Origin of the sequence: Paraburkholderia sp. HD33-4, assembly GCF_021390635.1 — a bacterium.
GTDB lineage: Bacteria > Pseudomonadota > Gammaproteobacteria > Burkholderiales > Burkholderiaceae > Paraburkholderia.
Window position 1 is genome coordinate 1,774,940 of sequence record NZ_JAJEJS010000001.1, and the last position, 56,824, is coordinate 1,831,763.

A 56,824-nucleotide genomic window follows, 5' to 3' on the forward strand; every position below is an offset into this window, starting at 1 on the left:
AAGCGCCGCACGGTCGCGCCGACGATCGCGTCGAAACGCTTGTGCCCCGACGCGATGTCCTGCTCGATCTGATCGACCAGAATCACCGAGTTGCGCATGATGATGCCGAACATCGCGATCACGCCGAGCATCGCGACGAAGCCGAACGGCTGGCCGAACAGCAGCAACGTGAGCACGACGCCGATCAGACCGAGCGGCGCGGTCATTACGACCATCAGCACGCGCGCGAAGCTTTGCAGCTGGATCATCAGCAGCGTGAGCACCGCGATCACCATGATCGGAATCTGCGCGTTGATCGAGGTTTGACCCTTGGCGCTTTCCTCGACCGAGCCGCCGATCTCGATCCGATAGCCGACCGGCAGCGAAGCGCGAATCGGCGCGAGCGCGCGGTCCACCGCGTGCGTGACGTCGATGCCTTGCGCGCCGGCCGACACGTCGGACTGCACGGTGATGGTCGGCTGGCGGTCGCGTTCCCAGATCACGCCGTATTCGAGGTCGTTGCGCAGAGCCCCAAGCGTGCCGAGCGGCACGGGGCCGTTCGGCGTCGGCATCGCGAGTGCGGTCAGCTGTGACGGGTCGACGCGTTCGGCACGCGGCGCGCGCAGATCGACGCTGATCAGCTTGTCGCGTTCGCGATACTGCGTGACCGTGTAGCCGGACATCGTCATCGCGAGGAAGCTGGAGATGTCTTCGGAGCTCACGCCGAGCTCGCGCGCGCGCTTCTGGTCGATCTCGAAGCGCACCGAGCGCTCGGCGGGTTCGTCCCAGTCGAACTGCACGTTGCGCGTGCCGCGGTTGGCGCGCATCGTCGTGGCGACGCGTTCGGCGATCGAGCGCACGGTCGCGATGTCGTCGCCGCTCACGCGGAACTGCACCGGATAGCCGACCGGCGGCCCGTTCTCGAGGCGCGACAGGCGCGTGCGGATCGCCGGGAAGTTGTTCAGCAATTCGGGTTCGAGCCACTGCGCGAGCTTCTCGCGATCCTTGACCGATTTCGCGGTGATCACGAATTGCGCGAAGTTCGGCTGCTGCAATTGCTGATCGAGCGGCAGATAAAAGCGCGGCGCGCCGGTGCCGACGAAGCTGACCGTGTGATCGATTTCAGGCCGCCCTTTGAGAGCCTGTTCGAGGCGCTGCGCCTGGCGCAGCGTGGCATCGAACGACGCGCCTTCGGGCAGCCGCACATCGACCAGCAACTCCGGCCGGTCCGAGCTCGGAAAGAACTGCTGCGGAACGAGCGAGAAGCCGGCCATCGCGAGCACGAACAGCAGCACGGTGATGGCGAGCACGACGAAGCGCCGCTCGATGCACCAGCCGATCCAGGCGCGCAAACGCGTGTAAAAGCGCGTGTCGTAAATGTCGTGTTCGTGGTCGTCGGGCTCGTGCGCGTGGCGCTTACGCTCGGGCAGCATGTGATAGCCGAGCAGCGGAATCAGCACGACCGCCGCGAGCCACGACGCGATCAGCGCGATCGCCGACACCTCGAAGATCGAGCGCGTGTACTCGCCGGTGCTCGACTTCGCGAGCGCGATCGGCAGGAAGCCCGACACGGTCACGAGCGTGCCGGTCAGCATGGGAAACGCGGTGCTGGTGTACGCGAAGGCCGCCGCGCGCGTGCGGTTCCAGCCTTGCTCGAGTTTCACCGACATCATTTCGACCGCGATGATCGCATCGTCGACGAGCAGGCCGAGCGCGAGCACGAGGGTGCCGAGCGACACCTTGTGCAGACCGATATCGAACAGGTACATGCACAGCGCGGTGACCGCGAGCACCACCGGAATCGAGATCACGACGACCATGCCGGTGCGTACGCCGAGCGACACGAGGCTCACGACCAGCACGATCGCGACCGCTTCGGCCACCGCTTCGAGAAAGTCGTTGACCGAGCGCGCGACCGCGTGCGGCATGCTCGATACTTCGACGAGATTCAAGCCGGCGGGCAGCGCGGCGCGCAGCTGGGTCATCTGCTGATCGAGCGCGCGGCCGAGGCGGATCACGTCGCCGCCCGGCTGCATCGTCACGCCGATGCCGAGCACGGGTTTGCCGCCGAAGCGCATCTGCGTGACGATCGGGTCGTCATAGCCGCGCCTGATCGTCGCGATGTCGCCGAGACGGAACGTGCGGTTGTTGATGCGGATCAGCGTGTCGGCGAGCGCGCCCACGTCGTTGAACTGGCCGCTCGGGCGCACGAACACGCGGTCGTCCGTGGTGGTCAGCGTGCCCGCGGGCGCGATCGTGTTCTGCCCGTTGATCGCCTGCCCAAGCTGTTGCGGCGAGATGCCCAGACGCGTCAACTGCGTGTTCGCGATCTCGATGTAGATGTGCTGGTCGGGGTCGCCAAAATAGTCGACCTTGCCGACACCCGGCACGCGCAGCAGCACCGAGCGGAGCTGGTCCGCGTAGTCGTGCAGTTGCGCGGCGGAAAAGCCGTCGCCTTCGAGCGTGTAGATGTTGGTGTAGACGTCGCCGAATTCGTCGTTAAAGAACGGGCCCTGGATGCCCGGCGGTAAGGTCGCCGAGATGTCGCCGACCTTCTTGCGCACCTGATACCACGTCTCGGGGACCTGGCTCACCGGCGCCGAGTCTTTCATCGTGAAGAAAATCAGCGATTCGCCGGGACGCGAGTAGCTGCGCACGAAATCGACGTCCGGCGTCTCCTGCAGCTTGCGGCCGATGCGATCGGTCAACTGCTCCTGCACCTGGCGCGCGGTGGCGCCCGGCCAGAACGTGCGGATCACCATCACTCTGAACGTGAAGGGCGGGTCTTCCGACTGCGCGAGCCGCGTGTACGCGAGGATGCCGAACGCGGTGGCGAGCGCGATCAGGAACACGACCAGTGCCTGATGACGCAGCGCCCACGCGGACAGATTGAAGCGTCCTTCTTCGTGCAACGTGCTCATGAAGCGAAGTCCTCGGGATGCGGCGGCGCGATCGCGCGGACTTTCTCGCCGGCGCTCACGGTATGCACGCCTTGCAGCACGACGCTTTCGCCATCTTTCAGGCCATCGCTGACGACGAACGTGCGCTCGTAGTAGCGCGTGACGCTCACGCGGCGCAACTCGAGCGTGTTGTCCGCGGCGCGCACGACCCACACGGCCGGTTCGCGCCCCTCGTGAAACAGCGCGGTGACCGGCAGCGTGAACACGCCGTGTTGCGCGGCCGCCGCGGGAAGCGGCACGGCCGGCGTGACGTCGGCGGTCATGCCGAGACGCACGTCGGCGCCGGCATCGATCAGCGTCAGACGCGCGCGCCACGTGCGGCTTTGCGGATCGGCGGCCGGCGACAGCTCGCGCACGCGCGCACTGAGCTTGCGGCCCGGCAGCGCGGCGAGCGTGACGCTCGCGTTCTGGCCGACCGCGAACGCGGTGAGCGCGCTTTCGGGCACGTCGCACAGCACGTCGACGTCGCCGCTCCACGCGAGGTTGTAGACGGCCTGACCGGCCGACACGTTTTGTCCCGTGTCCGCCTGCTCGGCCGTGATGACGCCCGCATGACCGGCGACGAGTGTCGTGTACTGCAGCTGGTTCTTCGCGAGCGCTGCCTGCTGCTGCGCCTGATCGCGCTGCGCGAGCGCGGACGCGTAGGCGTTGGTGGTCTGTTCGAGCTGGGCCGGCGCGATCAGGTTTTCTTTGGCCTGCGCCCGGTCGCGTTCGAGCTGCTGCTGCGCATAGACGAGGTTGTGCTGCGCGGCGTCGAGCTGTGCCTGCGTGCTCGCGGCGTTTTTCTGCGCATCGGCCGGGTCGAGCAGCGCGACGACTTCACCGCTTTTCACCGTGTCGCCGAGCCGTACCCGCCGTTCGATGATCTTGCCGGCGACGCGAAACGACAGCGGCGTCGAATAGCGCGCCTGCACTTCGCCGGGTAGCGACGCCGCCTGCAGCGCGTGGCCGTCCGGATGCACGGCGAGTGCGACCACCGGGCGCGGCGCGGGTGCCGTGGCTTCCTTCTTCGAGCAGGCCGTAAGCGCGAGCAAGCCGGCCAGCGCCAGCGCGCAGGTCTGCCTGGAGAAGCCGCGGTGAGGGGATGGGGGAGACTGCTGGCGCATCGCTGACGATGCGGGAGAACCGGGACGCTTCACAATTACCCCAACTGGAGACAGCGAACGAACACGGCAAGCCGCGCGGCCCGCCAGCGAAGACCTGCACGCCGCGTCATGCTGATTGCATACAGGTATGGCTTTGGATGACGAGATGCATTCTAATACACTCCTGTATCTGAATGTATGGCTGGATTTGAAATCTTTGGAGTGCTAGGCTTGCGGCCATGAAACGTCAAAGACTGACACGAGAGCAGAGCAAGGACCAGACGCGCGAGCGGCTGCTCGATGCCGCGCAGGCCACTTTCATGAAGAAGGGCTTCGTCGCGGCGAGTGTCGAGGACATCGCGGCGGCGGCAGGCTATACGCGCGGCGCGTTCTATTCGAACTTCCGCAGCAAGACCGAGCTGTTTCTGGAGCTGTTGCGGCGCGATCACGAAGCGATGCAGGCGGGCCTGCATGCGATCTTCGAGAGCGCGGCATCGCGCGAGGAGATGGAGGCGCGCGTGCTGCGCTATTACAGCTCGCTGCATCGCGAGAACAAATGTTTTCTGTTGTGGGTCGAGGCGAAGCTGCTCGCGGTGCGCGACGGCCGGTTCCGGCTGCGCTTCAACGCGTTCATGCACGAAAAGATCGAACAGTTGAGCGCCTATGTGCGCGAGTTCTCGGAGCGCGTGGGCACGCCGATGTCGATGCCGCCCGAGCAGCTCGCGATCGGCCTGATGGGTCTGTGCGACGGCGTGCAATTCTTCTACACGGTCGATCCGCAGAATGTGCCGACGGAGATGGCCGAAACGGTGCTGGCGGGGTTTTTCTCGCGCGTGGTGTTCGGGCGCGATGCGTGAGCGTGGGCGCTGAGCCCGGATGCGCAGATGCGCGAACGCGCGACCCGGACGGATCGCGCGTCAGATACGGCTAAAACCGGAAAAATCAGTCGAGCGGCAGTTGCGCGCAGGCTGCCGCGGCGGGCGCCGCGCACGCGAACGCGTATTGGCTGCTGGCGTCGAGGAATTTTTCTCCGGCGTGCAGCGCGACCTTGATGTCGGGACAGCGCTCGTAACCGATATAGGCCGAGCTCGCGGCGGCCGACCAGCAAACCAGCGAAAACGCGATTTTTTCCAGCAGATGAAAACGATGTGGCATGGCGGTATAGCGGTAATTTCCTTTGGCCGCTATCTTACCAGTAGACTAGGGTTTATACCTAGCCAAAATCCACAATAGACGCCGTAATAGCGGCGCGATTGACACGCCGCGTCGAATCTGACCGGAATGTCATGTCTGGGTCAGGGTTGGGACATGTCCGATCGCTAGAATCGGTTGCGTTGGGCAGACCCCGCGCACGCCGACGCGGCGCGGGTCGACACAGGCGGCAAGGGTTGCGCCGGCCCGGCTTTACCGAGGCAGGAGTCGTCCCATGAATCAACTGCAGTCGATGCGCGTGTTCGTCAAGGTGGCGGACCTCGGCAGTTTCGTCGGCGCGGCGGGCGCGCTGGATCTGTCCACCGCGGTCATCACGCGGCACGTCGCGGATCTCGAAGCGCGCCTCGGTACGCGACTGCTGAACCGCACGACCCGCCGTCTTTCGTTGACCGAATCGGGCGCGACCTATCTGGAGCGCGTACGTCACATCCTCGCCGATCTCGAAGGCGTCGAGCAGATGGTGGTGGCGCGCAATCACGAGCCGGTCGGCACGCTGCGCATCGTCGCGCCGGTCGTATTCGGGTTGCACAGTCTCGCGCCGGTCGTGCAGTCGTACGCGGCACGCTTTCCGGACGTCGTGCCCGACGTCACGCTGGCCGACCGCCACGTCGATCTCGTCGAAGAGGGCTTCGACGTCGGTATCCTGGTTGCGCGGCACATGCGCAGCGCGAGCATCGTCACGCGACGGCTGACGACCGGCTACATGACGGTCTGCGCGACGCCCGAGTATCTCGCGCAACACGGCACGCCGACCCGTCCCGAAGATCTGCTCAGGCATTCATGTCTGAGCCGGCCGGCCGAGCAGGGTGGCGGCGAGGAGCGGGTGTTCAAGGGTCCGGATGGCGAGGTGCGGGTGCGGCCTACCAACGCAATCGCGGCGAACAATGCCGAGATGCTGCGGCAGTTCGCGCTGCTCGGCATGGGCGTGGCGATCCTGCCGAGCTACCTGATCGGGCGCGATCTGACGGCCGGGCGGCTCGTGCGTCTGCTCGACGACTACAGTTTGCCGCCCATCGAAATCACGATTGCGTATCCGAGCCGGCTGCATCTGCCGGCGAAGGTGCGCACGTTCATCGATCATCTGGTCGAGCACTTTCAGCCGGAAAGCGCGTCGGCGCGGGATTCCCGGAGCGCGGCGCAGGTGCGGGCGGTGGCGGAGGTGAGCGGGGCCGACGATCTGACCGCGCGCGGAATGGCCGACGGCGCCTTCGAAAGCAGCGGTACGACCCGCCGTGTGACGCGGGTGCCGCGCACGCGGATCGCGGCGTCGTCCCAGTTCTGAAGTGTGAGGTGAGGCGGGTCTGAATCCGGGTTCAGATCCGGTTTCAGATCCTGGTTCAGATCCGGCTTCAGATCCCTAAGCCCGGACCATAATTGCCGCCGATCAGGCGCGTGACCGACTCGATGTCGACGTAATCCTGCTCCGGCATGCCATCGAGCATCGCCAGTACCTCGTTGCTCGCGCCGGCTTCGCGCGCCGCATCGACGAGCGCATCCTTGTTGGTCGGAAATTCGACTTCGCTGAGAAGATCGCTAATCTGCAGATCGATCGATTCGCCGGGGATGTCCGAGGCCGTCATGGGCATGCTCCTGTAGCTCAAGTTAGTCACGCTGTGATTGCCGCCGCGAAAGCCAGCGCCTCGCCGCGATGACTTTCTCGCAGTCTGTCGCAATCCCGCGCGCATCGCCATTCCATCATGATGACAGCCGGCGCAAACCGGACCGGCGCGCCATCGCGGCCGCGCCATCGCCCGCCGCTACGGCCGCCCTCAGGTGGTCAGATGCTCGTTTTGCCCGGTCAGGCTGCGTTCCAGATGTCGGGACTTCGGCAGCGCAATATGGTCCCAGTGCTGCGGACGGTTGGGGTCGGTGCTCGAGATTTCTGGAGCCGGCGGCGCGACCGGCGCGGCGTTGGCGCGTTGGGCAAGCAGGATGGCATCCGTGCTGTCCGACGCGGTATGAACCGGCGCGGCAAAGCACGAGGCTGACAGCGTCACCATGATTAACAGTGTCGAGGTTTTCATCGCCCGACCTCCTAAAGCTCATGCGGCGCTGACAATCGAGCAAACCCTGTGCCGTCCCGCGTCGAAAGGACGGTGCAAGCTAGGGACGGCGTGGCGCTGCGCGGCCCGGACTCCTTACCATCTTAGATGGCAAATACTGCAAAGCGCGCGCACATTTGCGACAAAACCGTATTGTAGATTCCATCATCGCACGAACCGGCTCGCTCGTCCGGCCATGCATTAGCGCAGTACGTCGAAGCGCGTCCACGGCCACGACGGCCGGTCACGCATATAGCCGTTCAGCCAGTTCCACTGCGGATGCCGCTTCATGAACGCCTGCGCGTCGAACGGGCGGCCGCACGGATGCCCCCAGCGCGCGGTGAACGCCATCTCGCGCGCCATTTCGCTGTCGACCACCTTGCCGTCGTTCGCGCCCCACGGATTGAACGGGCCGTGATCGGTGCCGCCGAAGCGCGCGTCGTCGAGTTCCAGATGCCCGCAGATCGTGCGCGAGCACGGGTTGTCGTTGCGATCGAGATAGACGTCGTGATGATCGGCGATCATCTGCTTGGCGAGTTCCACGTCGATGCTGCCGCGATGCATTTCCTCGAGCTGCATGAAGCGCAGACGCCGCGCGCCGTTCTTGCGCACGTCGGTATAGTCCTCGCCTTCGCCGGTGCATTCCTGATTGCGGATCTTCAGATCCGTCGCGGTGTTGTAGCCGCTGTAGAAACCGTCTTTGGTGGTCTCGAAGCCCGAATAGTGGAGCCCGAGTTCGTAACGCGCGATCTCGCCGGTCTTGGTGTCGCCGAGCAGCCAGCTGTTCGCGTAGCCGCCGTTGTTCGCGAGCGAGAACATGTCGCACCATTCCTTGATGCTGTTCGCGTATTGCGACGCGCGCCGCGAGCGATAGAACTCGGGTGCGCCGGCCGCGTTGTAGCCCGCGAAGTTCGAGATCGTCGTTTCGGTGATCATCAGGCCGGCCGCCGTGACCCAGAAATCGGTCAGGCTCGAGATGCAGCCCGGCAGGCCTTGCATCAGGATCCGGTTGCCGCGATCGGGCACGATGTCGAACACGACGTTGAACGCGTCGCCGGCCGCGTAGCGGTCCCACGAGTTGTGCGCCATCACGATGCGGCCGTCGCGGGTCGCGTTGCCAGTCGCGACGAATGCGCTGCAGTGGTGACCGCGCCGCCCGCGCCACAGTTTCGCGCCCAGCTGCGGCTGCTGCTGCGACGCATGCGTCGGCCACCAGCTTTGCAGCAGATCCATGTAGCCGTTCCACGCAAGCACTTCGGCGAACGGCAGCTTCGCGCCGTCGGCGATGCCATGGATTTCGTCGGCGAATTCGGTGTCGAGCTTGCTCGCGAACTGGCTCGTCGCGGCATTGACGAAGGTGTCGAACTCCTCGCCGGTGTCCCATTTGGCGAGATAGCGCGCGGTGCGGATCGCGTTTCTGATTTCGTCGGCGAGCAACTGGCCGTGCTGCTCGCCGCGATCGTACGGCTCGCCTTCGATATGCACGAAAATCCAGCCGGCCTGATCGCGGCGTACGGCCTCAGGGGACGGTTCGCTCATGTTCGCTCCGACTATCCGGCGTATAGGGCGGGCGCTGTCGCCGCGCCCATGCAGCGCTCACGCGTGCCGGCCGCATGAAGGGCCGGCGGTCTGTTCATTGTAGAGAATCCGCGGCGCTTTGCATCGCGCCCGGCGAACAGGGGAGCCGCCAAGCCTCGGCAAACGCTCTAGCGCGACGGATTCATGCGGAAGTACGCGTCGAGCAGCGAGGTCTTGTAGACGACGCCGGCGAGCTTCGGATGCGCGGCGCTTTCGATCACCGGCAGCCGCTCGCCCTGGAACGCCATGAAGTGCTGCAACGCGACGGCGAGCGACATGTCCGGCGTCAGCACGTCAAAATGCGGCTGCAGATAGTCGGCGGCGGTTTTGGTCGACGTGTCGCGCCCCTCGAGCAGATCGGACGTGATGTCCTTCAGCGCGACCACGCCGAGAAACGCGCCCGAGTCGTTCGCGACGTACAGATACTTGACCGGATATTCGAGGAACACGCGCGTCATGTCGTGCACGGTCGCGTTCGGCGGCACGACGGTCTGCGCGGGGCGGATCAGCTCGCGCATCTGCGTCGCGCGCAGCCGCGAGCGCTCCTGCTCCTCGCGATTGCGGCGCAGCGTGATCTCGTACATCGAGGTCTTGCCGATCGCGCGCGCGATGAAATACGCGACCACGCACGACAGCATCAGCGGCAGCACGACCTGATAGCTCAACGTCATCTCGAAGATCATCAGGATCGCCATCAGCGGCGCCTGGGTCGCGCCCGCGAGGAACGCGCCCATGCCGACCATCGCATACGCATAGGCGGCCGACGTCGCATGCGGCCACAACGCGTGCATGCCCTGGCCGAACAGCGAGCCGACCGCCGCGCCGACGAACAGCGTCGGCGTGAATACGCCGCCGACCGCGCCGGAGCCGGCCGTCGCCGCGGTCGCCGCGAGCTTGCAGACGAGCACGAGCACGAGCGCGGTCCAGGTCCACGGCGAATGCAGGATCGAGTTCACGACGCTGTAGCCGTTGCCCCATACCTCGGGCTCCGCGACCGAAATGATGCCGACCACCAGGCCGCCGATCCCGAGCCGCAGCGGCAGCGCCACCGGCAGCTTGCGAAAGGCTCGCTTCGATGCATCGAGCAGCCGCAGGAACTGCGGCGCGGCCGCGCCGCACAGTGCGCCGAGCGCGACGAACAGCAGCACTTCGAGACCGGTCACGGTCGGAAACACCGGCATCTCGTAGGGTGGCTTGTAGCCCGCGAACTCGCGCATCGTGATGTTCGCAACGACCGCCGCGACCAGCACCGGCCCGAAGTTTTCCATGGCGATCGAGCCAAGCACGATCTCGGTGACGAAAAACGCGCCCGCGATCGGCGCGCTGTACGCGGACGTGATACCGGCGGCCGCGCCGCACGCGACGAGCAGGCGCAGCCGCGGCGGATCGAAATGGACCCAGCGGCCGATCAGCGACGAGGCGAGCGCGGCGAGCTGCACCATCGGACCTTCACGGCCGATCGAGCCGCCGCTCGCGATCGTGAACAGCGACGACACGCTGCGCCACAGGCTCAGGCGCACCGGCACGACGCCGTCGCCGATCGCAACCGCTTCCATGTAGTCGGTGTGGGTGTTCTTGTCGGCGTAACGCTGCGCGATCAGCAGAAACACGCCGGCGATCAGACCGCCCGCGGCCGGCACCCAGATGCGGGTGGTCCACGGCAGGCTGCGCGCCGTTTCGACGAAGCTGCCGGAGTGGCCGGTCATCGCGAATTGCAGCAGTTCGATGCACTTGCGAAACACGATGGTCGCGAATGCACCGGCAATGCCGACCACGACCGACCAGACCAGCATCGTGTGGGCTTCGGAGAGGCGGAACAGACGTTGGGCGCGGGTGCGCAGCTTCAGCAGGAATGAAAGCACGTCGACGGTACGGGGCGTGATGGGAGGTTGAAATACCCGCGCCACGACAGCAGCGCGCCCGCCTCGAATGGCGGGCGCGCGGCGGCGAGTGGGCGGGGGCGGGCGACGCGGTTCAACTCGCCGCCTTGTCGAGTTCCGGGTAGTGCCGGAAGATGCAGCTTTCGTTATGGCCGATGCGCCGGTCCGAGTCCAGATACGCGGCGATGTTCGGTCTGGCGATCACCCTGTCGTGCAGCGCGGCGAGCCGCGGATAGTGCTCGCCGAAGCCCTTCAGCGCGCGCGGAAACGCGTACAGCAGACCGTCGATCAGCTGGAACATCGACAGGTCGACGTAGGTCAGCGTGTCGCCGACCATGAAGCTGTCGCCGGCCGGATTCTGCGCGAGCACGCGCTCGAAATACGACATGAACTTCGGAATCCGATGGTCGATGAAATCGTGCGCGCGCACCTTCGCCGCGTCTTTCTGCTCCTCGTAGTAGAGGCCGCTCGCGAGCGGATGGTGGGTGTCGTGCGCTTCGGTGACGACGTCGGCGATGGTTAGCTGCAGGCCGTTCGCGACGTAGCGCAGGCTGTCCACCTGCGGCGCGAGCTTCAGGCGCGGGCCGAGATAGAACAGGATGTTGGCGGTCTGCGCGATCACCAGATCGCCGTCTTTCAGAAACGGCGGTGCGAACGGCGGGTAAGGCTCGTCGGGGCTGTCCATCACCGTCATCATCGCCGCGGTGCCAAGGCCCTTCGAAGGCTTGCCGCGCGCGACTTCGACATAGTCGACGCCGGCTTCCTCCAGCGCGAGCCGCACGAATTCGCCACGGCCTTGCAGGCCATCCCAGTAGTACAGTTCCAGGCTCATCGATCGATCCTCATTCCGGTCGCCCTGACGCGTTGCGCGAAGGTGGTGTCACCACGGCCATCGCACGATGCGCACAGGCGGGTTGGGGGAGCAAAGTTCGCAGCAACGAGTATGCCGTGTGATCGGCCCGCATGGGGCGCCAGAAAGCGCAAAACCCCGCGCGCGGCGGGGTGTCGGGGAAGGCGGGGAAGCCGGCGACGGCTCAGCTGAACAGGTGCTGGACGGCCCATGTGATGCCCAGTCCGCCGGCGATCAGCCACACATACAGAATCAGGCCGGTGGTCAGCGCGCGCGGGCCCGCTTCGCGAATCTGCGAGATCCGCGTTTCCATGCCGAGTGCGGTCATCGCCATCGTCAGTGCAAAGGTATCGAACAGGTTCAGCGTCGAGGTCGCGCTTTCCGGCAGCACGTGCAGCGAGTTGATCACGACACAGGCGAGGAAGCCGAGTGCGAACCAGGGAATCGCGAGCTTGCGCGGGGCGGCGCCGTCCGCGCTGCCATCCTTCGCGCCGCGCGCCGCGCGGTTCACCCACAGGCCGACCACCAGCAATGCCGGCACGAGCAGCATCACGCGGGTCATCTTGACGATCGTTGCGATGTGCGTCGCCTCCGGGCTCACGTTGCTCGCCGCGCCGACCACCTGTGCGACCTCGTGGATCGTGCCGCCGAAGAACAGACCCGCGCCGACCGTGTCGAGATGCAGCCAGCCCGCGTTGAACAGCACCGGGTACAGGAACATCGACAGCGTGCCGAACAGCACCACGCTGCCGACCGCCATCGCGCTTTTGTGCGGCTTCGATTGCAACGTCGATTCGAACGCGAGCACCGCGGCCGCGCCGCAGATCGCGCTGCCGGCCGCCGTCAGCAGCGCGGTGTCGCGATCGAGCTTCATGATTTTCATGCCGGCCCAGGTGCCAATCACGAGCGTGCTGACGACGATCAGCACCGATTCCGCGAGACCCGGCAGGCCGACCTGGGCGATTTCCTGCAGGCTCACGCGCAGGCCGAAGAACGCGACCGCGATGCGCAGCAGCTTGCGCGCGGAGAAGTTGACGCCGGCCGCCCAGCTGGCCGGCATGCCGTCGCGCAGCGCATTGCCGTAGATCGCGCCGGCGACGATGCCGACGATCAGCGGACTCAGGCCGAGGCCGGCAATCGCCGGAATCGCCGCGATGCGCGTGACGGCGGCGGCGAACAGTGCGACGAACAGTACGCCATTGAGCTGGCCGCGGGCGGACAGCGCGGGGGAGGCGACGGTGAGCGGGACGGTAGGTGTGGACATGATCGGGTGCCTGGCTTCGTAACGAGCTGCATGGAAATGCATGAGCAGCAACGGGGCTAATCCTAAATTAGATATATCGATATGAAAAATCGTGATTTAGAATGTGAAGTATCGGCTCAACGGATATTTAAACGAGATGACCCCGGATCAACTTATAACGTTCGCTGCCGTCGCTGAGCATCGCAATATCAGCCGGGCGGCGGTGGCGCTGCATCTGTCGCAGCCGGCGGTGTCCGGCCAGCTGCGGCAATTGCAGGACGAGTTCGGCGAGCCGCTGTATCTGCGCGACGGCCGCGGCGTGCGGTTGACGCCGGCCGGCGAGCAACTCGCCAGCTATGCGGCGCGGCTGCGCGACACCTGGCGGCAGGCGCATGCCTATCGCGACGCGTTGCGCGGTCTCGAGCAAGGCACCTTGCGGATCGGCGCGAGCACGACGCCGGCGAGCTATCTGCTGCCGTACCTGATCGCCGAATTCCATCGCCGCTATCCGGACGTGACCGTGCATACCGCCAACGGCAACACGGCCGAGATCGTCGGTGCGCTCGGCTCGGTCGACATCGCGATGATTGAAGGTCCCGCCGGCGCCGATCTGCCGCCGGACACGGTCGTCCACGCGTGGCGCGAGGACGAGATCGTCGCGATCATGCCGCGCTCGCATCCGCTCGCTCAGGCGGACAGCGGCGGGAGCATCGAGTTGGCCGCGTTCGGCGCGTATCCGCTGGTGCTGCGCGAGGAAGGCTCGGGTGTGCGCCAGACGGTCGAGCGCGAGTTCGCGCGGGCGGGCGTGCCAATGCGCGTGGCGCTCGAGATCGCGGGGGTCGAAGGGGTGAAGGAGGCGGTGCGGGCCGGCATGGGCGTCGGCTTCGTGTCGGCGATGTCGATGCGGCACGAGAACGGCGCGCTGCGGCTCATGTCGCTCAGCCCTGAGCCGCTGACGCGGCGGCTGTCGATTCTGGTGCCGCATGCGAGCGCGCCGTCGCGGGTGGTCGAACAGTTTCTGGCGATGTGTCTCGCGGACGACGGCGGCTGAATCGAGCGCCGGCACGGTGCGTCCGCCGCGATTCCGTACGCGCGACGGACGGGGCGTGGCCTGTGCGGCTCGCTTCATGCCTGCCTCGCCTAGGGATTTCCTCTATGGTGCGCGATGGCTGTCCCGCGCACTATTCGCACATCGCAGCGCCTCGGCGCTTTTTTTCGAAGTGGTTTTGGAACCGGTTCCAAGCGTCGGTTTCACGACAGAATCGAGTGAGTTAGACATGGCTGATGCAGTGGAGATCGTGATCGTCGCCAGCGCGTTCGGCATGAACGCGGTGCGCGCCGACGGCCATCTGAAATGGGCGCGGGCGGCAACGCGCGCCGGCGCGGCGGGTTTCGAAGTGCGTCGCGAGTTGTTCGCGAGCGACGCGGATGCGGACCCGCACCGTCTGCGCGAGCTCGGCGCGGCGCTGGCCGAGCTCGGCCTGTGGTCGGTGTTTTCGACCCCGGCATCGTTGTACGCGGCGGACGGCCAGCTCGATATCGACGCACTGTGTCTCGCGCTCGACGAAGCGACCGCGCTCGGCGCGCGCTTCGTCAAGCTGCAACTCGGCGGCTTCGCGGGCGAGGCTCACGGCGCGGCCATCGTTGCGCACGTCGCGAGCGGCTCGGGCCGCACGGGCGCGACGGGCGGCGCGCAGCCACGGCTCGTCGTCGAAAACGGGCAACTGGCGCAGGGCGGCTCACCCGCGCAGTTCGTCGGCTTGTTCGACGCGCTCAAGCGTGAAGGCCACGCGGGCGCGCTCGGCATGACCTTCGATACCGGCAACTGGGCGTGGCTCGACGTCGCGCCGCTGCAGATAGCGCCGCAACTCGCGCCGTACGTCGAGTACATCCATTGCAAGAGCACCACGGGCGAGGGCGCGCGGCGCTTTGCAATCGCACCGGCCGACGATGACGCGCCATTGCGCGCGGTCCTCGACCGGCTGCCGCGCGATGTGCCGCGCGGCATCGAGTTTCCGTTCGACCCGAGCCGGATCGACGCGGATGCCGCGCGTTATGTGAGCTGGCTCGCGCGAGTGTAGACGCGCGGCGCAACCGAAGCGCCAACCCGGCAAACAACACTTCCCACGCAACACGAATCACCGCATCAAAAGCACCATCAGGAGCCCAGCATGACCCACCCGTACCCCGCCCTCGACGTGATCACCTACGGCGAAGCGATGGCGATGTTCGTCGCCGCTGAAACCGGCCCGCTCGCGGGCGTCGGGCGCTTCACGAAGCGCATTGCCGGCGCGGACCTGAACGTCGCGATCGGCCTGTCCCGACTCGGCTTCCGGGTGGGCTGGATGAGCCGCGTCGGCGACGATTCGTTCGGTCAGTACGTGCGCGACACGCTGACGAAAGAGGGCATCGACCAGCACTGCGTGAGCACCGACGTGCGCTACCCGACCGGCTTCCAGCTGAAGTCGAAGAACGACGACGGCAGCGACCCGGCGGTCGAATACTTCCGCAAAGGCTCGGCGGCGAGCCATCTGTCGCTCGACGACTACGTCGCCGATTACGTGCTGCCCGCGCGTCATCTGCATCTGACCGGCGTCGCGCCCGCGATTTCGGCGAGTTCGCGCGAACTTGCGTTCCACCTGGCCCGCGAAATGCGTGCGGCAGGCAGGACGATCTCGTTCGACCCGAACCTGCGTCCGACGCTGTGGCCGTCGCGCGCAGCGATGGTCGAAGGCCTGAACGCGCTCGCCGCGCTGGCTGACTGGGTGCTGCCCGGCATCGGCGAGGGCGAGATTCTGACCGGCTACACGCAGCCGGAGGACATCGCGAAGTTCTACCTCGAGCGCGGCGCGCGCGGCGTGATCGTCAAGCTCGGTGCGCAGGGAGCGTATTACCGCACCGCGACCGATGCCGCGACGATCGTTGGCCGGCCGGTCGCGAACGTCGTCGACACGGTCGGCGCGGGCGACGGTTTCGCGGTCGGCGTGATCAGCGCGCTGCTCGAAGGCCGCACGCTCGCGCAGGCGGTCGCGCGCGGCAACCGGATCGGTGCGCTCGCGATCCAGGTGATCGGCGATTCGGAAGGTTTGCCGAGCCGCGCCGAACTCGACGCGCTCGAGCTGGCCGACGCACCGGGCGTTGCCAGCGCGGCCTGAGACCGCTCGGAGCGCAACGACAACGAGCATTGATACAAGCATCGACGACAACAAGAGCGCCCGCAGCGCGCCAGGATTTTTTCATCATTGATTCGGGACGACGCCGTCCAAGGAGACTTCCATGACTTCATCGCTTGCGATTCGCCGCTGGTGGACGATCATGCCGATCGTATTCATCACCTATAGCCTCGCGTATCTCGACCGCGCGAATTTCGGTTTCGCGGCGGCAGCCGGCATCAACCAGGATCTCGGCATCAGCAAAGGGCTCGCGTCGCTGATCGGCGCGCTGTTCTTCCTCGGCTATTTCTTTTTCCAGATCCCGGGCGCGATCTACGCCGAGCGGCGCAGCGTCAAGAAACTCGTGTTCTGGAGCCTCGTGCTGTGGGGCGGCTGCGCGGCGCTGACCGGCATGGTCAGCAACATCCCGTCGCTGATGGTGATCCGCTTCGTGCTCGGCGTCGTCGAAGCCGCGGTGATGCCGGCGATGCTGATCTTCATCAGCAACTGGTTCACCAAGAGCGAGCGCTCGCGCGCCAACACGTTCCTGATTCTCGGCAATCCGGTCACGGTGCTGTGGATGTCGGTCGTGTCGGGATATCTCGTGCATTCGTTCGGCTGGCGGCAGATGTTCATCGCCGAGGGCGCACCCGCGATCGTCTGGGCGATCTGCTGGTGGTTCCTCGTGAAGGACAAGCCCGAGCAGGTGTCGTGGCTCACGCAGCAGGAAAAGGATGACCTCGCGCAGACGCTGCGTGCCGAGCAGGCCGCGATCAAACCGGTGCGCAACTACAGCGAGGCGTTTCGCAACCCCGCGGTCGTCAAACTGTGCGCGCAGTATTTCTGCTGGAGCATCGGCGTGTACGGCTTCGTGCTGTGGCTGCCGTCGATCCTGAAGAACGGCTCGTCGCTCGGCATGGTCGAGACGGGCTGGCTGTCGGCACTGCCGTATGCGGCCGCGACGATCGCGATGCTTGCAGCTTCGTGGGCATCGGATAAACTCAACCGCCGCAAGGTGTTCGTGTGGCCGTTCCTGCTGATCGGCGCGATCGCGTTCGCGGCGTCGTACGGGCTCGGCTCCGCGCATTTCTGGATCTCGTATGCGCTGCTGCTGATCGCGGGCGCCGCCATGTACGCGCCGTACGGTCCGTTCTTCGCGATCGTGCCGGAGCTGCTGCCGAAGAACGTCGCGGGCGGCGCGATGGCGCTGATCAACAGCATGGGCGCGCTCGGTTCGTTCGTCGGCTCGTACGTGGTCGGCTATCTGAACGGCGCGACCGGATCGCCCGCCGCATCGTATGCATTCATGAGCGTGGCGCTCGTCGCCGCGGTGATCCTGACGCTCGCCGTCAAGCCGGCCGCCGCAGAACAACGCGAGCCCGCTCGTCCCACCGTCGCAAGGAAAATTAGCTGATGAAGAAGATCGTCGCCTGGAAGTCGCTGCCCGAGGATGTGCTCGCCTATCTGCAACAGCATGCGCAGGTCGTGCAGGTCGATCCGTCTCAGCACGATGCGTTCGTCGCGGCGCTGCGCGACGCCGACGGCGGCATCGGCGCGAGCGTGAAGATCACCCCGGCCATGCTCGAAGGCGCGAGCCGGCTGAAGGCGCTGTCGACCATTTCGGTCGGCTACGACCAGTTCGACGTCGACGACCTCACGCGCCGCGGCATCGTGCTCGCGCACACGCCGGACGTGCTGACCGAATCGACCGCCGATACCGTGTTCTCACTGATCCTCGCGTCCGCGCGGCGCGTCGTCGAGCTGGCCGACTGGGTCAAGGCAGGGCAGTGGCGCGCGAGCATCGGGCCTGCGCACTTCGGGCTCGACGTGCAGGGCAAGACGATCGGCATCGTCGGTCTGGGGCGGATCGGTGGCGCGGTCGCGCGACGCGCGGCGCTCGGCTTCAACATGAAGGTGCTGTACACGAACCGCAGCGCGAACCGTCAAGCGGAACAGGCGTATGGCGCGCGGCGCGTCGAGCTGGGCGAGTTGCTCGCGCAGTCCGATTTCGTCTGTTTGCAGGTGCCGCTCACTGAGGAGACGCGGCATCTGATCGGCGCGGCCGAACTGCGCGCGATGAAGAAGAGCGCGATTCTGATCAACGCGTCGCGCGGCGCGACCGTCGACGAAGCGGCGCTGATCGAAGCGTTGAGGAACGGCACGATTCACGGCGCGGGCCTCGACGTGTTCGACACTGAACCGTTGCCGGCCGACTCGCCGTTGCTGTCGATGCCGAACGTAGTCGCGCTGCCGCATATCGGCTCGGCGACGCACGAGACCCGTCATGCGATGGCGCTCAACGCGGCGGAGAACCTGGTCGCCGCGCTCGACGGCACGTTGACGACCAACATCGTCAACCGTGAAGTACTGGCGAAGTGAATCGCAGGGCGGCGCGTAAGCTCCCGCCCCCGCACCGACACGAGCGATGAGCGAATGAGCACGACCCCGCCCAGCACGCCACCCGGTATGCCGCCCGCGGCGACGCGCCGCGCGACGATCACCGATGTCGCGCGCGAAGCCGGCACCGGCAAGACCAGCATCTCGCGCTATCTGAACGGCGAGATCAGCGCGCTGTCGCCCGAGCTGCGCGCGCGCATCGAAGCCGCGATCGCGCGGCTCGACTATCAGCCGAACCAGATGGCGCGCGGCCTGAAGCGCGGCCGCAACCGGCTGATCGGCATGCTGGTCGCCGACCTGACCAATCCGTACTCCGTCGAAGTGCTGCAAGGCGTCGAGGCCGCGTGCCACGCGCTCGGCCTGATGCCGCTGATCTGCCACGCGGCGAACGAAGTCGAGATGGAACGGCGCTATCTGCAACTGCTGACCACGTATCGCGTGGAAGGCGTGATCGTCAACGCGCTAGGCGTGCGCGAAGAGACGTTGCGGCCGGTCGGCGACGGCGGCATTCCCGCGGTGCTGGTCGATCGGCGGGTGGAGGGGCTGGTCGCCGATATGGTCGGCCTCGACAATGGCGCGGCCGCCGAACTCGGCACGCGGCATCTGCTGGAACGCGGCTTCGAGCACATCTGGTTCGTCGTGCAGCCGTTCGAGCAGGTCAGCTCGCGGCAGCTACGCGTCGAAGCGTTCGATCGCGCGATGCGCGACGACGGCCGCGCGCCCGGTCATACGCTGGTGCTCGATCTCGCCGATCCGGCCGCGCTCGAACGTGGCCTCGCGCAGCTGGATCGTGCGATCGACTCGCTGGGCGCGGACGGCGGCGACGCTCCGCGCGTCGCGCTGTTCGCGGCCAACGCACCGGTCGCGTTGCGTCTCGCGCTGCATCTGAACGCGCGTTACGGCGCGCACTGGCAGAGCCGCGTCGCGCTGCTTTCGATCGACGATCCGGAATGGGCCGAGCTCGCCGGCATCACGACGATCCGTCAGCCGACCTACGACATCGGCTACCGCGCGGTCGAATTCCTGCACGAGCGCATCGAAGGCGCGCAGACGGGCGCGCGCGACTGCCTGCTGCCCGGTGAGTTGATCGTGCGTGCGTCGACGGCGCGCTGAGTTCCGGTCAATCTGCGATCATTCGGGGCTGCGGCGCGCAGCGGTTGCGCGCCGGGGATTGCAAGAAACCCCGCAAGGATACTCATGGTCGTGCCACCGCTTACCCTCGCGAGCCTCGCGCTCGCCACGCTCGTCATCGCCGCTTTACCGTTTCTGATTTACCGGCAGTTGCGCCGTCCGCTCGCGCTCAGGCCGCGTGACGCGATCGCCGGCGTCGCGGTGTTCGCGCTGTTCGCGATGGTGATCGAGCGTGCGCTGCACGACTATCTGCTGCGTGGCAACGAGGTGACGGCGGCGTTTCTGTCGCAGCCGCTCGCGTTCGTCGCGTATGGTGCGCTGGCCGCGGGCGTTTGCGAGGAGGTGGGGCGGTTCTTCGGTATGCGGCTGCTCGTGAAGCGCGCAGCGGCACGGCCGGCGGTGCGCGCAAAGGCGAACGTCGATGCGAACGGGGGGGCCAGCAGCACAGGGAGCACGAGTGCCACCAGCACGACTGCCGACACCCGCACCGCCGCATTGCGCGCCGACGATGGCGCCGCGCTCAGCTACGGCCTCGGCCACGGCGGCGCCGAAGCGTGGATGGTCGGCGTGCTCGTGCAGTTCCAGTGGCTCGTATTCGCGATCCTCGAAAACCGCGGCCGGCTCGGCGACTACCTCGGCAATCTGCCGGCCGAGGCGATGATGCGCGTGCATCTGATTCTTGCCAGCCTGACGCCGCAGCTGGCCGGCATTTTCGCGCTCGAACGCGTCGCGGCTCTGGTGTTCCAGATCGGCCTGTCGGTGCTGATGTGGCGTGGCGTGCGGGCCGGCTCGCGCGGCATCCTGCCGCTCGCGATCGTGGTGCACGCGCTGATCGACGTGCCCGCGGCAATGACACAGGCGCGGCTGCTGCCGCTCGCGGCGGTCGATACGATCTATGCGGTGGCGGCGGTGTTCGTCGCGGGACTGCTGATACGGAATTACCGGCGGCCGGCCGCGGCGTGAATGAGCGAACGAGCGAATGAGCGAACGAGCGCCGAGGTGGCCGGCGTCACACGCCTCGCTATCCCTTCGTGGTTTCTCTAAAATGCGCCTACGTTTCAGGATCTTCTTTTCCCGGCAGCCTTCATGGAAGCTTACCAATACGACTGCGCGCATCCGGAGTTCGACGAGCTCGCGCGCGTCATCAGCGATCTGTTTCCCGAGCAGACGCAGTTCATCGAGCGTGCCGCCGACGACGGTACGCCCACGCTGACGATTCACTGGGTAGCGATGCGCTTCGGTTCGACCGCGCGCCGTATTGTGATGACGGTCGCGATCGCGCCGGCGGCGCTCGCGCGTTATCGCGCGATGCCGGCACGGCTGCGTGGCCGCAGCTTCGCGGTATTGCGCGCATACGTCGAAGCGAGCCTGGGCTCGCTCGAAGAAATGTATGCGAACGGCGAGGCGGTCCCGCGCGAAGTCACGGTCGATCTCGGCGACGAGTTCGCGTGACACGCGCCTAACGCGATTTCAATCCGCGAGCCGATAGACCTTCGCGAAACGCGCGGCCTGCACGACGCCATAGTCGCCGGGCGCGTACTGCATGACCCAGTCGCCGGCCGCGCCGTGCAGCACGTCGCCGCCGCTCGCCGAGCGCGCGAGCGAGAAGGGCTCGTCCATCCGGCGAGCGAGCACCACCGCCGGGCGGTTGCGATAGGCGCCGGCTTCGCCGTGCGCGAGCGCGGCATCGGCGGGCAGGTACTTCGCGTCGAAGCGCTCGCGCGACACGACCCAGCGGTCGCCGGTCGAGCCGGTGATCAGCGCATCGCCGCGCACATAGCGGTTCGGGCCTTCGAGGCTCATCAGCTGGCCGTCGGTGGCGGCGAATTCGACGCTTACCGTTTCGTCCTTGACGACGCGTTGGGCGTGCGGATCGTCACGCAGATCGAGATTCCTGAGTTCGGTCATGAAGCGGGTGAGGTTAGGGGTATAGGCGTTGCGGTGACTTGCCGCTTTGCGGCGAGCGTGGGTGGAGGCGCTGGGACGGAGAGCCGGCCCAACGCCGCGCACTCGAATCATGCCAGATGCATGGTGCGGGCGGGGCGGTTTGAGGAGCTGAGGAAGGGGAAAGCCGGGTGAGGTGCGACTACCCTTAAAGCGTCCAGGCACGCTGCGGTGTCGAAAGCGGCAAGCCGGCCGCAAAGGGAATCGCTAAAGGAACCGCTAAAGGAACCGCTAAAGCAACCGCTGAAAGCAACCGCGTCCAACCGGAGCCGCGCCCGCAACGCGGCAAACCCCCGCCGCGGGCGCCGTTTCATTACTGCTTGACGGTCGCGTCGCTCGCGGCTTCGGCCGCGGGCTTGCCACCCTTACCCTTGCCATGGTGACCGCGATGATGACCCTCGGGGCCGCCGTTGTGGAACGTCGCGTCGGCGAGCTTCTTCTGCTCCGGCGACAGGCTGCCATACAGCGGCTCGAATGCATCGACGAGCTTCTTCATGCCATCCGCATGCGCTTGCGCAATCGTTGCGTACTGTTTCATGTCGTCGAGCGCGCTCACGTTGGTTTCCGCCTTGCGCTGCTCGAACAGCTTGCCCATCGTTTCGCCGTTGTTGCGCATGACGTCGGCGAATGCCTTCCATTGCGTTTCCTGCGCGGGCGTGATCTTCAGTTGCGAGTGCAGATAAGCGATGCGGTCTTCGACGTTTCGTTCGTGGCCGGCCTTGGCTGCGGGGGCCGGGGCCGTGGTGTCCGGCGCCGAGGCCGGCGCGGCGGTTTGAGCGAACGCGCCGCCCATCGAAACGGCCGTAGCCAGCATAACCAGTGCTTTTTTCATCGAAACTCCTGATGTCTGTTCGTATTGAGACTCGGCGCGCGGCGTGCACATTGCCCCGCGCCAGCGACGAATAGCGGCGCACCGCAACCGGCCGCCGCATTCGCCCGTCGCCGCTATTAGTAACACGATATCCGTACGATTCGATGCTTGTGCGACAAACGCTTACAACCGAAACGAAAGGGAAACGGCTCGCACCTGAGCGGCATTTGCAGCGACACGCTGCGCCCACGAGGCCCGACAGTGTGCCGCGCATCTGTCATCGCACACCGTGACCCAGCGCCGCTGCCCGCGCAGACGCGCGATAATCCGCGACATTCCATACCAACTTCCTTTCCCCATCGATGAGACCTCCGCGCCTCGACCAGCTCGACGACCTCGACCGCAACCTCGTTGCACTATTACAAGCCAACGCGCGCGAGAGCGTCGCGAATCTTGCGCGGCAGCTCGGCGTTGCGCGCACGACCGTGATCGCGCGCATCGCGCGGCTCGAGCGCAGCAACGTGATCGCCGGCTACAGCGTGCGGCTCGGCCAGGACGTGCTCGATTCGAGCATCGTCGCGTACGTCGGCATCATCATCGCGCCGAAGCATGGGCCGGCCGTGCAGAAGCGTCTCGGCAAAATGCCCGAAGTGCAACTGCTGTGCGCGGTGAGCGGCGAGTTCGACTACGTGGCATGGCTGCGTGCCGATTCGCCTGAGCGGCTCAACGATCTGCTCGATCAGATCGGCGGCCTCGAAGGCGTCGAGCGGACCACGACGTCGATCATTCTCGCGCGCAAGATCGACCGCGGCACGGTGTGAGTCGGCGCGCGGCGCAACCTGTTGGCGGGTAGCCGCGGATCCCTCGCGAGTCGGTTATTAACGCCTTTTTTACGCGTTTTCGACGAATCGTTTGATGAGTTCGTCAGAACGTCGAACCTGATGGTCATACCGCAGCATTTTGCGCGTATGAACTGTTTTTGCTTCTTCCTACACTGTCATTCAAGGGTTCGGCCCGAGAGGCACCGCGTGCAACGCGCGGCGCACTTCCCAAGCTCAGAGACAGCACATGGACAACAAGGAGAAGCAGATGAAAGTAGCTATCGTTGGCGCAGGTTTGATCGGTCACACCATTGCGCATATGCTGCGCGAAACGGGCGACTACGAAGTCGTCGCGTTCGACCGCGATCAGCACGCGCTCGACAAGCTCGCCGCCCAGGGCATTCCGACGCGCCGCATCGATTCCGCCGACGCCGCCGTGCTGCGCGCCGCGATCCAGGGCTTCGACGTGCTGATCAACGCGCTGCCGTACTACCTCGCGGTCAACGTCGCATCGGCCGCGAAGGGCGCGGGGGTCCATTACTTCGACCTGACCGAAGACGTGCGCGCGACGCACGCGATCCGCGCGATCGCCGAAGACTCCGATCACGCCTTCATGCCGCAGTGCGGTCTCGCGCCGGGCTTCATCGGCATTGCCGCGCATGAGCTCGCGAATCGCTTCACGGAAATCCGCGACGTGAAGATGCGCGTCGGCGCGCTGCCCGAGTTTCCGACCAATGCGCTGAAGTACAACCTGACGTGGAGCGTCGACGGTCTGATCAACGAGTACTGCCAGCCGTGCGAGGCGATCCGCGAGAGCCGCACGCAATGGGTGCAGCCGCTCGAAGGCCTCGAGCATTTCTCGCTCGACGGCACCGAGTACGAAGCGTTCAACACGTCGGGCGGTCTGGGCACGCTGTGCGAAACGCTGTCGGGCCGCGTCGAATCGCTCGACTACAAGTCGGTGCGCTATCCGGGCCATCGCAACCTGATGCAGTTCCTGCTGGAGGACCTGCGTCTGTCGAGCGACCGCGACACGCTGAAGACCATCATGCGCCGCTCGGTGCCGTCGACCGCGCAGGACGTCGTGCTGGTGTTCATCACCGTGAGCGGCATGCGCGACGGTCAGCTCGTGCAGGAGGTGTTCACCCGCAAGATCTTCGCGAAGACTGTCTGCGGCGTGCCGATGAGCGCGATCCAGATCACCACCGCCGGCGCGATGTGCGCGGTGCTCGATCTGTTCCGCGAGCGCAAGCTGCCGCAAAAGGGCTTCGTGCGGCAGGAGCAGGTATCGCTCGGCGATTTTCTGGCGAACCGCTTTGGCAAGCTGTATGAAGGGCAGTCGCTGGAGGCGATGGCGACGGCTTGAGGCTGAAATAGCCCGCGTCGAATGAAAAACCCCGTGCGTCACCGACGTACGGGGTTTTTTCTTTTTCGGCGCGTCAGCGGGACAGCGCCGCACTCACGATCATCACGGCGTCGGCGTCCAGCCCGCGCCGTTGTTCCAGCCGGCGAACACCGCCGTCGGGCTGGTCAGGTCGGTAGCGGCGCTCGAACCCGTCAGCGGCACGGTATAGGTTGCCACGGTGGTATCGCGGCCCGCGAGGCTGAGAGCGTTGCCCGAGCCGTCCATGCTGCCCCATTCACGCCAGCCGATCATCGCGGTCTGGCCGGTCGTCGGCGACACGTTGAGCGCCGAACCGGTTGCGCCCTCGGCCGAACCCAGCCAGCCGCCGGTGCTGATGTGCGTGCCGATCTGGTCGTTGACGTACGCCACGCTGTCGCAGTTCGTGCCCTGGGCGGTCGACGCGCCCGGCATCGCACATCCGACACCCGCGCCACCTGAGCGGGCGAGGAAAGCGGTGCCGGTCGGCACGGTGGAGTCGGCGGTGAGCTTGCTGTTTGCAATGACGAAACCCGGCGTCGTGATGAAGGTTCCGGTGTTGGTATTCGCATACCCGGAGTACGCGCGGGACTGCACCACGTAACCCGTGGGCGCCGTGCTCGTGACGTTGTAAATGGTGTGCAGCTCGCTATGGTCGAACATCGCGGCATACGGGTAGCCCCAGACGAAGTCGACGTCGCCCGCGATGTAATCGTTGTAGAAGTAGGCCCAGCCCTTGGTGAGCACCGTGTCCTGCGCGCTCAGCAATTGCATGTTGCTGGCGACGAAGCGGCCACCGTTGGTCTTCGTGTTGTTGAAGTAGAACGTCTCGGCCTGGTTGTTGAAGGTGCTTTGCTTGACGTGCGAGTTCTGCAGCGTGAAGTACCGCAGCGTCACGAGGTCGGAGCCTTCCATCAGGAACACCGAGCGGCCGCCACCGAGGCTTCGCCGGGTCAGCGTATCGCCGCCGGCGGCTTCGCTCGAATTCGACGTTCCGGCCGCCGTGGCGCCGCCGCCCGAACCGGGGTTATAGCTCTCGAAGTTGTTCGCGTAGACGACGGTGTCGGTCGGGGTCGTGGTCGAGCCGGTCAGCGTCACGTTGTTGACGTTGCGTAGATACAGCAGCTCGTTGTACGAACCTTTGTCGATGGTGATGCGTTTGAGGACGCTCGAAGCCGAGCACGTCGAGCTGGTTGCGCCGGTGCCGCAGTTCTGCATGACCCAGTCGAGCGCACCCTGCACCGTGTTGAAATCGCCGTTGCCCGCGGCGTCGACGGTCACGGCCACCATGCTGGTCGTTCCCGCCGGCGCGTTGCCCGGCACCGTCGCGGCGGTCGCGGACGCGACCGTGGGTTGAGCGCGGGTCGCGAACGTCCATGCGCTCGGGGTCGACAGGCCGGTGAAGTTGTTGCCGTTGCCGTCGTTGAAGACGGTGCTGTCGGCTGTCACGTAGTAAGCGGTGTTGGGCTGCAGCTTGCCGTCGTGCAGATGGATCGTGGCCGTGTTACCCGCGATCACGACCGGCGTGTAGTACACGAAGCGCTGGTCGCCGCTCAGCGTCGTCACGCCGGCTGCCAGCGCGTCGATTTCCGTGTTCGCCTCGGGGAAATAGGTTGCATACGTCTCGCCCGTGGTTTGTGTCGGCGTGCCGCTGATGTCGATCGTGTCGACCAGCGTGTTGCCCGACTGCGCATAGACGTAGAGCTTGCCCGTCGTGCCGAGCGTGGGCGGCTCGTTGAACGTGATCTGCAACATCGTGTCGGCCTGCGCCGAGGCGGTGCTGTTCGCCGGGAACGTCGACTGCATCGACAGCACGGTTGGCGTGGTGGTTGTCGTCGTCGTTGTCGTGGTCGTGGTCGACGTGGTCGACGTGGTTGACGTGGAAGTGGAGGAGGTCGAACCGGACGTCGTCGAAGCAGGCGTCGAAGTGGACGGTGTCGAAGTGGTTGCCGGAGTCGAGGCGCCGGAGGCTGAAGTGGTGGAGTTGCCCGAATCTGGCGTTTTGACCGACCCGCCACCACACGCTGCCAGTATCAATGCCGATGATGCCACGCTGAGAATCGCGATTTTGTTCATGTTTTTTGACGTCGTTCGTATTTGAATTCATGGGTCCGCGCGGGCGAGTCTCCACCGCCCGATCGCCGAACGATCGTCGCGCGACCTGATTGGTCTCCTCAATTTGCTCCTGACCAGAATCCGGCTTTCGGTCTACCGATAAAAGCCGTGAGGGACGCGCGCGATCGAAGGCGTGGGAAGCATACGTCAGCGCTTTTTGTTTGACAACAACAAATTGTTCTTACAAATATGTATGAATTTAGTCGGCAAATAGTTAGGTGGACGTGCGATATCCACGCTGCGGGTGCAATGGACGGGTTGGGAGAAGAGTGGAATGTTGTTTGACGACTTTGAAGTCGAGGCGGCAGTCAGGCAGCCACGATTTGCGCTACCAGCGCTTCATAGTCCGCCGAACCCGGCGCGGTATTGTCGAACATCAGCAGACCATCGCGGCTCGCGCCGCTCGGCTCGAAGCGCCGCCGCCGATAGTCGTCCCAGTGCGCGAGCTTGTACGCATCGTTGGGATTCGCGCGCGCGACGATCCGCTGCCGCGCCACGTCCTCCGAGGTCAGCACCCATACGACACGCAACTTCACGTCCGGCGCGACGCCGAGCCATGCATGATCGAACAGCCGCCGCTCGCGAACCTCGCGCGACAACGGGCCGACGACCAACGCGCTCACGCCGAGTTCGAGATTGTCGCGCGCGGTATCGATGAGGCCGCGATACTCGGGGTCGCGCAGATGCTGAAGGAAAAGAGGGCTGTCGCGATCGTTCGGATCGCCGGTCAGCATCGACATCGCGGCCGCGCTGTAGCCGCCGTACAGCGTGTCCTTGTCGAGCAGGCAGAAGGGGGTGCCGCCAGCTTTCATCAGCGGGCCGAGCAGCTTTTTCGCCAGCGTCGTCTTGCCCGTGCCCGCATGACCGCAAAAGAACACCAGAGAAGTCACGCAGACTTGTCCTCACCCGGCGCGGCGGCCGCATCGGGGCGCGGGTCGCGCGCGAACTTGCCGTTGGTCTCGAGCCACATCACGTTGATGATGCCGAAGCCGAGCGCCACACCCACGCCGAGAATCCAGGTGAAATACCACATTGCAGTCTCCTTGATCGTGCGTCTGGCGACGCGGATCGACAGGCATGCCGGCAACCGACGGCGTCAAGCCGCGAGCCCGGCTGCCGTGCCGACGATCATGAAGAAGAACGCCGCGCCATGCAAGAGGTGCGGGGCCCGAGCGCCGTTCGTGTCGGCTGGCGGAATCTCCGCGCGTTGCTATGATGCGGAACAGTCATGCGTACGAGCGTGCCGTGTGCGTCGAACCGGCGCACGCACGGCGGCGATCCACACCGCGTAGTCGGAAACTCGGGCCACGATCGAGAGCACACGGGAGAACCAGCATGCCGATGCGCCTGCCTTGCCGCGGCCGAACCGCACGGATGGCCGGGTCCGCATGCCGCGCCGCGTTGGCCGCATGCGTTGCGTTCAGCGTGATCGGCGCGATCAGCGGGTTCACGCTTGCCGGCTGCGCGTCGACGCCGGCCGAGCCGGTGCCGTTCAAACCGGTGCCGGCCGAGCGCATCGTCAGACAGGGCTATACGCAGCCGGGCCCCGGCCTCGTCGCGGTGGACGTGCGGCGCGAGCGTTCGCGCGACGTGATCGTGCGGTTCCGCAATGCGCTCGTCTATATCGACGGCGAGCGCGTCACCGACCTGATGAACGGCGAGCACGTGGTGTTCTATCTGCCGCCCGGCGCGCATCGGATCGGCGTATCGACGCAGTTCGATCCGGTCATCGAGCTGAACTTCATGGTGACCGCGGATCCGCGCTACACGAACCGTGCCTCGGTCACGTTCAACGACGATCACCGCATCGGCCTGCAGCGGGTCGCGCAATAGCATGCCGTCGATCATTGGCAATTCGATACGTGCGGCTCTCGCATCGGGCCTTAACATGGCGGCTGATCCGGGGCGCCATGAAGCGCGCCTGTCCATTCATGCAGACCCCGTCGAGCGTATTGCGCAAGGCTTGCGCGAGCGGCCGGCGAGGTCTGCTTTCGTCTGCAAGGTAATCCGAACATGCTGATCAATTGCGCCGCCTATCAGGACGGCCGGAAACTCGCCGACATCGATATCGACAGCATCAGCGACTACGTCGCACGACCCGAATGCTTCGTCTGGGTCGCGTTGAAAGACCCGAGCCCCGACGAACTCGCGGTGATGAAAGACGAGTTCGATTTGCACGAACTCGCGATCGAAGACGCGCAGCACGGCCACCAGCGCCCGAAAATGGAGGAGTACGGCGGCTCGCTGTTCACCGTGATGCATACGGTCGAGATGGACGAGCAAGGCGAATTCGTGATCGGCGAAGTCGACGTGTTCGTCGGTACGAACTACGTGCTCTCGGTGCGCCGCGGCACACGCACTGGTTTTCAGGGCGTGCGGGCACGCTGCGAGCGCGAGCCGCATCTGTTGAAGGAAGGTTCGGCGTTCGTGCTGTACGCGCTGATCGACGACGTGGTCGACCGTTATTTCCCGGTCGTCGAGGCGATGAGCACCGAGCTCGAAACGCTCGAGGACCGCATCTTCGACAGGAACGATTCGGCCGCCTCGCGCGCGATCGTGCAGGACCTGTACACGATGAAGCGCCGGCTGGTGATCCTGCAGCACCATATCGTGCCGCTGCAGGAAGCGGTCGGCAAACTGACGGGCGGGCGCATTCCGGCCATCTGCGCGGGCATGCAGGCGTACTTTCGCGACGTCTACGATCACCTCGACCGGATCGTCAGAATCATCGAGGGGCGCCGCGAAATCGTCGTCACGGCGGTGCAGGTGAACCTCGGCATGATCTCGCTCGCCGAGAGCGAAATCACCAAGCGGCTCGGCTCGTTCGCGGCGCTGTTCGCGGTGCCGACGATGATCGCCGGTATCTACGGGATGAACTTCGAGCGCATTCCCGAGCTGCATTTCAAGTTCGGCTATCCGGTCGTGCTGGTCGTGATGCTGGCGATCGACTTCGTGCTGTACCGGCGTTTTCGCAAGGCCGGCTGGCTGTAGGCGGCGCACCTTTCGAGTTCCTCGCGGTTTCGCTTGCAGCGCGCGCGATACCAGGCCAGCATAAGCGGCCGGTACGTCGCGCCGCATGCGACGCACCGGCGTCATCGACTGCACGGACTGAGCGAGGGGACCTTGCCACACACTGCCCGGATCGATCGAGCGCATCGCGGCGGCGCAGATGTTGCGCGCCGGTGCGTTGCAACACCGCGAATCGTTGACATTCCGAAAGGCGTGCGCTGAGAATAGCCATCGCAAACGTTTGCGCATCAGAAAAAATACGGCTCGTCCGCGAGCCTGACAACCTGGAGATACGCATGAGCCATCGAACCCGCCGTCGCATTCTCGCCGCCGCAGTTCTCGCCACCGCCTCCGCCGTCCTGCCTTTTTCCGTCGCCTACGCGCAGAACGCCCCGGCTCATAAGCCGAAGGTCGCGCTCGTGATGAAGTCACTCGCCAACGAGTTCTTCCTGACCATGGAGACCGGCGCGAAGGACTATCAGAAACAGAATCCGGCCAAGTTCGACCTGATCACCAACGGCATCAAGGACGAAACCGACACCGCCAACCAGATCCGCATCGTCGAGCAGATGATCGTGTCGAAGGTCGACGCGATCGTGCTCGCACCGGCCGATTCGAAGGCGCTCGTGCCGGTCGTCAAGAAGGCGGTCGACGCGGGCATCATCGTCGTCAACATCGACAACCGGCTCGATCAGGACGTGCTGAAGTCGAAAGACCTGAACGTGCCGTTCGTCGGCCCCGACAACCGCAAGGGTGCGCGCCTCGTTGGCGACTACCTCGCGAAGCGCCTGAAGGCGGGCGACGAGGTCGGCATCCTCGAAGGCGTGTCGACCACCACCAACGCGCAGCAGCGTACCGCCGGCTTCAAGGACGCGATGCAGGCGGTCGGCGCGAAGATCGTGTCGGTGCAGTCGGGCGAGTGGGAAATCGACAAGGGCAACGCGGTCGCGTCGGCGATGCTCAACGAGTATCCGAACCTGAAGGCGCTGCTCGCCGGCAACGACAACATGGCGATCGGCGCGGTGTCGGCCGTGCGCGCGGCCGGCAAGCAGGGCAAGGTGATGGTGGTCGGCTACGACAACATCAATGCGATCCATCCGATGCTGAAGGACGGCCGCGTGCTCGCCACCGCCGACCAGTACGCGGCGAAGCAGGCGGTGTTCGGCATCGATACCGCGTTGAAGGCGTTGAGCGAAAACAAGAAACAGTCGCAGCTGTCGGGCGTCGTCGAAACACCGGTCGATCTGGTGACGAAAGACACGCTGAAGTAAGCGCGGTGCGCCCGGCGTGAAGCCTGAGTCGGGCGCCGCTGGATCTGGGTGCGGGAAGCCGCGACAGCCACAATCGCCGCGACGAAGCGCGCGAACCGCGCGCTTCACCGGCAATCCGGCAACCCGCCGGTGCGCTTTTATTCAACGAACGCTCAAGAATCCCGCCGCGCCGCCGTTAATTCCAGAGATAAGCGTCATGACGGCGGCTCGCGTGGTGAGAGGAAGCGCGGCCGCGAGCACCCGCGCATTCCGCGCGAGAGTGCCGGCATGACTCGTGGCAGCCGGGCGCGGTGTGCCGTGCGGCAAGCACGGCGGGCCGCCGAAGCGCCACGAAGGCGCAAGAAGCGCCATGCAACCAGGAGCGCGATGGATTCAACCGACCACGACGCCTTGCCTGTCGTACTGACCGTCAGCGGCATCGGCAAGACGTATGCCGAACCGGTGCTCGCCGACGTATCGTTGTCGCTGCGAGCAGGCGAGGTATTGGCGTTGACCGGCGAGAACGGCGCGGGCAAGAGCACGCTGTCGAAGATCGTCGGCGGCCTGGTCGAGCCGAGCGCGGGCACGATGCAGCTGGCCGGCGTGCCGTACGCGCCCGCGAGCCGCACCGAGGCCGAGGCGCTCGGCGTGCGGATGGTGATGCAGGAGTTGAATCTGTTGCCGACGCTGTCGGTCGCCGAGAACCTGTTCCTGAACCGGCTGCCGCGCGCGGGCGCATTCAGCTTCGGCTGGATCGATCGCGGCAAGCTGCGCGAGAACGCACGCGTGGCGATGGCGCAGGTCGGGCTCGACGCGATCGATCCCGACACGCTGGTCGGCGAACTGGGCATCGGTCATCAGCAGATGGTCGAGATCGCCCGCAACCTGATCGACGACTGCCGCGTGCTGATCCTCGACGAGCCGACCGCGATGCTGACCGCGCGCGAGGTCGATCTGCTGTTCGAGCAGATCGGGCGGCTCAAGGCGCGCGGCGTCGCGCTCGTCTATATCTCGCACCGGCTCGAAGAGCTGGCGCGGGTGGCCGAACGGGTCGCGGTGCTGCGCGACGGCCGCCTCGTGCACGTCGACGCGATGGCCAACCTGACGAGCGAGCAGATCGTCACGTGGATGGTCGGCCGCGAACTCGGCGAGCATATCGATCTCGGCGAGCGCAACATCGGCGCGCCGCTGTTGAAAGTGGAGCGGCTCGCGCGCGGCAAGGTCGTGCGCGACGTGTCTTTCGAGGTGCGCGCGGGCGAGATTTTCGGTGTCAGCGGGCTGATCGGCGCGGGCCGCACCGAGCTGATGCGGCTCATCTACGGCGCCGACCGCAAGGACGGCGGCAGCGTGTCGCTCGCCGCGACGCCGGGCGCGCCGCCCACGCCGGTGCAGATCGACTCGCCGGCGGACGCGGTGCGCGCGGGCATCGCGCTGATCACCGAAGACCGCAAAGGCGAAGGCCTGCTGCTGCCGCAACCGATCGCGGCCAACGTGTCGCTCGGCAATCTCGGCAGCGTCGCGCGGCACGGCATCGTCGACGCGAAGCGCGAGAATGCGCTCGCGCAGAAGCAGATCACCGCGATGCGGATTCGCAGCTCGGGGCCCGCGCAGATCGTCGGCGAGCTGTCGGGCGGCAACCAGCAGAAGGTCGTGATCGGCCGCTGGCTCGCGCGCGACTGCCGCGTGCTGTTGTTCGACGAACCGACACGCGGCATCGACGTCGGTGCGAAGTTCGATATTTACGGCCTGATGGGCGCGCTCGCTCGTGACGGCCGCGCGCTGGTCGTGGTGTCGAGCGATCTGCGCGAGCTGATGCTGATCTGCGACCGGATCGGCGTGATGTCGGCGGGCAGCATGACGGGCGTGTTCGAACGCGCGAGCTGGAGCCAGGATGCGCTGCTCGCCGCCGCGTTCGCCGGCTACCGCGGCCGCGAGGCGCTGCTGCACACGCACGGCGCCAACGAAGCAGGGAGTCTGTGATGACCGATCGATCGTGGCGCGAGGCGGCGGGTGTCAAACCCGGCAAGCAGGACGGCCAGCCAGGTGGCGCCCCGGATGTGCCCGCTGTGACGCCGCCGGCCGATCCGTCGGCGCCGCTCGCGAGCGGCAAGCCGGCCGGCACGCGGCTCGGCTTTTCGAACTACCTGGGCCTCGCCGGTGCGCTGCTCGCGATGATCGTGCTGTTCTCGCTGCTGAGTTCGCACTTTCTGACCTACGACACGTTCAGCACGATCGCGAACCAGATTCCGGATCTCGTCGTGATGTCGGTCGGCATGACCTTCGTGCTGATCATCGCGGGGATCGACCTGTCGGTCGGCTCGGTGCTCGCGTTGGGGGCGTCGGTGGTCAGCGTGGTGACGCTCAAGTGGGGCTGGGGACCGGCCGCGGGTGCGCTGCTCGGCGTCGCGGTCGCGGCGCTGACCGGCACCGTGACCGGCGCGGTGACCGTGGGCTGGCGGATTCCGTCGTTCATCGTGTCGCTCGGCGTGCTCGAGGCGGCGCGCGGCATGGCGTACCAGATGACCAATTCGCGCACCGCGTATATCGGCGACGCGTTCGACTTTCTGTCGAACCCGATCGCGCTCGGCATCTCGCCGGCCTTTCTGATTGCGGTCGCGGTGATGGTGGTCGCGCAGCTGATGCTGACGCGCACGGTGTTTGGGCGCTATCTGGTCGGAATCGGCACTAACGAGGAAGCGGTGCGGCTCGCGGGCGTCAATCCGCGGCCGTACAAGGTGATCGTGTTTGCGCTGATGGGCGCGCTGTCGGGTCTCGCGGCGCTGTTCCAGATCTCGCGGCTCGAGGCGGCCGATCCGAATGCGGGCGTCGGCATGGAGCTGCAGGTGATCGCGGCGGTCGTGATCGGCGGCACGAGTCTGATGGGCGGACGCGGTTCGGTGATCAGCACGTTTTTCGGCGTGCTGATCATTTCGGTGCTGGCGGCGGGCCTCGCGCAGATCGGCGCGAACGAGCCGACCAAGCGCATGATCACCGGCGCGGTGATCGTGGTGGCGGTGGTGCTCGATACGTACCGCAGCCGCCGCAAACGCGGCTGAGGTGTGCGCGTCGGCGCAACGATGAATCAGTGTGGTCTGTCTTCGATGAAGACGTCCGCGGGTCGCCAGGCGGCGCGCCCGGCGGGAACAACAGGCAGTGGGAGAGCAACAGGTTATGGCGACGATCAAGGATGTAGCGGCCGTGGCGGGCGTGTCGTTCACGACGGTATCGCACGTCGTGAACAACTCGCGGCCGGTGTCGGCCGATGTGCGCGCGAAAGTCGAGCACGCGATCCGTCAACTGCACTATGTGCCGTCGGCGGTCGCGCGTTCGCTCAAGGCGCGCGCGACCGCGACGATCGGACTGGTGGTGCCGAACAGCACCAACCCGTATTTCGCGGAGCTCGCGCGCGGTATCGAGGACGGCTGCGCGCGCAACGGCTACTGCGTGTTCTTCTGCAACTCCGACGATGACCCCGCGAAGCAGCGCAGCTATCTGCGGGTGCTGCAGGAAAAGCGCATCGACGGGCTGATCGTCGCGTCCGCCGGCGACGACGCCGTGCTCGCGCAGACGCTCGCCGACTCGCGCGAACCGCTCGTCGTGGTGGACCGCAACATCGAAGGAATCAGCGCGGACCTCGTGCAGATCGATCACGAGAAGGGCGCGTATCTGGCCACCCGGCATCTGCTCGAACTCGGGCATGTGCGGATCGGCTGCATCACGGGGCCGGTGCAGACTGCGGTCAGCGCAATGCGCGTGCACGGTTTCATTCGCGCGATGGCCGAGCGCGGCATCGAGATTGCCGCCGATGCGATCGTCGAAAGCGATTTTTCGGGGACGGGCGGACACCGCGCGGCCGCGCAGCTGTTCGACACGGTCAGGCCGTCGGCGATTTTCGCGGGCAACGACATGATGGGCATCGGCGCATTGCGCGCGGCGGCGGAGCGCAATATCAGCGTGCCGCGCGATTGCTCGATCATCGGTTTCGACGATATCGAGCTGGGCCGCTTCACGTTCCCGTCGCTGTCGACGGTCGGGCAGTCGGTGCGCGCGCTCGGCGACACGGCCGCGCAGACGCTGATCGACCGTATCGCCGAGGCGTCGTCGAACAGCACCGCGCGGGCGCCGGCACGCCGGCGCGTGGTGTCGCCGCGGCTGATCGTGCGCGAGTCAACCGCGACATGGGCGGGCGAAGGACGGCGGGATCTGGCGGCTTGATGCGCCGCACGAAGGACGCATGAGGGGTGCCTGGAGCGCGCACGAAGGAAGCATCAGTTGCTCCTGAAAGACGTGCGCAATAGCAACGCGACCCGTCGCGCAACGGAGGACACTCAAGTGGCAAGCAACCCAACGCGCGCGCGCGTCACGGTGGTCGGCAGCCTGAACATGGACCTCGTGGTGCGCTCGCCACGCCTGCCGCAGCCGGGCGAGACGCTGGCCGGCCGCAGCTTCGCACAGGTCGCGGGCGGCAAGGGCGGCAACCAGGCGGTCGCGGCCGCGCGGCTCGGCGCGCAGGTGTCGATGCTCGGCTGCGTCGGGGCCGATGCGAACGGCGCGCAGCTGCGCGCGGGCCTCGAAGCCGAGCGCATCGACTGTGCGGCGCTCGAAACCGGCAGCGAGCCGAGCGGCGTCGCGCTGATCGTCGTCGACGATGCGAGCCAGAACACGATCGTGATCGTCGCGGGCAGCAACGGCGAGCTCACGCCGGCCACCATCGCGCGACACGAAGCGACGCTCGCCGCCGCCGACGTCGTGATCTGCCAGCTCGAAACCCCGCCCGAATCGGTGCGCGCGGCGCTTGCCGCGGCGCGGCGGCTCGGCAAGACCGTGATCCTGAATCCCGCGCCCGCCACCGGCCCGCTGCCGGCCGACTGGCTGCCGCTGATCGACTATCTGATTCCGAACGAACTCGAAGCCGCCGCGCTGAGCGGGGTGGCCGTCGACTCGCCCGAAGACGCCGCGCGGGCCGCCGCCGCATTGCGCGCGGCCGGCGCGCGCAACGTGCTGATCACGCTGGGGCCGCGCGGCGTGCACGCTGCGCTCGAAGGCGCGGCCGCGTCGCTGTACGACGCGCCGCGCGTCGAGGCGGTCGATACCACCGCGGCCGGCGATACCTTCATCGGCGGCTTCGCGGCGCAGCTCGCGCAGGGCGCGGGCGTCGAAGCGGCGATCCGCTTCGCGCAACGCGCCGCCGCGCTATCGGTGACACGCGCGGGCGCACAGCCGTCGATTCCGACGCGCGCCGAAGTCGACGCGTTGGGGTGATACCGTCGCGGCGTCAGCGCACTCGCACGCTGCCTGATCGATGGGTCCCGCCATCGCCGAGGGACAACTCCAAGCTCTCCCTCCACCCCGCCTTGTGCGGCGAAAACGTCGTAATTCGTGCTGCGACGAACGCCGCCCAATTGCCCCTCAGCCGCCCCCCAGCCGCCGCTAGCGCGCCTGTCTCCCGCCAATTTGCTTTCAACGTCTTACAACGTCTTTGTTCATACCTTTTAAATGCTTCAAGTCTCCGTGAGGGCTGCCGTAAACGGAATTAGAGCGCCCACTCAAAAAGCGCCGGACCCAATACGCGCCGCCCAGCGCTGCGAAGGCAGCGTCTCAATTAGTACGAGCACACAGGACTTAGCATGTTGAATAAAGGCATCACGATCAAGGCGCGAATCGGGCTCACGATGGCGTTTCTCGCCGCGTTGCTGGTTGCGATCGGCGTTTTCGGTCTGTTCGGCATGAGCCGTACCAACGACGCGTACGAGGACACGTTCACCGATGCGATGCCAAGCGCGGTGAACATCGGCAATGCGGAAATTTACTCGGCACGCGAACGTCTGGCGCTCGACCGCGCCGCGTTCATGGTCGGCACGCCGGAAGCGGCGACCACCATCGAGCGCGCGCGCATGCTGGGCGGCACCTCCGAAATGTGGTGGAAGAAGTATCTCGATCTGCCGCGCGACGCGGAAGAAGACCGGCTCGCGCAGGACGTCGCCGCGAAGCGCAACACGCTGCATCAGCAACTCGAAGCGTTCGCAACGGCGATCGCCGCAAACGATCAGGGCAAGCTGGTCGAGGATGCGAAGAATCTGCAGGTCGTCTTCAACGACCTCGTCGGCGCCGACGACGCGCTGCGCAAATTCCAGTTCGATTCGGCCAAGCAGGGCTTCGACTCCGCGCAAAGCAGTTTTGGGATGTTCCGCATGGTCAGCATCGGCGCGCTGGTGGTCGGCGTGCTCGCGGCGGTGCTGTCGTATCTGACGCTGAGCCGCGCGATCGCGCGGCCGCTCGACGAAGCGCTCGGCCACTTCGACGCGATCGCGGCCGGCGATTTGCGTCGTCCGGTGATCGTGACATCGCGCGACGAAATGGGGCAGTTGCTCGAAGGAATCGCCAGAATGCAGCGCAGCCTCACCGAAACGGTGCGCAGCGTGCGCGGCGGCAGCGAGTCGATCGCGACCGCGACGCGTCAAATTGCGGCGGGCAACATCGACCTGTCGTCGCGGACCGAGGAGCAGGCGTCCGCGCTGCAGGAAACCGCCTCTAGCATGGAACAGCTGACCGGCACCGTGCGCCAGAATGCCGACAACGCGCGCCAGGCGAGCGCGCTCGCCGCCAACGCGTCGGAGATCGCCAACAAGGGCAGCGCGGTGGTCGGCCAGGTGGTCGGCACGATGGGCGACATCAACCAGAGCTCGGCGAAGATCGCCGACATCATCTCGATCATCGAGGGCATCGCCTTCCAGACCAACATCCTCGCATTGAACGCCGCCGTCGAGGCGGCGCGGGCCGGCGAGGAGGGGCGCGGCTTCGCGGTCGTCGCGGGCGAGGTGCGCAGCCTCGCGCAGCGTTCGTCGGCGGCGGCCAAGGAGATCAAGGAACTGATCGACACGTCGGTCGAGCGCGTGCAGTCGGGCTCGGCGCTCGTCGACGAGGCCGGCCGCACGATGAGCGAGATCATCGGCGCGGTGCAGCGTGTCACCGACATCATGGGTGAGATCGCGGCCGCGTCGGAGGAGCAGAGCGGCGGCATCGAGCAGGTTGCGCGCGCGGTCACGCAGATGGACGAGGTCACGCAGCAGAACGCCGCGCTCGTCGAGGAAGCGGCCGCCGCGGCGTCGTCGCTCGAGGAGCAGGCGGGCCGATTGCGCCATGCGGTCGCGGTTTTCCAGGTCGACGACAGCGGCCGTGGCGGTCACGAAGGGGCTTCGGCGCTTGCGGCGCCGAAGCGCGCGGCGTCCGCGAGCCCGGTCGGCGCGCGTGCGCGCAAGCTCACGCCGGCTACGGCGCAGGCGGCGGCGCCGGCCAAGGCATCGGTCGCGGCCGCTGCCGCGCCGCAGGTAGCGGCCGCGAGCGGGCCCACGCGCGCGCCGGCCAGGTCCGCGGCGACGGCCGGCAGCGATCAGGATTGGGAGACCTTCTGAGCTGGCTCGGGTTCAGGGGTCCATAGGTAACGGCGCTGTCGCGCGTCAGAAGAGTCGGGACGCGCCGTTCGCTGCAACATCCGTTCCCGTTCGCTCGCTAGCCGTCCGGTACACCCGCAGCACCGGCGACGAACGCTTCGCGAAAAGCCGCGCATGGATCACCATGCGCGGCTTTTTTTTCGGCGCGCGCAAGAATTAACGTTTGCGCGCTTCCGCCTTTCACCGGCACGAGTCGCGATCCGGTACATTGACGGGCATGGCCCCGATCCGCGTGCGCGGCGCGCGGCTGCCCGCACCTTCAACAGGTGGTTCCCACTTATTGCTACGTCCCGTGAACCCTGCCATGCGCCAGCCACAAAGAACCGACATGACGCGCTACGATCTTGCGCACTGCCTCGTCGAGGCCCGCCGGCAGCACCGGCCGATCGACGCGCCCGCACCCGACAGCCTGCCGCCCGATGCGGCGACCGCCTACGCGATCCAGCAGGCGGTGATCACGGGTCTCGGCGAGTCGACCGGCGCGTGGAAGATCGGCGCCAAGTCGCCGGGAGGCGCCGCGTCGGGCGCGCCGATTCCGGCCTCGCTGGTGATGCCGTCGCCGGCGCGGCTCGCGCAAGACGGATTCTTTCGCGTGCTGGTCGAACTCGAGATCGCGTTCCGCTTCGACCTAACCATCGAGCCGCGCGCTCAGGCGTATGCGCGCGACGAGGTGCTGTCGAAGGTCGGCGCCGTGCTGCCGGCCATCGAGATCGTCGACAGCCGCTTCGCCGAATGGCCGAACGTGGCGCCGCTCGCGCAACTGGCCGATGCGCAGAACAACGGCGCGCTGATCGCCGGCCATCCGGCCGTCTATGCGAGCCTCGCGCGCGGCTTCGACTTCGTGTCGCCGGAACTGGAGCTGAGTTTCAACGGCCGCTCGCTGCTGCCGGAAGTGACCGGCAATCCGGCCGGCGATCCGCGCGAACTGCTCGTCTGGTTCGTCAATCATTGCGCGGCGATGGGCATCACGATCGAGCGTGACTGGACCCTGACCACCGGCTCATACGTCGGCGCGCACAAGATCGACGAGCCCGGCATCGTGCGTGGTCATATCGACGGACTGGGTGAAGTGGAAATCGAATTGACCTGAGCGATGCCGCGGTGCTTGTAACCGCAAATTACAACGCTTCATTGCAAAACGGCTGCCTGCGCGCAGCCGTTTTTATTTTGGCCAATATGAAACGGTGGCAGTCTTTGAATCGTCACCCTGTTCGAAGGCCTTTGTTGCAACTTTGTCGCGTCCCTTCCGCATACACCTGTGAGAGCGTCGCAAACCGCAGCCGTCATCCAGTCATACGGAGCACACGCGCAACGGCGGGTCGCCGATGAAGTGAACGGTGCGCAACGAAACCCGCCGGGCGCGGACGAATCGCCTGACGCGTTGGTCGCGACGCATCGTGCTCAGCGCTTGCAACAGAGGTGAGCATGAACGGCGGCGGGCAGCGAAAACGTCATCACGTGCATGCTTTTCATGACGAAGTGTGCGTGCGCAGACAGCCGCATTTTTGCGAACGGTCGACGGTGCAGGTACGGGATGTGCATTAGCAACGCGATCATGTGGCGCGATGCAACGGTACCGCGAAGTTCGTGCAGGAGCACTGAATAGCGATGCGGTGCTGAAGAAAGCAGCGATACAACGGAGCGGCAGTTGATGTGATGGGTTGTCGCTTAAGTGAAAAATTGTAGGTGGTCGATTCTTTGTTTCCAAGTGAGGACTGTGGTGTGGCGGTTACGGCGCGATTTTCGCAACGTAGTCCGTGAAAAAAAATTTAAAAGGGTTTAGGATGAATTCGAGCGATGTCGTTTCCGAATAGCGCGCCGCGCACGACATCGCCCCAGACTTCGGCGAGGAGGTAGCATGGATATCTACAGCAGTTTCGCGACCCGCTTCGAGAAAACACGGGAGGACGAACTCTCGCTCGAGGAGTATCTCGCGCTCTGCAAAGACAATCCCGCCGCGTACGCCACCGCTGGCGAACGCATGTTGACGGCAATCGGAGAACCTGAACAGATCGACACGCGCAACGATCCGCGTCAATCGCGGATCTTCGCGAACAAGGTCATCAAGGTATACCCCGCATTCCGTGAGTTCTACGGAATGGAAGAGGTGATCGAGCAGGTGGTCGCCTACTTCCGGCATTCGGCCCAGGGGCTCGAAGAAAAGAAGCAGATTCTGTATCTGTTAGGACCGGTCGGCGGCGGCAAGTCGTCGATCGCGGAACGTCTGAAACAGCTCATGGAACGCGTGCCCTTCTATGCGATCAAGGGCTCGCCCGTCAACGAATCGCCGCTCGGTCTGTTCGACTACGAGGAAGACGGTCCGATCCTCGAAGAGCAATATGGCATTCCGCGCCGTTACCTCAAAAACATCCTGAGTCCGTGGGCTGTCAAACGCCTGCATGAATACAACGGCGACATCCGCAAGTTCCGCGTGGTGCGCCGCTTTCCGTCGATCCTTCGGCAGATCGGTATCGCGAAGACCGAACCGGGCGACGAGAACAATCAGGACATTTCGTCGCTGGTCGGCAAGGTGGATATCCGCAAGCTCGAACAGTACGCGCAGGACGACGCCGACGCGTACAGCTACTCGGGCGGCTTGTGCCTCGCCAATCAGGGTCTGCTCGAGTTCGTCGAAATGTTCAAGGCGCCGATCAAGGTGTTGCACCCGCTGCTCACCGCGACCCAGGAAGGCAACTTCAAGGGTACGGAAGGCTTCGGCGCGATTCCGTTCGACGGCATCATCCTCGCTCACTCGAACGAGTCGGAGTGGAAGGCATTCCGCAACAACCGCAACAACGAGGCACTGCTCGACCGGATCTTCGTCGTCAAGGTGCCGTACTGCCTGCGCTATAGCGAAGAGGTCAAGATCTACGAGAAGCTGCTGCGCAACTCGTCGTTGGCCAACGCGGTGTGCGCGCCGGGCACGCTGAAGATGATGGGGCAGTTGTCCGTGCTCACGCGTCTGCACGAGCCGGAGAACTCGAGCCTGTTCTCGAAGATGCAGGTCTACGACGGCGAGAATCTGAAGGACACGGACCCGAAGGCGAAGTCGTACCAGGAGTACCGCGACTTCGCGGGCGTCGACGAAGGCATGACCGGCGTGTCGACCCGCTTCGCGTTCAAGATCCTGTCGCGCGTGTTCAACTTCGACTCGACCGAGGTCGCGGCCAATCCGGTGCATCTGATGTACGTGCTCGAACAGCAGATCGAACGCGAGCAGTTCCCGCCGGAAACCGAGCAGAAGTATCTGTCCTTCATCAAGGACGTGCTCGCGTCGCGCTATGCGGAGTTCATCGGCAAGGAGATTCAGACCGCTTATCTGGAGTCGTACTCCGAGTACGGCCAGAACATCTTCGATCGCTACGTCACGTATGCGGACTTCTGGATTCAGGATCAGGAGTTCCGCGACCACGACACCGGCGAAAGCTTCGACCGTGCCGCGTTGAACGCCGAGCTGGAGAAGATCGAGAAGCCCGCGGGCATCAGCAATCCCAAGGACTTCCGCAACGAGATCGTGAACTTCGTGCTGCGTGCGCGAGCTGCGAATGCGGGCAAGAACCCCGCGTGGATCAGCTACGAGAAGCTGCGCGTCGTGATCGAAAAGAAGATGTTCTCGAACACGGAAGAGCTGTTGCCGGTGATCTCGTTCAACGCGAAAGGCTCGGCCGAGGAGCAGCGCAAGCACGAAGACTTCGTCAATCGCATGGTGGCGAAGGGCTATACGCCGAAGCAGGTGCGCCTGCTGTGCGACTGGTATCTGCGCGTGCGCAAGTCTTCTTGATGCGCGCATGATACTCATGGTGTGCCGCCCGTACGGTTCGACCGTACGGGCAACCGGCGAGGCGCAAGCCGCATAGCGTTGCACTGCGCGGCGGGCGTCTCGCGCACCCGAAATATTAGTGCGGCCGCAGCGCAAACGCGGTTGCATGGACGGGAGACCGGGCGTGCTTCATCAAATCATCGACCGCAGGTTGGCAGGCAAGAACAAGAGCATTGCGAATCGCGAGCGCTTTTTGCGCCGCGTCAAAAACTATATTCGTCGCGCCGTTTCGGAGGCGGTGCGCGATCGCAGCATCAAAGACATCCAGAACACCCAGAGCATCACCATTCCGCGCAAGGACATCGCGGAGCCGTCGTTCCGTCATGGGCCGGGCGGCAAGCGCGAGATGGTGCATCCCGGCAACTCGGACTACATCCGCGGCGACAAGATCCAGCGCCCGCAAGGCGGCGGTGGCGGCGGCGGAGGGGGGCAGGCCAGCAACGAGGGCGAGGGTCAGGACGACTTCGTGTTCGAGTTGAGCCGCGAAGAGTTCATGCAGTATTTCTTCGACGACCTCGAACTGCCGCGTCTCGTCAAAACTCATCTGATGGCCGTGCCGACGTGGAAAAGCATCCGCGCGGGCTGGGCCGCCGAGGGCACGCCGAACAACATCGACGTGGTGCGCTCGCTGCGCAGCGCGCTTGGCCGGCGCATCGCGCTCGGCGCGCCGCTCGTCAACCAGCTGCACGAGATGGAGCGGCAACTCGAAGAAATGAAGGCCGATCCCGCCGATCGCCGCGAAGAGATCAAGCTGCTCGAAGACGACATCCATCATCTGAAAGGACGCATCTGGCGGATTCCGTTCATCGATCCGTTCGATCTGCGTTACGTGAATCGCGTGAAGCAGCCCACGCCGTCGAGCCAGGCGGTGATGTTCTGCCTGATGGACGTGTCCGGTTCGATGGACGAGCAGCGCAAGGATCTCGCGAAGCGCTTCTTCATCCTGCTGTACCTGTTCCTGAAGCGCAACTACGAGAAGATCGAAGTCGTGTTCATTCGCCACCACACGCGCGCCGAGGAAGTCGACGAAGACACGTTCTTCCATTCGACCGAAAGCGGCGGCACGGTGGTGTCGAGCGCGCTCGAACTGATGCGCAAGGTGATGGACGAACGCTACTCGCCAACTGAATGGAACATTTACGGGGCGCAGGCTTCCGACGGCGACAACTGGACCGACGACTCACCGAAGTGCCGCAAGATACTCTCGGATGACATCCTGGAGAAGGTGCGGTATTTTGCGTATATTCAGGTGACGCCCGAAGAGCAGAATCTGTGGCTCGAATACGCGCAGCTGGCGCTATCGCAACCGCACATGGCGATGAAGAAGGTCGAAACCGCGGCCGATATTTATCCGGTGTTTCGCGAGCTGTTCGAGAAGCAGGCGGCGACTTCGTGATGGAACGCTGGTGGCGCCTGAAGCACCTGAACGACGAAGCGGGCGGCGATTCGTGTGACGTGGGGCGACCCATCGTATGAAAGCGCCGCAGCGCAACAAAGGCGTGCCGCAGTAACAGTCGGGGCATGCCGAGGCAGGGAGCGGCCAACACGGGAGCCGCTCACGCCGGAGCAGTCCGCGATGCTGCAGCACGGGACACACCGGAACGCCCATCGAGGGGCAAAGGGAAGTCCGTATGAACGTAGCCGATAGACGGCCTCTGCCGTGCCCGTCCGACTGGACCTTCGAATTGATCGAAGAGTACGACTCGCATATTGCCCGTGTTGCGGAGCAATACGAGCTCGACGTGTATCCGATCCAGCTCGAACTCATCAGCGCCGAACAGATGATGGACGCGTACGCGTCCGTCGGTATGCCGGTGAACTACCGTCACTGGTCGTTCGGCAAACATTTCCTCGCAACCGAAAAAAGCTATCGTCGCGGCCAGATGGGGCTCGCGTACGAAATCGTCATCAATTCGAATCCGTGCATCGCGTATCTGATGGAAGAGAACACGATGACGATGCAGGCGCTCGTCATCGCGCATGCGGCCTACGGTCACAACTCGTTCTTCAAGGGCAACTATCTGTTCCGCTTGTGGACCGACGCGCACGCGATCATCGACTATCTCGTCTACGCGAAGAACTACATCGCGGAATGCGAGGAGCGCTACGGGCTCGATCGCGTCGAGGAATTGCTCGATTCGTGCCACGCGCTGATGAATTACGGGGTGGACCGCTACAAGCGGCCGCAGAAGCTGTCGCTCCAGAAAGAGTTCGCCGCGCGTCGCGAACGTGAAGCGTATCTGCAGTCGCAGGTCAACGAGCTGTGGCGCACGTTGCCCACGCGCCATACGCCGCTGCCCGAGGAGGTCGAAGGGCGCTATCCGCCCGAGCCGCAGGAAAACCTGCTGTATTTCGCGGAGAAAAACGCGCCGCTACTCGAACCGTGGGAGCGCGAGGTGATCCGCATCGTGCGCAAGATCGGTCAGTACTTCTATCCGCAGCGGCAGACCCAGGTGATGAACGAAGGCTGGGCGACGTTCTGGCACTACACGCTGCTCAACACGATGTACAACCAGGGCAAGCTGGAAGACGGCTTCATGATGGAGTTCCTCCATTCGCATAGCAACGTCGTCTACCAGCCGCCGGTCACGAAGCCGTATTACAGCGGCATCAATCCGTATGCGCTCGGCTTTTCGATGATGAGCGACATCCGGCGCATCTGCGAAGCGCCGACCGACGAAGATCGCCGCTGGTTTCCGGAGCTGGCAGGCAGTCCGTGGCTGCCGGCGATGCACTACGCGATGCGCAACTTCAAGGACGAGAGCTTCGTCGCGCAGTATCTGTCGCCGCATCTGATCCGCGAAATGCGCCTGTTCTCGGTGCTCGACGACGACATGCGCGACGCGCTCGAAGTGTCGGCGATTCACGACGATAGCGGCTACCAGTATGTGCGCCAGGCGCTGTCGCGGCAGTACGACATGCATCACCGCGAGCCGAACATTCAGGTGTGGGCCGTCAATACACGTGGCGATCGCAGCCTGACGCTGCGGCACTTCATGAGCGACAACCGGCACCTGTCGTCGGATAGCGACGAGGTGCTCAAACACATGGCGCGCTTGTGGCAGTTCGACGTGTACCTCGAGAGTGTCGACGAAAACGGTACGGTCAGAAAGCGCTTTGAGTGCCGGTATGTGCCGCCGTCCGTGAGGATCTGATGCCCGACATGCAACGGCCAATTTGACATCTCCACCCGACGGCGGCAACGGTTCCTAACGTTGCCCGACCGCTCCGGGTCGATCACCCGACGCCCCCGCAGCCTCCCGGCTGGCGGGGGCTTCGTTTCTATGCCACGGCAAAATCGCCGCGAGCCCAGACCCAGGGCTTTCCTGCAGATGCGCCGGCAAAACCCCATCAGAAACTTTCATTTATGTAAAATTCGCCGCGCGCGTGGGCGGATGGCCGCGACACGCGGCATCGAGGCGGCGTCACGACCGTCATCCTCGTCATAAAAAAGGACCGACATCTGCATGAACGATCTAACCGACCAATCCGTCCTGGCCCCGGCCAATGACACCCGGCGCCGCATCTTCGCGATCGTCGGCGCTTCATCGGGCAATCTTGTCGAATGGTTCGACTTCTACGTGTATTCGTTCACGGCGCTGTATTTCGCGCCGGCGTTCTTTCCTAGCGGCAACACCACCACGCAGTTGCTCAATACGGCCGGCGTGTTCGCCGCCGGCTTCCTGATGCGGCCGATCGGCGGCTGGTTCTTCGGCCGGTTCGCCGACAAGCGCGGCCGCCGCGCCGCGATGATGGTGTCGGTGTTCATGATGTGCGGCGGCTCGCTCGTGATCGCGATGCTGCCCACCTACGCGCAGATCGGCGCGCTCGCGCCGGCCCTGCTGCTGATCGCGCGGCTGTTCCAGGGCCTGTCGGTGGGCGGCGAATACGGCACCAGCGCGACCTATATGAGCGAAGTTGCGTTGAAGGGCCGACGCGGTTTTTTCGCGTCGTTCCAGTATGTGACGCTGATCGGCGGTCAACTGTTCGCGCTGCTCGTGCTCGTGATCCTGCAGCAGGTGCTGACGACCGACGAGCTGAAGGCATGGGGCTGGCGCGTGCCGTTCGCGATCGGCGCGATCGCTGCGCTCGTCTCGCTCTATCTGCGTAAATCGCTCGACGAAACCACCACCGCCGCGACGCGTGAGCGCAAGGAAGCCGGCACACTGCGCGGATTGTGGCAGCACAAGGGCGCGTTCATGACGGTGCTCGGCTTCACGGCCGGCGGCTCGCTGATCTTCTATACGTTCACGACGTATATGCAGAAGTACCTGGTCAACACGGCAGGCATGCACGCGAAGACCGCGAGCTCGGTGATGACCGCCGCGCTGTTCGTCTACATGCTGATGCAGCCGGCGTTCGGCGCGCTGTCCGACAGGATCGGCCGACGCAATTCGATGCTGTGCTTCGGTTTGTTCGCGACACTCGGCACGGTGCCGCTGCTGCATGCGTTGAAGGATGTGACCAGCCCGGTCGCGGCGTTCGCGCTCGTTGTCGTCGCGCTGGCGATCGTCAGCTTCTATACGTCGATCAGCGGCCTGATCAAGGCGGAAATGTTTCCGCCGCAAGTGCGTGCGCTCGGCGTGGGGCTGTCGTATGCGGTCGCGAATGCGATCTTCGGCGGCTCGGCTGAATATGTCGCGCTGTGGCTGAAGTCGGCCGGCGTCGAGACGATGTTCTTCTGGTACGTGACCGCGCTGTGCGCGCTCGCAGGTATCGTGTCGCTGCGCATGCGCGATCCGTCGGCCGAAGGGTATCTGCGGCACGAGCCGTGAGCGGCTGATAGAACACATCGACACGTCGTGCTGCGATGCGCGACGCGTTTCGCAGCATTCGAGCGGCGGCCCAGGGCAACCTGGCCGCCGCTTTTTTATGGCGTCGACGCTTGCGCGTGGAGCCGCAAACGCGGAGCAGGGCGCCTGGCTCAACTCACGACGATCCGGGTCCCCCACGCATGCAGCAGGTCGCGCAAGCTCTCGGCCTGTTCCATCCTCGCGCCGCTGCGCAGATGAATCTGCACCGCGCGGCCTGCGATGCCGTCGATCGGTTGCGCGAGCCAAAGCTCGACTGCGAGGCCGAGCCCCTCGGGTCGGTCATCGACGACCGGTTCGATCACGCGCGGCCTGAAACACGCATTGTCTGACATGGCGAAATACCTCTGCGATGACGGGTCGTGCTCATCGTAATCAGCGGCTCGTGCGAGACCAAGTAACGAATACGCGTTTGCTAAGCAGGGAATGCTTAGCAGCAAATCGGCTGGAGCACGCTCGCGCGGACCGCGACGCGTCCGTCGCGGCTCATACCGGCCTTGAGCGGTCGCCGACGAACTCATCGCTCCTTGCGGCCTCATTCACCGCGACCGCGCCAACGGCTCCGACCGTCGCCATCGACGGCGCCGCCGCCACGCCGGCGACGGCCTCGGCGGCCGCGCTCGCCATTGGCAGACGCCCCCGCCAGGCCGCGCGCGCGAGCATCAGCAGATGATAGTAAAGCCGCGCGCTAAAGCCGTACTTGTAGGCGAACAGATGCGTGCGCGCGATCCGCCAGCCCGTGCGCGCGTCGCCGTTTTTCGCGTGAATCGACACGACGATCGGCACGAAGCGCCGCAGCGCCTGCCGCCGCGACGCTTCGAGCCGCGCCGGCAGACGCAGCGACTTCACGAACGCATAGGCGCTCAGCGTCGCGGCCATGCCCGTGCCGCGGGTGCTGTGCGAGATCGACGTCGCGGTCTTCCGATACACCGACACATAGTCGTGCAGATAAAACACCTCGCGCGCGGCAAGGCATAGCTGGGTGCCGAATACGTAGTCGCAGCAGACGCCGTAGCGCTCGTCGTAGCCGATCCGCTTGACGAGCCGCGCATCGGCCATCCAGCCATTGTTCGGAAACATCTGGATCAGGCCGGTGCGGCCGGCGAGCGGCTGCAGACCCTCGCTGGCCTTCGTACGCCGGAACGCCGCGTTCAGGCGTAGGCTCGCGCCGAAGTCGATCGCGCCGTCGTGATCGGCTTCGTACTGGGCACCGAATGCCGCATCGAGTTGCGGATAGCGCTGCCATAGCGACACGAGCTGGTCGACGGCGTCGCTCGTCAACAGATCGTCGTCGTGGATCAGCAGGATCTTGTCGCCGCGCGCCCGCGCGAACAGGCTCGACACGTTGCGTGCCTGGCCAAGCGGCGGCTCGTGCCGCTCGTAGCGCACCCGCGGTTCGTCGCGGTAACGCTGCAAGATCAGTTGCCGCGTGCGCGCGTCCGTCGAATCGTCGCCGATCACGATTTCCACCTGCCGATAGCTTTGCGCGAGGCACGAGTCGACGCATTCGACGAGCAGGTCGGGACGATTGCAGGTGGGCACGCAGATCGAGACATGGGCGACGGGCGCACGGGCAAGGGCAGAACTTGACGGGTTGGACATGGATGACGCCTTTTAACGATCGGAAGCGGCATAAAGCGGCAAACAGCGGGGCAACCGGTTCGCAGGGCGCACACCTTGCCGCAAGCAGCAAAATAGTCCAAGGCGCCGAAAAAATAATCGGTAAAAATGTGGAAGAAATGTTTGCTTACAGAAAGCTGCTGGAAAGCAATGGCGATGCGGCCCGGGTGCACGACACAGCCCGGGCCGACCTGGGGCAGGGTTTTATTTTTTAACCGACTGACGGTTCGCCCTCGCCGGACTTTTTGCCCGGACGATCCGCGGGGGACCGCTTGTGGCCTTCGTCGTGGCGCTCGGGCATCTTGCTCTTCGCGTTGTCGCTATGCGCGGCGTGGTGCGGATGCGCTAAATCCTCGGTCTGGGTGCCGGGCGCGCTTCCGGATTCGTTTTTGGCCGCGTTTCTGGCTTCGCCGTGGGATTTTTCCGTCGTCTTGCTCATCGCTGCTCTCCTGGAGGGAAGACAAACCTCCGGCAGCAAGACGCGGACCCGGGATTGCGCCAACGGCGGTGAAACGCGCGCCGCCTCTCAACGCCCCGCGCTCGGCGCGGCCTGCCCTCGAATCACGCGTGTGCCCGACGGGTCGTCGAGATGGCGGAAGATCCACGCGGACACGAGCGTGATCACGCCGACGCACACGAACGCGAGCCGGAAGCCGAGTTCCGCCGAGCCCCACTGGGCCGCGAACAGATTGACGAGCCCACCGCCGATCGATACGCCAAGCCCGATCGCGAGCATCTGCACCATCGAGAACAGGCTGTTGCCCATGCCAGCGTCTTCGTGCGACAGGTCCTTCAACGTGACGCTGTTCATCGCCGCGAACTGCATCGAGTTGGCCGCGCCGAACACCGCGAGGATCGCGATTTCGATCACGAGCGGTGTGCCGCGCGTAATCAGCGAGAACGCGACGATCGCCGAGCCGACGATGATCGTGTTGACGAGAAGGAACGTGTCGTAGCCGTAGCGGCGTACGAGCGGCGCGATCCAGCGTTTCGCTAGCGTGCCGGCGAGCGCCGCGGGCAGCATCATCAGACCGGAGTGGAGCGGCGAATAGCCGAGCTGCAATTGCAGCAGCAGCGGCACGAGGAACGGCACCGCGCTCGAACCGACCCGGCACACGAGATTGCCGATCAGGCCGACGCTGAAATTCGGCTCGCCGAAGAGCGACAGCCGGAACAGCGGATCGCGGCGGTTTCTCGCGTACGGAATGTAGGCGAGCGCGCTGGCGACGGCCAACGCGAACAGCCCCGCGGACCATGCCGCGCGATGCGAGGAGACCGGTGCGTCGATGGCGAGCGAAAACGCGATCATGCACAGCGACAGCAACGCGCAGCCGATCATGTCGAACGGTGGCGCCTGGGTCTCGTCATGCGACGGCAGAAAGCGGTGCACCGCATACAGACCGAGCGCGCCGATCGGCACGTTGATCAGAAAGATCCAGTGCCACGTGATCGCCTGCACGAACCAGCCGCCGAGCGTCGGCCCGGCGATCGGCCCGAGCTGGCCCGCGATCGAAATGAACGCGAGCGCCGACACGTATTGCTCGCCCGACACGCTGCGCAGCACCGCGAGCCGTCCGATCGGCAGCAGCATCGAGCCGCCGAGGCCTTGCAGCACGCGCGCCATCACGAGTTGGCCGAGCGTGTGCGCGCTCGAGCAGCAGATCGAGCCGAGCACGAACACGAGAATCGCGGCGAAATAGACGCGGCGGGTGCCGAAGCGGTCGGCAAGCCAGCCGGAGGCGGGGGTCAGCATCGCCATCGTCAGCGTGTAGGCGACGACGACCGGTTGCATCGCGAGCGGCGCGACGTGCAGGCTGTTCGCGATCGACGGCAGCGCGGTGTTGACGATCGTCGTATCCAGCGACTGCATGAAGAAGCCGGCGGCGACGATCCACAGCAGGGCGGTCTGGGAGGAATCCTTGGTCATGTTTTCGACAGCGGGCGCGGCGGCAAAGCGCCGCCAGAGCAGGGTGAGGCGGAATTCCGTCATCTTATTGACATTGAAGTCAATCGGGAACCCCACTAGACTCGCTGACTGTTATCGACACTGTCGATAAGCAGCGCGACAATCACGCATGCTCAATCCCATCTGGCTCAAGACCTTCTCGACCGTCGCGGCCTGCCATAGCTTCACCGAAGCGGGGCGGCGGCTCGATTTGACGCAATCGAGCGTCAGCGAACATATCCGGCGGCTCGAACAGAGCGTGGGCCGGCGCCTGTTCGTGCGCGACACCCATTCGCTCGCAATGACGCCCGACGGCGAAGCGATGCTCGCGCATGCGAGCGTGATCCTGCAGGCACTGTCGCGCGCGGAATCGCAGTTTCGCGCGCCGCGCCTGAAGGGGCGCGTGCGGCTCGGCTCGTCGGACGATATCGCGCTTGGGCCGCTGCCTACCGTGCTCGCGGCGTTTCGCAACGCGCATCCCGACGTCGAACTCGAAATCACAATCGGCATGACGGGCAGGCTCTATGAACTGCTCGACGCGGGCGCGATCGATCTGCTGGTCGGCAAGCGCCGGCTCGGCGACCGGCGCGGCGTGCCGCTCTTCACGGGCCGGCTCGAATGGCTCGCACGGACCGGCACGCTCGTCGATCTGAGCCAGCCGCTGCCGCTGATCCTCGTCGCCGAGCCGAGCGTGACGCGCGCGGTCGTGCTCGATGCACTCGCCGAAGCCGGCGCGAGTTGGCAGATCGTCTGCACGAGCAGCAGTCATGCCGGCTGTATCGCGGCCGCGCGCGGCGGACTCGGGATCACCGTACGGCCGCAGTATCTGGCCGCGCGCGGGCTCGCGCCGCCATTGAATGCGGCCGGACTGCCGTCGTTGCCGTCGGTGGAATTCATCGCGCTGGCGGCGAAGCGCTTGAGCCGGCCCGCGGGCACGCTGCTGCAGTTGCTGCACGACAGCGATCTGCGTGGGTCGTGGGTTGGCGAGTGAGGCAGGGCGTGCGCCGCCGCGCTTCACGACGCCTCATGCCGCCCTCATGCCACCGGTCATGCCGCCGGTCATGCCACCGGGCATGCCACCTTCAGGCCGGCATCTTCCGGAACGAAATCGCGAAGCGGTTCCATGCGTTGATCGCCGACACGAGCAGCGTCAGGTCGACCAGTTCCTCGTCGCTGAAATGCGGCCGCACCGCGTTCCATACCGCGTCGGGCACGTGATCGTGCGACACCAGCGTAACCGCTTCGGTCCATTCGAGCGCCGCGCGCTCGCGGTCCGTGAAGAACGGCGTTTCGCGCCACACGACGACGGTCGCGAGACGCCGCTCCGTTTCGCCGCCTTTGCGCGCGTCCGCCGTATGCATGTCGACGCAGTACGCGCAGCCGTTGATCTGCGATGCGCGCAGCCGCACGAGTTCGGTCAGCGATTTTTCGAGCGCCGACTTGCCGATGCGCTCTTCAACGCCGAGCAACGACTTGATTGCGGCGGGGTTGGCTTTGTAGAAGTCGAGACGTTGTTCCATGATGAGTTCCTGGACGGTTGGGACGATGCGATGCATCGGATTGGTCGTTAGCTTAGTCCGTCGTTTGGATCATCAAAATGGCCGATTCCAGATATTTTCAGGTGACCACTTTCGGGCGCGGCGCGCACTTGACGAGCATCCTTACCGTCGGCAGTGACATCGTTGCCGCGTGCGGGCCGATTCGGTATGGTGGGTCATCGATGCTCGAATTGCGCCTCTCACCGTGATCTGGAGACCTGCCCCATGACCGTTGCCGCCGACCCGTCCGCTCCGCCCACCGCGCCGATCCGCACCGATGTCCTGATCGTCGGCGCCGGTCCCGTGGGTCTGTTCGCGGCATTCGAGGCCGGTGTGATCGGCCTCACCTGTCAGATCGTCGACATACTCGGACGCGTCGGCGGCCAGTGCATCGAGTTGTACCCCGACAAGCCGATCTACGACATCCCCGCAATTCCATCGTGCACGTCGCGCGAGCTGGTCGAGCGGCTGATCGCGCAATGCAAGCCGTTCGATGTGCCGATTCATCTGGAACAGCGCGTCGACACGGTCGAGCAGCGCGACGACGGACGCTGGACCGTGCGCACGCAGCAAGGCCTCGTGTTCGACGTGGCGGCGATCCTGCTCGCCGCCGGCAATGGCGCGTTCGTCCCGCAAAAGCTCGGGCTCCCCGAGGCCGTGCCGCTCGAAACGCGCCACGTGCACTACAGCGTGCCGCGCCTCGCCGATTTCGCCGACAAAATCGTGGTCGTCGCGGGCGGCGGCGATTCGGCGCTCGACTGGGCGCTGGCATTACGCAAGGTCGCGCGGCGCGTGACCCTCGTGCATCGGCGCGCCGGCTTCAGCGCGGCCGATTCGAGCGTCGAGCAGATGCGGCGCGCGGTCGAGGCGGGCGAGATGGACTTCGTCGTCGGTGGCATTGCGGCGCTCGATGTGGAAGACGGCGCGCTGCGTTCGTTGACGCTGCGGCAGATCGACGGCGAGACGCAGCTCGAAGCCGAGCATCTGATCGCGCTGTATGGACTCGTCGCCGATCTCGGTCCGATCGCGCAGTGGGGACTCGCGATTCACGGCGGGCGCGTCGACGTCGATACATCGAACTACGAAAGCTCGCGGCCGGGCATCTTCGCCGTCGGCGATATCGCCAACTATCCGAACAAGCAGAAGCTGATCCTGTCGGGCTTTCACGAAGCGTCGCTCGCGCTGCGCAAGGCGTACGCGTACGCATACCCCGACAAGAAGCGCGTGCATGTCCATTCGAGCTACGACGCGAAGCTCGCGGAAAAGATCGGCGCGGCGGGTTGACCGGCGCGCGGGCGCCGCGGCCGTTTCAACTCGCGACCCGTGCGCACTGGCAGCGAGGAAGAGCCGGGCCGGCCGTCGGTATCACGCGACGCTCGGCCCGTTCTCACCTGCTCGCGTTCCTCACGGCAGGCACTATTTGCCCGCTGGTTCACTCGCGGCGGCCGCGGCGCTCGCGGCCTTGTCCTTCTTCTTTGCCTCATGGTGGCCGACCGCGCAGCCCGCGGCCGCGCCCGCCGTCCCATGGTGCCCGGCGAGATGGCCGCCGACGCCGCCCACGACTGCGCCTTTGGTGCAGCCTTCGGCCTGCGCGACGGTGGAGGCGAGACTCAACGCCGCGGCGAGAGCGAGCGGGGCCGCGTAGTTCGTGGTGAAAGTCGTGAATATCTTTTTCAATTGACACTCCTGTTTTTGCTAGTGAAGGGCAAATCGGAACGCCGAAGCCGCAACACGGCGACGCATTCCGTCTTGACCCGCTAGCAATCGCGGGACCCGCCGTTATAAGCTTGGCGCCTTATGAGCCGGCGCGCGAGCGCGCTTCGCGACGCCTCCGGGCCCATGCGTGGACCGCGCGACCGCTTGCGCGAACGCTTCGCCGCCGGCCAGGCGCGAGGTTTGCTTAAAACGAAAATTCCGATCACGTGTCCACCATGAACCAGCTTGATGCTTCTTCTTCCGGCGACCACGGCGAGCGCGCTCGAGTGCAGGCCGAGGCCGCGCCGTCAGCGACCGTCGGTGTCGACTATTCATCGCTCGTGCAGGCGATCTCGGACTACGCGATCTTTCTGCTCGACGCGAAAGGCCACATCGTCAGCTGGAACGTCGGCGCGCAGAAGCTGAAGGGCTACACGGAAAGCGAGATCGTCGGCCAGCATTTCTCGCGCTTCTACACCGAGGAAGCCGTCGCGCGCGGCTGGCCGACCTACGAGCTGGAACAGGCGACGCTGACCGGCCGCTTCGAGGACGAAGGCTGGCGTGTTCGCAAGGACGGCACGACGTTCTGGGCGAACGTCGTGATCACGTCGGTTCGCAACGCGGCGGGCGAGCTCACCGGGTTCGCGAAGATCACCCGCGATCTGACCGCGCACCGCGAATACCTCGAAGCGTTGCGTCAGAGTGAGGAGCGCTTCCGTCTGCTCGTCGATAGCGTGAAGGACTACGCGATCTTCATGCTCGATCCGCAAGGCTTCGTCGTCAGCTGGAATTCGGGTGCCGCGCGCATCAAGGGTTACACGCACGACGAAATCGTCGGCCGGCATTTCTCGCTGTTTTATGTGCCCGAGGAGGCGGCCGCCGGCAAGCCCGCGCGCGAACTCGCGATCGCGCGGCAGCTCGGCACCGTCGAGGACGAAGGCTGGCGCGTGCGCAAGGACGGCTCGACTTTCTGGGCCAATGTGATCATCACGGCCGTGTACGACGAAGCGCGCCGGCTGCGCGGCTTCGCGAAGGTCACGCGGGACCTGACCGAGCGGCGCCGCCGCGAGGAGCTCGAACGCTCGAGCGAGCGCCTGCGCGAATTTCTCGCGACGCTCGCGCACGAGCTGCGCAATCCGCTAGCACCGGTGCGCAACGCGGTCGGCACGCTGCAGATGGAGACCAATCTGAGCCCGGTGGTCGCGCGTGCGCGCGATCTGATCGATCGCCAGGTCACGCACCTGACGCGGCTCGTCGACGACCTGCTCGACGTCGGCCGCATCATGTCCGACAAGGTCGAACTGCGCATCTCGCGTGTCGATCTCACCGAACTGGTCGCGCGCGCAATCGAAGCGGCGCGACCTTTCACCGACTCGCGAGAGCAGCGCGTGATCGCGCAGGTGCCCGAGGATCCGGTGATCATTCGCGGCGATATGACGCGGCTCGTGCAGGTGTTGCAAAACCTGCTGCACAACGCGTCGAAGTTTTCGCCCAAAGGCAGCGTGATCGAGGTGCAGGGACGTGTCGACTTTCGCATGGCGGTGCTCGAAGTGCGCGACCCCGGCTGCGGCATTCCGGTGCGCTCGCTCGACAAGATCTTCGAACTGTTCGCACAGGAAAAAGACAGCCAGAACGTCGGCGAGGGCGGCCTCGGGATCGGCCTCACGCTGTGCAAATCGCTCGTCGAAATGCATGGCGGCAGCATCGTCGCGAGCAGCGAAGGACCGGGACACGGCAGCACGTTCACGTTGAGCCTGCCGCTCGCGCCCTCGCAGTCCGACACCACGGACAGCGGCACGCTCAACGCCGCGCCCGAGGTGCAGCCGCTGCGGATTCTGCTCATCGACGACAATCGCGATTCGGCCGACAGCCTCGCGATGCTGCTCGAACTGAAAGGCCACGAGGTGCGTATCGCCTACGAGGGCGAGCAGGCTCTGCAGATCGCGCCGCGCTTCTCGCCGCATCTCGCGCTGATCGATCTCGCGATGCCGAAGATGGATGGCTATGCGACGCTCGCGGCGCTGCGCGCGCTGCCCGAGTCGGCCCGCACGATGTACGCGGCGATGACGGGCTTCGGCCATGCGAGCGATCTCGATCGCACTCGCCAGGCGGGTTTTCATGCGCACCTCGTGAAGCCGGTCGAGATGGCGGTCCTCGACGCGTTGCTCGCGAAGGCGGATGGACGTCTGAGCGGAAGTGGGGGGAGGTAGCCGCTGTTTCGCTGCGCGGCTGCGTTGCCAGCCGGGGCACGGTGTTTGCTGTGACTCTGCATGCGTTCCGGTCCGCCGTCACTCGGCGGGCAGAGGATCGAATCGTTGCAGGGAGGCACGATGCTCGACACCCGCGACCACGCGGCCAGCTTCAAGGCCCCGACACGCCAGGTCTCGAATCAGCATGGCGGCCGCGCGCTACGCGCGAGCGCCAGCGCGCCGCAGCCGGTCAACCCCGCCATGTCGCTCGACGGTTTCCTGTGCGACGCGCGATTCGATGCGAATGATCCCGCTGCGCTCGGAGCACTGCTCGCCGATCTGATCGAGTGCGGCTACGATCGCGCGCCGACCATGCCGTTGCCGGGACATGGCGAGACGCTGGTGCGCTGGCGCGCGCTGGCGGCTGTTGCCGCCTGCGACCTCGGTCTCGTCAAACTGTTCGAAGGCCATACCGATGCGCTCGCGATTCTCGCCGAGCTGAATGGTCCGTTGCCAGCCACGGCAAGCCGCTGGGGCGTGTGGGCCGCCGAGGCGCCGGACGCGCGGCTGCGCGCGATCAATGAAGGAATCCAGAACGTTTCCGGCGCGGGCGCTCCGGTACGCCTGTCCGGCACCAAAGCCTGGTGCTCCGGCGCGCGGGCGCTCACCCATGCGCTCGTGACCGCGTGGCGCGACGACGAGCCCGTGCTCGCGGCCGTCGCGCTGAACCAGGCCTCGATCTCGATCGATATCTCGAAGTGGCAGGCGGTTGGCATGCAGGCGAGCGCGAGTGCGGATGTCACGTTCCACGACACCGTGGCGACGCTCGTCGGCGCGCCGCATGCGTATCTGCGTCGTGCGGGCTTCTGGCATGGCGGCGCCGGTATCGCCGCGTGCTGGTACGGCGCGGCCGCA

At 65.5% G+C, this 56,824-nt stretch carries 51 protein-coding genes (2 of these 51 cut by a window edge); 31 read left to right on the plus strand and 20 right to left on the minus strand.

Annotated elements, in window-relative coordinates; genetic code table 11:
• Together L0U84_RS07830 and L0U84_RS07835 are read right to left on the minus strand one after the other, a co-directional pair.
• Nucleotides 1-2,900, minus strand: the 5' portion of a protein-coding gene (locus L0U84_RS07830; RefSeq protein ID WP_233849065.1) for an efflux RND transporter permease subunit. Its footprint begins 229 nt before the window's first position; only the first 2,900 of its 3,129 coding nucleotides appear in the window; its start codon is at nt 2,898-2,900; its stop codon lies beyond the left edge, outside the window.
• Nucleotides 2,897-4,045, minus strand: coding sequence for an efflux RND transporter periplasmic adaptor subunit (locus L0U84_RS07835; protein WP_233849067.1), 1,149 nt, complete (start codon nt 4,043-4,045; stop codon nt 2,897-2,899). The genes L0U84_RS07830 and L0U84_RS07835 overlap by 4 nt, the downstream gene beginning before the upstream one ends.
• A gap of 218 nt (nt 4,046-4,263) precedes the next feature.
• Here L0U84_RS07835 and L0U84_RS07840 point away from each other — a divergent pair, with 218 nt between their 5' ends.
• A complete protein-coding gene (locus L0U84_RS07840) occupies nt 4,264-4,881 on the plus strand; it encodes a TetR/AcrR family transcriptional regulator (RefSeq protein WP_233849069.1) in 618 nt (205 codons plus the stop codon).
• A gap of 85 nt (nt 4,882-4,966) precedes the next feature.
• On the opposite strand, the gene L0U84_RS07845 is transcribed toward L0U84_RS07840, so the two are convergent.
• The gene (locus tag L0U84_RS07845; protein WP_233849071.1) at nt 4,967-5,179 is read right to left on the minus strand and encodes a hypothetical protein; all 213 of its coding nucleotides are present in this window, start codon (nt 5,177-5,179) and stop codon (nt 4,967-4,969) included.
• 271 nt (nt 5,180-5,450) lie between these two features.
• Here L0U84_RS07845 and L0U84_RS07850 point away from each other — a divergent pair, with 271 nt between their 5' ends.
• Complete coding sequence (locus L0U84_RS07850; protein WP_233849073.1) at nt 5,451-6,518, plus strand: LysR family transcriptional regulator; 1,068 nt, start codon at nt 5,451-5,453, stop codon at nt 6,516-6,518.
• A gap of 67 nt (nt 6,519-6,585) precedes the next feature.
• On the opposite strand, the gene L0U84_RS07855 is transcribed toward L0U84_RS07850, so the two are convergent.
• The 6 genes from L0U84_RS07855 to L0U84_RS07880 all read right to left on the minus strand — a co-directional run bounded on the left by L0U84_RS07855 (nt 6,586) and on the right by L0U84_RS07880 (nt 12,850).
• A complete protein-coding gene (locus tag L0U84_RS07855; RefSeq protein WP_233849075.1) occupies nt 6,586-6,816 on the minus strand; it encodes a DUF2795 domain-containing protein in 231 nt (76 codons plus the stop codon).
• Between the two features lie 189 nt (nt 6,817-7,005).
• Nucleotides 7,006-7,260: a hypothetical protein gene (locus tag L0U84_RS07860; RefSeq protein WP_233849077.1), complete on the minus strand. Its 255-nt coding sequence runs from the start codon at nt 7,258-7,260 to the stop codon at nt 7,006-7,008.
• Nucleotides 7,261-7,479: 219 nt separating this feature from the next.
• Entirely contained in the window at nt 7,480-8,817 is a 1,338-nt protein-coding gene (locus L0U84_RS07865) for a C45 family autoproteolytic acyltransferase/hydolase (protein ID WP_233849079.1), read from the minus strand.
• A 167-nt stretch (nt 8,818-8,984) separates the two neighbouring features.
• A complete protein-coding gene (locus L0U84_RS07870; protein WP_233849081.1) occupies nt 8,985-10,718 on the minus strand; it encodes a ClcB-like voltage-gated chloride channel protein in 1,734 nt (577 codons plus the stop codon).
• Between the two features lie 112 nt (nt 10,719-10,830).
• Entirely contained in the window at nt 10,831-11,568 is a 738-nt protein-coding gene (locus tag L0U84_RS07875) for a glutathione S-transferase (RefSeq protein ID WP_233849083.1), read from the minus strand.
• Between the two features lie 202 nt (nt 11,569-11,770).
• Nucleotides 11,771-12,850: a YeiH family protein gene (locus tag L0U84_RS07880; protein ID WP_233849085.1), complete on the minus strand. Its 1,080-nt coding sequence runs from the start codon at nt 12,848-12,850 to the stop codon at nt 11,771-11,773.
• A 136-nt stretch (nt 12,851-12,986) separates the two neighbouring features.
• On the opposite strand from L0U84_RS07880, the gene L0U84_RS07885 reads away from it, so the two are divergent.
• The 8 genes from L0U84_RS07885 (at nt 12,987) to L0U84_RS07920 (ending at nt 20,961) form a co-directional block, all read left to right on the plus strand.
• A complete protein-coding gene (locus tag L0U84_RS07885) occupies nt 12,987-13,880 on the plus strand; it encodes a LysR family transcriptional regulator (RefSeq protein WP_233849087.1) in 894 nt (297 codons plus the stop codon).
• 226 nt (nt 13,881-14,106) lie between these two features.
• A complete protein-coding gene (locus L0U84_RS07890; RefSeq protein WP_233849089.1) occupies nt 14,107-14,910 on the plus strand; it encodes a sugar phosphate isomerase/epimerase family protein in 804 nt (267 codons plus the stop codon).
• 90 nt (nt 14,911-15,000) lie between these two features.
• Nucleotides 15,001-15,984 (plus strand): sugar kinase, encoded by a 984-nt coding sequence (locus L0U84_RS07895; RefSeq protein ID WP_233849091.1) that lies wholly within the window; start codon nt 15,001-15,003, stop codon nt 15,982-15,984.
• A 121-nt stretch (nt 15,985-16,105) separates the two neighbouring features.
• Nucleotides 16,106-17,395: an MFS transporter gene (locus L0U84_RS07900; protein WP_233849092.1), complete on the plus strand. Its 1,290-nt coding sequence runs from the start codon at nt 16,106-16,108 to the stop codon at nt 17,393-17,395.
• Nucleotides 17,395-18,360, plus strand: a complete 966-nt coding sequence (locus L0U84_RS07905) for a 2-hydroxyacid dehydrogenase (RefSeq protein WP_233849093.1) — start codon at nt 17,395-17,397, stop codon at nt 18,358-18,360. The genes L0U84_RS07900 and L0U84_RS07905 overlap by 1 nt, the downstream gene beginning before the upstream one ends.
• 54 nt (nt 18,361-18,414) lie before the next feature.
• A complete protein-coding gene (locus L0U84_RS07910; protein ID WP_233849094.1) occupies nt 18,415-19,491 on the plus strand; it encodes a LacI family DNA-binding transcriptional regulator in 1,077 nt (358 codons plus the stop codon).
• A gap of 84 nt (nt 19,492-19,575) precedes the next feature.
• A complete protein-coding gene (locus tag L0U84_RS07915) occupies nt 19,576-20,472 on the plus strand; it encodes a YhfC family intramembrane metalloprotease (protein WP_233849096.1) in 897 nt (298 codons plus the stop codon).
• A 123-nt stretch (nt 20,473-20,595) separates the two neighbouring features.
• Nucleotides 20,596-20,961, plus strand: coding sequence for a DUF3022 domain-containing protein (locus L0U84_RS07920; protein WP_233849098.1), 366 nt, complete (start codon nt 20,596-20,598; stop codon nt 20,959-20,961).
• Between the two features lie 18 nt (nt 20,962-20,979).
• Here the strand turns inward: L0U84_RS07920 and L0U84_RS07925 are convergent, their stop codons facing one another.
• On the minus strand, nt 20,980-21,417 hold the full coding sequence (locus L0U84_RS07925; RefSeq protein WP_233849100.1) for a PGDYG domain-containing protein: 438 nt from the start codon (nt 21,415-21,417) through the stop codon (nt 20,980-20,982).
• A 349-nt stretch (nt 21,418-21,766) separates the two neighbouring features.
• Complete coding sequence (locus L0U84_RS07930) at nt 21,767-22,285, minus strand: Spy/CpxP family protein refolding chaperone (protein ID WP_233849102.1); 519 nt, start codon at nt 22,283-22,285, stop codon at nt 21,767-21,769.
• A gap of 341 nt (nt 22,286-22,626) precedes the next feature.
• On the opposite strand from L0U84_RS07930, the gene L0U84_RS07935 reads away from it, so the two are divergent.
• Together L0U84_RS07935 and L0U84_RS07940 are read left to right on the plus strand one after the other, a co-directional pair.
• Nucleotides 22,627-23,085, plus strand: coding sequence for an Lrp/AsnC family transcriptional regulator (locus L0U84_RS07935; protein WP_008922942.1), 459 nt, complete (start codon nt 22,627-22,629; stop codon nt 23,083-23,085).
• A gap of 268 nt (nt 23,086-23,353) precedes the next feature.
• Nucleotides 23,354-24,451, plus strand: coding sequence for a saccharopine dehydrogenase family protein (locus L0U84_RS07940; RefSeq protein ID WP_233849103.1), 1,098 nt, complete (start codon nt 23,354-23,356; stop codon nt 24,449-24,451).
• Nucleotides 24,452-24,553: 102 nt separating this feature from the next.
• On the opposite strand, the gene L0U84_RS07945 is transcribed toward L0U84_RS07940, so the two are convergent.
• Entirely contained in the window at nt 24,554-26,221 is a 1,668-nt protein-coding gene (locus L0U84_RS07945) for a pectate lyase (protein ID WP_233849105.1), read from the minus strand.
• Here L0U84_RS07945 and L0U84_RS07950 point away from each other — a divergent pair.
• Nucleotides 26,202-26,567 carry a hypothetical protein gene (locus tag L0U84_RS07950; protein ID WP_233849107.1) on the plus strand — a complete coding sequence of 122 codons (366 nt, stop codon included), beginning with the start codon at nt 26,202-26,204 and terminating at the stop codon, nt 26,565-26,567. The genes L0U84_RS07945 and L0U84_RS07950 overlap by 20 nt on opposite strands.
• A gap of 322 nt (nt 26,568-26,889) precedes the next feature.
• Here the strand turns inward: L0U84_RS07950 and L0U84_RS07955 are convergent, their stop codons facing one another.
• Nucleotides 26,890-27,471 carry an AAA family ATPase gene (locus L0U84_RS07955; RefSeq protein ID WP_233849109.1) on the minus strand — a complete coding sequence of 194 codons (582 nt, stop codon included), beginning with the start codon at nt 27,469-27,471 and terminating at the stop codon, nt 26,890-26,892.
• A complete protein-coding gene (gene cydX, locus L0U84_RS07960; protein ID WP_233849110.1) occupies nt 27,468-27,614 on the minus strand; it encodes a cytochrome bd-I oxidase subunit CydX in 147 nt (48 codons plus the stop codon). Before cydX ends, L0U84_RS07955 begins: the two co-directional genes overlap by 4 nt.
• A gap of 341 nt (nt 27,615-27,955) precedes the next feature.
• Between cydX and L0U84_RS07965 the strand changes: the two genes are divergently transcribed.
• From L0U84_RS07965 to L0U84_RS08025, 13 genes are all read left to right on the plus strand, one after another.
• The gene (locus tag L0U84_RS07965; RefSeq protein WP_233849111.1) at nt 27,956-28,414 is read left to right on the plus strand and encodes a DUF2846 domain-containing protein; all 459 of its coding nucleotides are present in this window, start codon (nt 27,956-27,958) and stop codon (nt 28,412-28,414) included.
• 180 nt (nt 28,415-28,594) lie between these two features.
• Nucleotides 28,595-29,572 (plus strand): magnesium/cobalt transporter CorA, encoded by a 978-nt coding sequence (gene corA, locus L0U84_RS07970; RefSeq protein WP_233849112.1) that lies wholly within the window; start codon nt 28,595-28,597, stop codon nt 29,570-29,572.
• A 314-nt stretch (nt 29,573-29,886) separates the two neighbouring features.
• On the plus strand, nt 29,887-30,861 hold the full coding sequence (locus L0U84_RS07975; RefSeq protein ID WP_233849113.1) for a sugar ABC transporter substrate-binding protein: 975 nt from the start codon (nt 29,887-29,889) through the stop codon (nt 30,859-30,861).
• Nucleotides 30,862-31,227: 366 nt separating this feature from the next.
• Complete coding sequence (locus tag L0U84_RS07980; protein ID WP_233849114.1) at nt 31,228-32,820, plus strand: sugar ABC transporter ATP-binding protein; 1,593 nt, start codon at nt 31,228-31,230, stop codon at nt 32,818-32,820.
• On the plus strand, nt 32,820-33,896 hold the full coding sequence (locus tag L0U84_RS07985; RefSeq protein WP_233849115.1) for an ABC transporter permease: 1,077 nt from the start codon (nt 32,820-32,822) through the stop codon (nt 33,894-33,896). The genes L0U84_RS07980 and L0U84_RS07985 overlap by 1 nt, the downstream gene beginning before the upstream one ends.
• Before the next feature lie 115 nt (nt 33,897-34,011).
• Nucleotides 34,012-35,055, plus strand: coding sequence for a LacI family DNA-binding transcriptional regulator (locus tag L0U84_RS07990; protein WP_233849116.1), 1,044 nt, complete (start codon nt 34,012-34,014; stop codon nt 35,053-35,055).
• A gap of 117 nt (nt 35,056-35,172) precedes the next feature.
• A complete protein-coding gene (rbsK, locus tag L0U84_RS07995; protein ID WP_233849118.1) occupies nt 35,173-36,102 on the plus strand; it encodes a ribokinase in 930 nt (309 codons plus the stop codon).
• Nucleotides 36,103-36,467: 365 nt separating this feature from the next.
• The gene (locus tag L0U84_RS08000; RefSeq protein WP_233849120.1) at nt 36,468-38,252 is read left to right on the plus strand and encodes a methyl-accepting chemotaxis protein; all 1,785 of its coding nucleotides are present in this window, start codon (nt 36,468-36,470) and stop codon (nt 38,250-38,252) included.
• 367 nt (nt 38,253-38,619) lie between these two features.
• The gene (locus L0U84_RS08005; protein WP_233849122.1) at nt 38,620-39,381 is read left to right on the plus strand and encodes a 2-keto-4-pentenoate hydratase; all 762 of its coding nucleotides are present in this window, start codon (nt 38,620-38,622) and stop codon (nt 39,379-39,381) included.
• Nucleotides 39,382-40,149: 768 nt separating this feature from the next.
• Nucleotides 40,150-42,072 carry a PrkA family serine protein kinase gene (locus tag L0U84_RS08010; RefSeq protein WP_233849124.1) on the plus strand — a complete coding sequence of 641 codons (1,923 nt, stop codon included), beginning with the start codon at nt 40,150-40,152 and terminating at the stop codon, nt 42,070-42,072.
• 163 nt (nt 42,073-42,235) lie between these two features.
• Nucleotides 42,236-43,507 (plus strand): YeaH/YhbH family protein, encoded by a 1,272-nt coding sequence (locus tag L0U84_RS08015; RefSeq protein ID WP_233849126.1) that lies wholly within the window; start codon nt 42,236-42,238, stop codon nt 43,505-43,507.
• 235 nt (nt 43,508-43,742) lie between these two features.
• Complete coding sequence (locus L0U84_RS08020; protein WP_129960749.1) at nt 43,743-45,266, plus strand: SpoVR family protein; 1,524 nt, start codon at nt 43,743-43,745, stop codon at nt 45,264-45,266.
• 312 nt (nt 45,267-45,578) lie between these two features.
• Nucleotides 45,579-46,886 (plus strand): MFS family transporter, encoded by a 1,308-nt coding sequence (locus tag L0U84_RS08025; RefSeq protein WP_233849127.1) that lies wholly within the window; start codon nt 45,579-45,581, stop codon nt 46,884-46,886.
• 149 nt (nt 46,887-47,035) lie between these two features.
• Here L0U84_RS08025 and L0U84_RS08030 read toward each other — a convergent pair whose 3' ends face one another.
• Complete coding sequence (locus L0U84_RS08030) at nt 47,036-47,257, minus strand: hypothetical protein (RefSeq protein ID WP_233849128.1); 222 nt, start codon at nt 47,255-47,257, stop codon at nt 47,036-47,038.
• Nucleotides 47,258-47,408: 151 nt separating this feature from the next.
• Nucleotides 47,409-48,524 carry a glycosyltransferase family 2 protein gene (locus tag L0U84_RS08035; RefSeq protein ID WP_233849129.1) on the minus strand — a complete coding sequence of 372 codons (1,116 nt, stop codon included), beginning with the start codon at nt 48,522-48,524 and terminating at the stop codon, nt 47,409-47,411.
• A 2-nt stretch (nt 48,525-48,526) separates the two neighbouring features.
• Between L0U84_RS08035 and L0U84_RS08040 the strand changes: the two genes are divergently transcribed.
• Nucleotides 48,527-48,757, plus strand: coding sequence for a hypothetical protein (locus tag L0U84_RS08040; protein ID WP_233849130.1), 231 nt, complete (start codon nt 48,527-48,529; stop codon nt 48,755-48,757).
• Here the strand turns inward: L0U84_RS08040 and L0U84_RS08045 are convergent.
• Together L0U84_RS08045 and L0U84_RS08050 are read right to left on the minus strand one after the other, a co-directional pair.
• Nucleotides 48,754-48,981, minus strand: coding sequence for a hypothetical protein (locus tag L0U84_RS08045; RefSeq protein ID WP_233849131.1), 228 nt, complete (start codon nt 48,979-48,981; stop codon nt 48,754-48,756). The two genes, L0U84_RS08040 and L0U84_RS08045, sit on opposite strands and share 4 nt — an antisense overlap.
• A gap of 87 nt (nt 48,982-49,068) precedes the next feature.
• A complete protein-coding gene (locus tag L0U84_RS08050) occupies nt 49,069-50,469 on the minus strand; it encodes a DHA2 family efflux MFS transporter permease subunit (RefSeq protein ID WP_233851970.1) in 1,401 nt (466 codons plus the stop codon).
• Between the two features lie 148 nt (nt 50,470-50,617).
• Between L0U84_RS08050 and L0U84_RS08055 the strand changes: the two genes are divergently transcribed.
• The gene (locus L0U84_RS08055; RefSeq protein ID WP_233849132.1) at nt 50,618-51,478 is read left to right on the plus strand and encodes a LysR family transcriptional regulator; all 861 of its coding nucleotides are present in this window, start codon (nt 50,618-50,620) and stop codon (nt 51,476-51,478) included.
• Between the two features lie 91 nt (nt 51,479-51,569).
• On the opposite strand, the gene L0U84_RS08060 is transcribed toward L0U84_RS08055, so the two are convergent.
• On the minus strand, nt 51,570-52,007 hold the full coding sequence (locus L0U84_RS08060; protein ID WP_129963667.1) for a carboxymuconolactone decarboxylase family protein: 438 nt from the start codon (nt 52,005-52,007) through the stop codon (nt 51,570-51,572).
• A gap of 243 nt (nt 52,008-52,250) precedes the next feature.
• Between L0U84_RS08060 and L0U84_RS08065 the strand changes: the two genes are divergently transcribed.
• On the plus strand, nt 52,251-53,309 hold the full coding sequence (locus L0U84_RS08065) for an NAD(P)/FAD-dependent oxidoreductase (RefSeq protein ID WP_233849133.1): 1,059 nt from the start codon (nt 52,251-52,253) through the stop codon (nt 53,307-53,309).
• A 132-nt stretch (nt 53,310-53,441) separates the two neighbouring features.
• Here the strand turns inward: L0U84_RS08065 and L0U84_RS08070 are convergent, their stop codons facing one another.
• Nucleotides 53,442-53,639: a hypothetical protein gene (locus L0U84_RS08070; RefSeq protein WP_233851972.1), complete on the minus strand. Its 198-nt coding sequence runs from the start codon at nt 53,637-53,639 to the stop codon at nt 53,442-53,444.
• A gap of 317 nt (nt 53,640-53,956) precedes the next feature.
• Here L0U84_RS08070 and L0U84_RS08075 point away from each other — a divergent pair, with 317 nt between their 5' ends.
• Both L0U84_RS08075 and L0U84_RS08080 read left to right on the plus strand, forming a co-directional pair.
• Complete coding sequence (locus tag L0U84_RS08075) at nt 53,957-55,930, plus strand: PAS domain-containing hybrid sensor histidine kinase/response regulator (RefSeq protein WP_233849135.1); 1,974 nt, start codon at nt 53,957-53,959, stop codon at nt 55,928-55,930.
• 120 nt (nt 55,931-56,050) lie between these two features.
• On the plus strand, nt 56,051-56,824 hold the 5' portion of the coding sequence (locus L0U84_RS08080; protein ID WP_233849136.1) for an acyl-CoA dehydrogenase family protein. Its footprint extends 423 nt past the window's final position; 774 of the gene's 1,197 nt are visible here — the first part of the coding sequence; the start codon lies at nt 56,051-56,053; its stop codon lies off the right edge, out of view.

Excerpts from the sequence above, each read along its gene's own strand:
- L0U84_RS07850 (WP_233849073.1), top strand. The coding sequence starts at position 5,451 with ATGAATCAACTGCAGTCGATGCGCGTGTTCGTCAAGGTGGCGGACCTC.
- L0U84_RS07990 (WP_233849116.1), top strand. The coding sequence starts at position 34,012 with ATGGCGACGATCAAGGATGTAGCGGCCGTGGCGGGCGTGTCGTTCACG.
- L0U84_RS08055 (WP_233849132.1), top strand. The coding sequence starts at position 50,618 with ATGCTCAATCCCATCTGGCTCAAGACCTTCTCGACCGTCGCGGCCTGC.
- L0U84_RS07930 (WP_233849102.1), bottom strand. The coding sequence starts at position 22,285 with ATGAAAAAAGCACTGGTTATGCTGGCTACGGCCGTTTCGATGGGCGGC.
- L0U84_RS07865 (WP_233849079.1), bottom strand. The coding sequence starts at position 8,817 with ATGAGCGAACCGTCCCCTGAGGCCGTACGCCGCGATCAGGCCGGCTGG.
- L0U84_RS08075 (WP_233849135.1), top strand. The coding sequence starts at position 53,957 with ATGAACCAGCTTGATGCTTCTTCTTCCGGCGACCACGGCGAGCGCGCT.
- L0U84_RS08040 (WP_233849130.1), top strand. The coding sequence starts at position 48,527 with ATGACGCCTTTTAACGATCGGAAGCGGCATAAAGCGGCAAACAGCGGG.
- L0U84_RS07935 (WP_008922942.1), top strand. The coding sequence starts at position 22,627 with ATGAGACCTCCGCGCCTCGACCAGCTCGACGACCTCGACCGCAACCTC.
- L0U84_RS08020 (WP_129960749.1), top strand. The coding sequence starts at position 43,743 with ATGAACGTAGCCGATAGACGGCCTCTGCCGTGCCCGTCCGACTGGACC.
- L0U84_RS08000 (WP_233849120.1), top strand. The coding sequence starts at position 36,468 with ATGTTGAATAAAGGCATCACGATCAAGGCGCGAATCGGGCTCACGATG.
- L0U84_RS07835 (WP_233849067.1), bottom strand. The coding sequence starts at position 4,045 with ATGCGCCAGCAGTCTCCCCCATCCCCTCACCGCGGCTTCTCCAGGCAG.
- L0U84_RS08025 (WP_233849127.1), top strand. The coding sequence starts at position 45,579 with ATGAACGATCTAACCGACCAATCCGTCCTGGCCCCGGCCAATGACACC.
- L0U84_RS08050 (WP_233851970.1), bottom strand. The coding sequence starts at position 50,469 with ATGACCAAGGATTCCTCCCAGACCGCCCTGCTGTGGATCGTCGCCGCC.
- L0U84_RS07905 (WP_233849093.1), top strand. The coding sequence starts at position 17,395 with ATGAAGAAGATCGTCGCCTGGAAGTCGCTGCCCGAGGATGTGCTCGCC.
- cydX (WP_233849110.1), bottom strand. The coding sequence starts at position 27,614 with ATGTGGTATTTCACCTGGATTCTCGGCGTGGGTGTGGCGCTCGGCTTC.
- L0U84_RS07885 (WP_233849087.1), top strand. The coding sequence starts at position 12,987 with ATGACCCCGGATCAACTTATAACGTTCGCTGCCGTCGCTGAGCATCGC.
- L0U84_RS07910 (WP_233849094.1), top strand. The coding sequence starts at position 18,415 with ATGAGCACGACCCCGCCCAGCACGCCACCCGGTATGCCGCCCGCGGCG.
- L0U84_RS07855 (WP_233849075.1), bottom strand. The coding sequence starts at position 6,816 with ATGACGGCCTCGGACATCCCCGGCGAATCGATCGATCTGCAGATTAGC.
- L0U84_RS07895 (WP_233849091.1), top strand. The coding sequence starts at position 15,001 with ATGACCCACCCGTACCCCGCCCTCGACGTGATCACCTACGGCGAAGCG.
- L0U84_RS07975 (WP_233849113.1), top strand. The coding sequence starts at position 29,887 with ATGAGCCATCGAACCCGCCGTCGCATTCTCGCCGCCGCAGTTCTCGCC.
- L0U84_RS08030 (WP_233849128.1), bottom strand. The coding sequence starts at position 47,257 with ATGTCAGACAATGCGTGTTTCAGGCCGCGCGTGATCGAACCGGTCGTC.
- L0U84_RS08010 (WP_233849124.1), top strand. The coding sequence starts at position 40,150 with ATGGATATCTACAGCAGTTTCGCGACCCGCTTCGAGAAAACACGGGAG.
- L0U84_RS07900 (WP_233849092.1), top strand. The coding sequence starts at position 16,106 with ATGACTTCATCGCTTGCGATTCGCCGCTGGTGGACGATCATGCCGATC.
- L0U84_RS08005 (WP_233849122.1), top strand. The coding sequence starts at position 38,620 with ATGACGCGCTACGATCTTGCGCACTGCCTCGTCGAGGCCCGCCGGCAG.
- L0U84_RS08060 (WP_129963667.1), bottom strand. The coding sequence starts at position 52,007 with ATGGAACAACGTCTCGACTTCTACAAAGCCAACCCCGCCGCAATCAAG.
- L0U84_RS07925 (WP_233849100.1), bottom strand. The coding sequence starts at position 21,417 with ATGACCGAACTCAGGAATCTCGATCTGCGTGACGATCCGCACGCCCAA.
- L0U84_RS08045 (WP_233849131.1), bottom strand. The coding sequence starts at position 48,981 with ATGAGCAAGACGACGGAAAAATCCCACGGCGAAGCCAGAAACGCGGCC.
- L0U84_RS07940 (WP_233849103.1), top strand. The coding sequence starts at position 23,354 with ATGAAAGTAGCTATCGTTGGCGCAGGTTTGATCGGTCACACCATTGCG.
- L0U84_RS07920 (WP_233849098.1), top strand. The coding sequence starts at position 20,596 with ATGGAAGCTTACCAATACGACTGCGCGCATCCGGAGTTCGACGAGCTC.
- L0U84_RS07890 (WP_233849089.1), top strand. The coding sequence starts at position 14,107 with ATGGCTGATGCAGTGGAGATCGTGATCGTCGCCAGCGCGTTCGGCATG.
- L0U84_RS07860 (WP_233849077.1), bottom strand. The coding sequence starts at position 7,260 with ATGAAAACCTCGACACTGTTAATCATGGTGACGCTGTCAGCCTCGTGC.
- L0U84_RS07880 (WP_233849085.1), bottom strand. The coding sequence starts at position 12,850 with ATGTCCACACCTACCGTCCCGCTCACCGTCGCCTCCCCCGCGCTGTCC.
- L0U84_RS07845 (WP_233849071.1), bottom strand. The coding sequence starts at position 5,179 with ATGCCACATCGTTTTCATCTGCTGGAAAAAATCGCGTTTTCGCTGGTT.
- L0U84_RS07840 (WP_233849069.1), top strand. The coding sequence starts at position 4,264 with ATGAAACGTCAAAGACTGACACGAGAGCAGAGCAAGGACCAGACGCGC.
- L0U84_RS07985 (WP_233849115.1), top strand. The coding sequence starts at position 32,820 with ATGACCGATCGATCGTGGCGCGAGGCGGCGGGTGTCAAACCCGGCAAG.
- L0U84_RS08065 (WP_233849133.1), top strand. The coding sequence starts at position 52,251 with ATGACCGTTGCCGCCGACCCGTCCGCTCCGCCCACCGCGCCGATCCGC.
- L0U84_RS08035 (WP_233849129.1), bottom strand. The coding sequence starts at position 48,524 with ATGTCCAACCCGTCAAGTTCTGCCCTTGCCCGTGCGCCCGTCGCCCAT.
- L0U84_RS07980 (WP_233849114.1), top strand. The coding sequence starts at position 31,228 with ATGGATTCAACCGACCACGACGCCTTGCCTGTCGTACTGACCGTCAGC.
- L0U84_RS07965 (WP_233849111.1), top strand. The coding sequence starts at position 27,956 with ATGGCCGGGTCCGCATGCCGCGCCGCGTTGGCCGCATGCGTTGCGTTC.
- L0U84_RS07915 (WP_233849096.1), top strand. The coding sequence starts at position 19,576 with ATGGTCGTGCCACCGCTTACCCTCGCGAGCCTCGCGCTCGCCACGCTC.
- L0U84_RS07945 (WP_233849105.1), bottom strand. The coding sequence starts at position 26,221 with ATGTTGCAGATCACGTTCAACGAGCCGCCCACGCTCGGCACGACGGGC.
- L0U84_RS07875 (WP_233849083.1), bottom strand. The coding sequence starts at position 11,568 with ATGAGCCTGGAACTGTACTACTGGGATGGCCTGCAAGGCCGTGGCGAA.
- corA (WP_233849112.1), top strand. The coding sequence starts at position 28,595 with ATGCTGATCAATTGCGCCGCCTATCAGGACGGCCGGAAACTCGCCGAC.